The sequence below is a fragment of the Streptomyces sp. NPDC014861 genome (genome assembly GCF_043081625.1).
Taxonomy (GTDB): Bacteria; Actinomycetota; Actinomycetes; order Streptomycetales; family Streptomycetaceae; genus Streptomyces.
Map to the genome: position 1 here is coordinate 1 of NZ_JBIBWV010000038.1, position 51321 is coordinate 51321.

The 51321-nt window shown below is 67.7% G+C and carries 39 protein-coding genes and 3 pseudogenes; 16 read left to right on the plus strand and 26 right to left on the minus strand.

Annotated elements, in window-relative coordinates:
• The 7 genes and pseudogenes from ACF1BN_RS36705 to ACF1BN_RS36735 form a co-directional block, all read right to left on the minus strand.
• Positions 1-698: pseudogene (locus tag ACF1BN_RS36705) on the minus strand (hypothetical protein); the annotation flags it as partial.
• A gap of 580 nt (positions 699-1278) precedes the next feature.
• Positions 1279-1833 (minus strand): SUKH-4 family immunity protein, encoded by a 555-nt coding sequence (locus ACF1BN_RS36710; protein ID WP_392335945.1) that lies wholly within the window; start codon positions 1831-1833, stop codon positions 1279-1281.
• Between the two features lie 22 nt (positions 1834-1855).
• On the minus strand, positions 1856-3391 hold the full coding sequence (locus ACF1BN_RS36715) for a nucleic acid/nucleotide deaminase domain-containing protein (RefSeq protein WP_392335946.1): 1536 nt from the start codon (positions 3389-3391) through the stop codon (positions 1856-1858).
• 105 nt (positions 3392-3496) lie between these two features.
• On the minus strand, positions 3497-5167 hold the full coding sequence (locus tag ACF1BN_RS36720) for a hypothetical protein (RefSeq protein ID WP_392335947.1): 1671 nt from the start codon (positions 5165-5167) through the stop codon (positions 3497-3499).
• On the minus strand, positions 5167-6054 hold the full coding sequence (locus ACF1BN_RS36725; protein ID WP_376479123.1) for a nucleic acid/nucleotide deaminase domain-containing protein: 888 nt from the start codon (positions 6052-6054) through the stop codon (positions 5167-5169). Before ACF1BN_RS36725 ends, ACF1BN_RS36720 begins: the two co-directional genes overlap by 1 nt.
• A 205-nt stretch (positions 6055-6259) precedes the next feature.
• Complete coding sequence (locus ACF1BN_RS36730) at positions 6260-6460, minus strand: hypothetical protein (protein WP_376479121.1); 201 nt, start codon at positions 6458-6460, stop codon at positions 6260-6262.
• Positions 6461-6546: 86 nt separating this feature from the next.
• On the minus strand, positions 6547-7188 hold the full coding sequence (locus ACF1BN_RS36735; protein WP_392335948.1) for a hypothetical protein: 642 nt from the start codon (positions 7186-7188) through the stop codon (positions 6547-6549).
• A 93-nt stretch (positions 7189-7281) separates the two neighbouring features.
• On the opposite strand from ACF1BN_RS36735, the gene ACF1BN_RS36740 reads away from it, so the two are divergent.
• Entirely contained in the window at positions 7282-7731 is a 450-nt protein-coding gene (locus ACF1BN_RS36740; protein ID WP_392335949.1) for a hypothetical protein, read from the plus strand.
• 356 nt (positions 7732-8087) lie between these two features.
• On the opposite strand, the gene ACF1BN_RS36745 is transcribed toward ACF1BN_RS36740, so the two are convergent.
• From ACF1BN_RS36745 to ACF1BN_RS36790, 10 genes are all read right to left on the minus strand, one after another.
• The gene (locus ACF1BN_RS36745) at positions 8088-9929 is read right to left on the minus strand and encodes a hypothetical protein (protein WP_392335950.1); all 1842 of its coding nucleotides are present in this window, start codon (positions 9927-9929) and stop codon (positions 8088-8090) included.
• A 325-nt stretch (positions 9930-10254) separates the two neighbouring features.
• Positions 10255-11373 (minus strand): endonuclease domain-containing protein, encoded by a 1119-nt coding sequence (locus ACF1BN_RS36750; protein ID WP_392335951.1) that lies wholly within the window; start codon positions 11371-11373, stop codon positions 10255-10257.
• Positions 11374-11501: 128 nt separating this feature from the next.
• On the minus strand, positions 11502-12056 hold the full coding sequence (locus ACF1BN_RS36755) for a hypothetical protein (protein WP_392335952.1): 555 nt from the start codon (positions 12054-12056) through the stop codon (positions 11502-11504).
• Positions 12057-12801: 745 nt separating this feature from the next.
• Entirely contained in the window at positions 12802-13842 is a 1041-nt protein-coding gene (locus tag ACF1BN_RS36760) for an ATP-binding protein (protein WP_392335953.1), read from the minus strand.
• Positions 13830-15977: a transposase gene (locus ACF1BN_RS36765; RefSeq protein WP_392335954.1), complete on the minus strand. Its 2148-nt coding sequence runs from the start codon at positions 15975-15977 to the stop codon at positions 13830-13832. The genes ACF1BN_RS36760 and ACF1BN_RS36765 overlap by 13 nt, the downstream gene beginning before the upstream one ends.
• On the minus strand, positions 15974-16765 hold the full coding sequence (locus tag ACF1BN_RS36770; protein WP_392335955.1) for a TnsA-like heteromeric transposase endonuclease subunit: 792 nt from the start codon (positions 16763-16765) through the stop codon (positions 15974-15976). The genes ACF1BN_RS36765 and ACF1BN_RS36770 overlap by 4 nt, the downstream gene beginning before the upstream one ends.
• A gap of 295 nt (positions 16766-17060) precedes the next feature.
• On the minus strand, positions 17061-17714 hold the full coding sequence (locus tag ACF1BN_RS36775) for a hypothetical protein (protein ID WP_392335956.1): 654 nt from the start codon (positions 17712-17714) through the stop codon (positions 17061-17063).
• A 263-nt stretch (positions 17715-17977) separates the two neighbouring features.
• Positions 17978-18508 carry a hypothetical protein gene (locus tag ACF1BN_RS36780; protein ID WP_392335957.1) on the minus strand — a complete coding sequence of 177 codons (531 nt, stop codon included), beginning with the start codon at positions 18506-18508 and terminating at the stop codon, positions 17978-17980.
• 1442 nt (positions 18509-19950) lie between these two features.
• Complete coding sequence (locus ACF1BN_RS36785) at positions 19951-21042, minus strand: IS110 family transposase (RefSeq protein WP_392335958.1); 1092 nt, start codon at positions 21040-21042, stop codon at positions 19951-19953.
• Positions 21043-21645: 603 nt separating this feature from the next.
• The gene (locus tag ACF1BN_RS36790; protein ID WP_389168258.1) at positions 21646-22080 is read right to left on the minus strand and encodes a DUF6283 family protein; all 435 of its coding nucleotides are present in this window, start codon (positions 22078-22080) and stop codon (positions 21646-21648) included.
• A 673-nt stretch (positions 22081-22753) separates the two neighbouring features.
• Between ACF1BN_RS36790 and ACF1BN_RS36795 the strand changes: the two genes are divergently transcribed.
• The 5 genes from ACF1BN_RS36795 to ACF1BN_RS36815 all read left to right on the plus strand — a co-directional run bounded on the left by ACF1BN_RS36795 (position 22754) and on the right by ACF1BN_RS36815 (position 27314).
• Positions 22754-23260, plus strand: coding sequence for a hypothetical protein (locus tag ACF1BN_RS36795; protein ID WP_392335959.1), 507 nt, complete (start codon positions 22754-22756; stop codon positions 23258-23260).
• A gap of 139 nt (positions 23261-23399) precedes the next feature.
• On the plus strand, positions 23400-24119 hold the full coding sequence (locus ACF1BN_RS36800; RefSeq protein WP_392335960.1) for an ATP-binding cassette domain-containing protein: 720 nt from the start codon (positions 23400-23402) through the stop codon (positions 24117-24119).
• Positions 24116-25369, plus strand: a complete 1254-nt coding sequence (locus ACF1BN_RS36805) for a hypothetical protein (protein WP_392335961.1) — start codon at positions 24116-24118, stop codon at positions 25367-25369. Before ACF1BN_RS36800 ends, ACF1BN_RS36805 begins: the two co-directional genes overlap by 4 nt.
• 107 nt (positions 25370-25476) lie before the next feature.
• On the plus strand, positions 25477-26043 hold the full coding sequence (locus tag ACF1BN_RS36810; protein WP_392335962.1) for a hypothetical protein: 567 nt from the start codon (positions 25477-25479) through the stop codon (positions 26041-26043).
• Positions 26044-26849: 806 nt separating this feature from the next.
• Positions 26850-27314: a hypothetical protein gene (locus tag ACF1BN_RS36815; protein WP_392335963.1), complete on the plus strand. Its 465-nt coding sequence runs from the start codon at positions 26850-26852 to the stop codon at positions 27312-27314.
• Positions 27315-27991: 677 nt separating this feature from the next.
• Here ACF1BN_RS36815 and ACF1BN_RS36820 read toward each other — a convergent pair.
• Positions 27992-28453: an ATP-binding protein gene (locus tag ACF1BN_RS36820; protein WP_392335964.1), complete on the minus strand. Its 462-nt coding sequence runs from the start codon at positions 28451-28453 to the stop codon at positions 27992-27994.
• A 258-nt stretch (positions 28454-28711) separates the two neighbouring features.
• Between ACF1BN_RS36820 and ACF1BN_RS36825 the strand changes: the two genes are divergently transcribed.
• Positions 28712-28945, plus strand: coding sequence for a DUF397 domain-containing protein (locus ACF1BN_RS36825; protein ID WP_389168244.1), 234 nt, complete (start codon positions 28712-28714; stop codon positions 28943-28945).
• Between the two features lie 87 nt (positions 28946-29032).
• Entirely contained in the window at positions 29033-30034 is a 1002-nt protein-coding gene (locus ACF1BN_RS36830; RefSeq protein WP_392335965.1) for a helix-turn-helix domain-containing protein, read from the plus strand.
• Here the strand turns inward: ACF1BN_RS36830 and ACF1BN_RS36835 are convergent.
• The 6 genes and pseudogenes from ACF1BN_RS36835 to ACF1BN_RS36860 form a co-directional block, all read right to left on the minus strand.
• A complete protein-coding gene (locus tag ACF1BN_RS36835; RefSeq protein ID WP_392335966.1) occupies positions 29961-30728 on the minus strand; it encodes an SAM-dependent methyltransferase in 768 nt (255 codons plus the stop codon). The genes ACF1BN_RS36830 and ACF1BN_RS36835 overlap by 74 nt on opposite strands.
• A 549-nt stretch (positions 30729-31277) precedes the next feature.
• A complete protein-coding gene (locus ACF1BN_RS36840) occupies positions 31278-32135 on the minus strand; it encodes a helix-turn-helix domain-containing protein (protein ID WP_392335967.1) in 858 nt (285 codons plus the stop codon).
• A gap of 312 nt (positions 32136-32447) precedes the next feature.
• Entirely contained in the window at positions 32448-32579 is a 132-nt protein-coding gene (locus ACF1BN_RS36845) for a hypothetical protein (protein WP_392335968.1), read from the minus strand.
• A gap of 1130 nt (positions 32580-33709) precedes the next feature.
• Positions 33710-34142, minus strand: a pseudogene (locus ACF1BN_RS36850) (IS5/IS1182 family transposase); the annotation flags it as partial.
• Positions 34143-34245: 103 nt separating this feature from the next.
• Positions 34246-34780, minus strand: a pseudogene (locus ACF1BN_RS36855) (helix-turn-helix domain-containing protein); the annotation flags it as partial.
• A 213-nt stretch (positions 34781-34993) separates the two neighbouring features.
• The gene (locus ACF1BN_RS36860) at positions 34994-35899 is read right to left on the minus strand and encodes a hypothetical protein (protein ID WP_392335969.1); all 906 of its coding nucleotides are present in this window, start codon (positions 35897-35899) and stop codon (positions 34994-34996) included.
• Between the two features lie 535 nt (positions 35900-36434).
• Here ACF1BN_RS36860 and ACF1BN_RS36865 point away from each other — a divergent pair.
• On the plus strand, positions 36435-36968 hold the full coding sequence (locus ACF1BN_RS36865) for a hypothetical protein (protein WP_392335970.1): 534 nt from the start codon (positions 36435-36437) through the stop codon (positions 36966-36968).
• Between the two features lie 451 nt (positions 36969-37419).
• On the opposite strand, the gene ACF1BN_RS36870 is transcribed toward ACF1BN_RS36865, so the two are convergent.
• Entirely contained in the window at positions 37420-38070 is a 651-nt protein-coding gene (locus ACF1BN_RS36870; protein WP_392335971.1) for a hypothetical protein, read from the minus strand.
• Between the two features lie 57 nt (positions 38071-38127).
• Between ACF1BN_RS36870 and ACF1BN_RS36875 the strand changes: the two genes are divergently transcribed.
• The 7 genes from ACF1BN_RS36875 to ACF1BN_RS36905 all read left to right on the plus strand — a co-directional run bounded on the left by ACF1BN_RS36875 (position 38128) and on the right by ACF1BN_RS36905 (position 50866).
• Positions 38128-38739 (plus strand): helix-turn-helix domain-containing protein, encoded by a 612-nt coding sequence (locus tag ACF1BN_RS36875; protein WP_392335978.1) that lies wholly within the window; start codon positions 38128-38130, stop codon positions 38737-38739.
• A 2-nt stretch (positions 38740-38741) separates the two neighbouring features.
• Entirely contained in the window at positions 38742-40835 is a 2094-nt protein-coding gene (locus tag ACF1BN_RS36880; RefSeq protein WP_392335979.1) for a hypothetical protein, read from the plus strand.
• Positions 40835-41542: a helix-turn-helix domain containing protein gene (locus tag ACF1BN_RS36885; RefSeq protein WP_392335972.1), complete on the plus strand. Its 708-nt coding sequence runs from the start codon at positions 40835-40837 to the stop codon at positions 41540-41542. The genes ACF1BN_RS36880 and ACF1BN_RS36885 overlap by 1 nt, the downstream gene beginning before the upstream one ends.
• Before the next feature lie 536 nt (positions 41543-42078).
• Positions 42079-43908, plus strand: a complete 1830-nt coding sequence (locus ACF1BN_RS36890) for an ATP-dependent endonuclease (protein ID WP_392335973.1) — start codon at positions 42079-42081, stop codon at positions 43906-43908.
• Positions 43909-44180: 272 nt separating this feature from the next.
• Positions 44181-45377 (plus strand): exonuclease SbcCD subunit D, encoded by a 1197-nt coding sequence (locus tag ACF1BN_RS36895; RefSeq protein ID WP_392335974.1) that lies wholly within the window; start codon positions 44181-44183, stop codon positions 45375-45377.
• A gap of 1 nt (position 45378) precedes the next feature.
• Entirely contained in the window at positions 45379-48387 is a 3009-nt protein-coding gene (locus tag ACF1BN_RS36900; protein ID WP_392335975.1) for an AAA family ATPase, read from the plus strand.
• Between the two features lie 85 nt (positions 48388-48472).
• Entirely contained in the window at positions 48473-50866 is a 2394-nt protein-coding gene (locus ACF1BN_RS36905; protein ID WP_392335976.1) for a Helicase associated domain protein, read from the plus strand.
• A gap of 110 nt (positions 50867-50976) precedes the next feature.
• On the opposite strand, the gene ACF1BN_RS36910 is transcribed toward ACF1BN_RS36905, so the two are convergent.
• Positions 50977-51321: restriction endonuclease (locus ACF1BN_RS36910; protein ID WP_392335977.1), on the minus strand; the 345-nt coding region annotated here is incomplete at its 5' end.

Genomic DNA, 51321 nt, shown 5'->3' on the forward strand with positions numbered 1-51321 from the left:
ACCACCGCCGGGGGAGCGGACGCCTTGAACCGGTACTGCGTGACCGAAGGCACCACCACCTGGCCCGGCAGCTCCACCTCCACCACCAGCTCCCGCGCCTCCGGCGCGAACGCCACCCGCCGCGCCCCGCCGAGCCCCTCCGGATAGCTCACGGACGCGAGCGCCTTCTCCACGCCGACCGCGAACGCCTCGAGGTTTCCCACGCCGAAAACCCGCTCCGTCTCCAGACGCAGCCGGTGCAGTCCACCAGGACGCGAACGCAGGACCGAAGCGAGAGCGCTGAGCTGCTCCTCCACCTCGACCGTCCGCGCTGCGGCCTCCCGCCGCAGCCCCTCAACGGCCTCCTGCTTCGCCTGCCGCTCGGCCGCGGCCTTCTCCCGAGCTTCGGCGCGCCGCTTCTGCTCCAGCTCCTTGGCCCGTGCGGCGTTGCGCTTCTCCAGATCCCGCACGATCTGCTCAGCCCTGCGCGCCTCGGCACTCTGCTGCGCCTGGTTTTCCTTGCGGGCGCGTTCCCACGCCTGCGCCACCTCCCGCTCCTTGCGGGCTTCCTCCTTCGCCCGGGCCACCGCCTCCCGCTCCGCTGCCCGGGCCTGACGTGCGAGCTCAGCCTCGGCCCGCTTCGCCTCGGCCGCCTTCGCCTTCTGTCGCTCCTGGTACACCTGCAGCAACTGCGCGGCCACCGACTTCCTGCGTGCCATCCACCAGCCCCCGCTCGACGTCAAAGCCCAAGAGCTGCCCCCGAGCGAGGTCCGATAACCTCAGTTCCGGCGCCCTGGCCTGACTCACACGGAACATGACCGCTTTCAACCGCAGCACCTTCGAACAGACGGCCTTTGCGCCACCGACAGCTACCTGGATGAGATGCCCACCGCACATCGGCGTGCGGGAACACGGAGCCCGCTTATCTCTCCGGCCAGCGGTTTCGCCGTCTTCGCGAGAGCGCGCGACCATGAGCTCTCGCCGGCCTGGACGAGGAGCAACCGTGCAGATCATGTACTTGCTTTCCCCCGACGGCCTGACCGCAGGAGCAGGGCCACGCCCATGAGCAGGGTCGTCGTCTCAAGTGACGGCGGCACCGAAACAACAGCACGTTACTTCCCGGAGATCGCGCGACCCGGCAAGGAACAGGTGAAACGGAAAAGGAAAAAGCCAGGCTACGACAGAGCGGAAGTCCTGCCATGTGCAACAGTCGGGGCCTCAGCGGATGTAGCTCTTGACCGTGCAGTCATCTGTGCGTCGAATCTTGGACGCTGGCGCGTCCGGGGGTCAGAGGACGTGCTACCAGATTCCGTTTTCCAGTTCCTCGAGGGACAGGTTCCACTGGGAGTTCTCGTCGGTGAAGGGGGTGGGGTCGAAGGCTCCCACCGCTTGCTTGAAACGCGCCGAGAGCTCCTCGGGATCCACGTCGTTGTCGTGGTCCACCTCGAGCTTGCGGAACTCGATGAGGGTGAACAGCAGGGACTCCACGTCCCGGTGGAGTTCGGTGTATCCAGGTTCTCCCTCGGGGAATCCGTAGACCTTCCCGCTCCGGGGGTCCACTGCCACGAGGGTCTCGAAGAGATACCCGAGTGCCCACCACGTCCGGCTCTCCGGGGGGCAGGGGATGTCGAATTGGTCGAAGCGGCTTCCCAGGGTGATGGAGTCCAGATTCCGGGGGTATGGGTCCGGGACCTCTTCCCGGGAGATGAAGACCTCCGAGTGCGGGAGGCCCACGGTGCTCAGGAGGTTGGCTGACGGCGTGTGAAACTCGACGCCGGGGGACTGCGGGAAGTAGATGATGTTCTGCAGTCCGTATGAATCAATCATTTTCTGGGGTGTTACGGAAGGATTCACTTCGTCATCCTATCGATCGGTGTTACTTTTTTCCGTGCAGCTTCTTCAAGTACTCTACGTACTGGGTGTGTTGCTTGTTCGTGGTCTTGCCGTCGGAAGTGTAGTAGTCCGCTACATGTGTCACCTTCAGGTCTTGCTTGAAGTGGTAGTCCAGCCATCGTGCGCAGTTGGGTGGTTTCTTGCAGGGTTCTCGCTCTGTGAATACTTCGGTTAAGCCTTCCTGTTTCTTGTTGTGGATGAGGGGTCGTCCGATCATTCTCTCGGAATGGCCACCCTTGTTGCTGTATCCGACGAGGATGGATTCCTTTCCGTCAGGCGCAACGTAGCGGCCGGCGGCGTAGTTGGTGCCCTTGTAGTCGTCTCGGGCGATTCTTGCGGCCTGTGTTGCCTTGACCAGCTCGTCGGTGCTGTCGAACTTGACCTGCTGTGATTTCGCTTTGTCCGGATGGTCCGACTTTGAGTAGATCTCTGTCTTGTCGTTCTTGGTCTTGGGTATCCATACCTTTCCGTCGTTCAGGACGACGCCGTTCAGCCGTGTCTTGTCGGCGTCGTCGAGGTCGTCCGTTGCGCCGTTTGAGTACAGCCGCTGGACGGAACCGTCGGCGTTGAGGAGGTAGGTGCGGACACCGCCGTCGTCGCCATCGACGTCATCGCAGGAGTCGATCTTCTTCTTCTGCTCCTGGTCGGTTTCCTTCTGCGTGGTCTTGCTCTTGTCGATCTTGCCGCCGTGGTCTTCGAGGGTCTTGACCATCTCGTCGGCCTTCTTGTCGACCGCGTCCTCCGCCTTGTCCATGACGGCGGCGAGCTTGTAGAACCGGCTGTCCTTCTTCACCGACGACTTGCGGCCGACCCCACCGGACTTGAACTCGCCCTTCTTCTCGCTGAAGTTGTCAGCGGTCTTCTGGTAGCCGCCGGCAGCCTTCTCGAACTCGTCGAACTCGATCACGAGGTCCTGGGCCATGGCCACGCTGCCTGCGGCCAGGATGCTTGCTCCGGTGCCGCTCTCCAGCGCGCCGGAGAACAGCGTCTCGATCTCGGACAGGATCCGCGCCTCGATCTTGTCGCTGACGACCGAGGTGATCTGCTCGATCGCGTAGTCGATGGCCTCCTGGATGATCAGCCGCGCCGCGGCGATGGCTCCGGCAGACAGCAGACCGCTGAGGCCCGCGGTGAAGAACATGCCGACCACACCCGCGGCCGCGGTCGCGGCAGTGGCGGACAGCTTTCCGATGATCGCGATCTTGCAGCCGACGATGAGGTCGGCACACTCGTCCAGCGCACCTCCGAGCTCATCGCACCCTTTGGCGAAGGCGGCCAGATCTTTGGTGGTGAGGTTGCCCCAGCGGCGGTCGATCGCCGTGACCGTCGCACCCTTGCTCTTGCCCGCCACGATGTGGGAGCAGGCGTTGTTGCCCTGCTTGACCGCGTCCCGGATGCCTTCGGCGAGCTTCCGGTAGTCCTTGGCCGACGCCTTGACGTCGTCCTCGTCGATCTGCGGCCAGTCGATCCCCACCAGGTCGAGCACGTCGACCAGGTCGTCCGGCAGCGTCATCCCCATGTCTACCCCCGTCATCCACCCGTCCGCCCACCCTCCACACCCGCTGAAGAGGGGTCAACTTCGTCCCACGGCAAAGAACCTGAATCGAGCCGTTCCCTGATCAGCTCACGTATCGGACTTTTCACCTTGGACGGCAACCGGTGTCAGACAGGCCACCGCCTCGTCCATGCCAACGAAGACACGGCCAGCACCATCGAGTGCCACGGAACGCACAGGCGGGCCCGGCCGGAACACACGCTGCTCACCGGTATCCACGTGGATGTACCGCACGACCCCGTCACCCCATACCGCCACCAGACGAGGCCCGTCGTGCGTGACCGCGGCGCTGAGGGACACCAGCGGGCCGGGCCGCTGCACCAGCGGCTCCGGCATGGGGTAGTGGCCTGGTGACCAGACGCGCACGGCGCCGTCCGCGCCTCCGCTGTACACCAGGTGAACCGACGTCTGGCTGTCCACCGGGACGCTGATTGCGGCCAGCGACGTCACCGGACCGTCGTGCAGGTCAACAGCGTCCTCAACCTCTCCGAAGGTCTGCACACCGCCTGCGGCACTGCCGACAGCCACGATTCCCAGGCCTGCCCCCGCTGCGAAGGCGAGCGCCGTGCCCGCCTGGGACCGTACGGCCTGGAGCAGCCGGTCGGCGTCGGTGGGGGAGTCGTCCAGCAGTCCGGCAAGTCCCGAGCCGGCGGCCCGGACGGTCCACTTGCTGTCGACGTGGATACGGCCAGAGGTATCGAGCAGCAGCGCAGTCCCCTCCGCGAGGACCGCCACATCGGCCACCTCCCCAGCCTCAAGGAGCAAGCGTCCGTGGGCGGAGGCATCCGCCACATGCACGCTCTTCACGACACCGCCGGGACCCGCCAGGACCAGACAGCCGGACAAAGGCCCCGCGCCCACAGCTAGGGACGTGACAGCACCGGGCCACGGCGGCACCACATCACCACACACCCGGCTCCACGCCACGCCCCAGCCGGCTCCCGCCGCGAGCTCGACGAGCGCCGGCCGCAGCCGCGGATCGGCACCGTCACCCAGCACACTCAGGAGAACCAGCGCGCGAGACGCCGGCGACTGCTCCGCGCACACCGACTGGCCCGCCCGCAGCCAGGCAGCACGCAGCCCACCGTGATCACGGCTGTCATCCGCTTCGTAGGCGGTCGTGACCTGCCAAGGATCGGCCGCACAGACCGCCACCGGATCAGACAGGTCCACCACTACATGCCCCGAAGGAGACCCGTCACGAACCTCGCTCTCGGGCCGGGACGCATGCCACTGCGCGAAACGCTCATCGTCCCGCCACTGCTCCAGGTCCAGGTCCAGCTCAGCACATCCACCACCGGCCAGGACCTGATGCACCACACCACCAGAGCGGGCTTCGACGATCAGCCGCACGTGCGGCAGCCGAGCCAGGGCGAGCACCAGCCCAGATCCGTCACCTTCATGAAGGTCAGGCAGCACGATCACCGTGGGCCGCTCGTCCCGCTTCAGTGCGGCCACAAGCTCAGCCGGACCTCGAGCCACGACACCCAACTGCTCGGCAAGCGACCACACGATGCCTCGCACCCCAAGGCCTGCGGCCGGCGTGACGGCGTGGACCGTACGCTCGGGCGGAGTTCCCGGCCGGCTGCCGTGATGCACGAGCCAGGCAAGTAACTGGGACTTACCGCTCTCCGCCGAACCGGACACCAGGCACAGCCCGGGCGCCTGGGGGTCGGCGAGCCAGCCCAGCAGAGCAGCCGCCGCCGGCTCACGGCCGGCGGCAGGACGATCCCACCGCATCAACCACGCCTCGCCTGCTCGGCCGCCTGCGTGATCAGCTCCTTGAGACCCGACTCCCGCGACTCGGCAGTCTCCCCATAGCCGAAACTGTGCGTGAACTCAGCATGCGGAAACACCTCCTGCATCCAGACCGCGCAGTAATGGCCGGGCATGACACATGCCTCCAGTTCGCAGTAGACGCGACGGACCTGCTCCGGCCGCACCCCCTGCGCGGAAAGACGCCGCCACACCAACTCCTCCGGGTGCGGCAGGCCAGGCCCCGTAGCCTCCGTGACCACCTGCTTGGTGCCGGCATCATCGACGTACTCGAAAGCGGCGGAGAAGGGAAAATTCAGCGTGTGCCGGATGTCGTCCAGAACACGCGGCCACCACGACTCCCGGTCCTCGAACGCCACCGGGTCGATCTGACGCAGCCCCGCGGACAGATCACGGAACACAGCAGCAGCCTCACCCAGACCCGCAGCCGTCGCGAGCAGGGGTTGCGCACGGTCGAGCGCCACAAGCGAGGCGCCCAGAGCTGAGACATCCGCGTTGACGAACATGTCATCCACCACACCCGACAGGACAACCGCCTGCACCGCCCCATCAGGACGCACGCACAGGTGGGCCAGACCGTCGAACCCGATCCGAGGCCAACTCTCCATCAAGTTGTGCGGCCGTGGCCCTTGCGAGTGAGACGCGAAGCCCCCCAGGCTCACCGGCTCATCCGGCAGCGGAGCGCGGAAGTAGGGAGGGACTCCGGCAGGGACGCCGGTCCCCTCCAGGAACGCAGCGGAGTCCGCAGGTAGCCGGGCACCGGCCAGCTGAACCCGTCCGAACAACCGCAGACCCTCGTGACCGAAGTGCTGGACAAGCTCGTCGCTGCGCTCCCGGTCAGGGGATGACATGAATACCTCGCAAGAAACGCTGATGATCGATGGCCACAGGCGACCATAGCTGTCAGGGCGGACAACCCTGACACAGCACCTGCACCGGCGTACGAGATTCGGGCCATGAGCATGCCCAACTCTCGGAGTCAGACTTCAGCGGCAGCAGTCGTACGGAGATCCGCATGGCCGCTTCTGCTCGCGTGAGGCGGCCCAGAGCCGACGTTCAGTGGGTGCGCTCATGATCGATCGCCCACAGTGCGGGCTGCGCCATGGGGTCCTGGTACAACGCCTTCGCCATGAACCAGTACGGCGTGACCGAAGGCACCACAGCCTGGCCCGGCAGCTCTACTTCCCCCACCAATTCCCGCGTCTCCGGCGCGAATGCCGCCTGTCGCGCTCTATCCAGGCCCTGCGGATGGATCACGGACGCGAGGCCCTTCTCCGCCGTGACCGCGAACCTCTTTGCAGGGCCCCGGCGAGGCGGTACCGGTGGCAGTTATCCGCGCTGGATCAGTTGGCGGCAGTGGCCTGGTAGAGGCCGCGGCCGGCGCGGGCGGCCCGCGAGGTGGCCACGAGACGGTCGAGGGTGCTGCGGACGGCGTTCACGGCGCCCGCGGAGGAGTCACGGCCGAGTGCCTGGGCGACGTCCCGCGCGCGCATCGGCGTTTCCGGCGTGCGGGCGAGAACGGCGATCACCTGCTCGGTGAAGCCGGCAGAGTCCTTCGCGGCAGGAGCGGCCTTCCGCGACGCGGCCGTGATGCGAGGCTTCTTCGCGGAGGATCGTTCCTTCCGCCCGTTGGCCTTGGCGGGCGTCGCCTTACGTTCGCTGGCCGTGCGTGTGACCGCGGCCTTGCGGGGCGCGGGAACCGGACCGGTCTCCTGCACTGTCGTCGCCTCGACTGCGGTCTCGTCCTCCACCACAGCCGGTTCAGGCGTGGCCCGCACCGCCTGAGGGGCGGGGGTCTCGGCCAGGGCCAGCAGGGCCGTCAGGGCCGTACGGACCGACAAGACGCGCTCCGAGACCGCGGCCAGCTCCTTCTCGAGTTCCAGCTGAAGCTGCTCCAGCTGAGGAAGCTCTTCCTGGAGCGCCGCGGTCGTCGCGTCGATGCTTTGGACGGACGTAAGGAAAGCAGACACGAACAACTCCTTCAAGGTGGGGGGACCGGAGGCACAGAAACCGGCCATCTGATGTGCAGGGTACGGGTTCCTGGGCAGCACACGAGTGGTATGTCCCGTATCCCCCGCGTGGACGAGTCCGAACTGGCCGCACTGCGCACCATGTACGTCTTCGGCCCTGCCGAGGGCTCCACATGGAACCTCACCTACGACCTGGTGACCAGCAAGCTGCGTGAGCGGAACCCGGACGAGTTCATCCGCGTCGACGAAGGCGGCCAAGGGCCCGTTCCCGGGTCGGTCATGCACTTCGGCATTACCCTCGGAGACGAGACGCTGGAAGGAATGGCCAAGCTGACTCCCGAAGGGATCACTCTCGAGGATGCCACCGCACAGGCAGCAGCATCCTTCGTGCTGTGGCTGCGAAGCAGTGTCGTCCCTGCCGGCACCAGCATCTCGTTCAACATGGAATGGGGGCTTGAGGCCGACCTACCGGACGCCCTCGTCCCCGACGCACCCCGCCCCCGCCTCGTGGCTGCCTTCCTCACCCACCTTGAAGCCATCGATGCGATGGTTCCTTGAAGTTCTTATCGGGTTCGTGGGCTTGGCCGGCGACTGCTGAAGCTGTTACAAGAAGGCGCCGCCACTGACCGGGTAAACACCCCGGTCAGCGGCGCCGCCGACTTCACGCTTCTTGAGTGAGGACCACTGCAGTACGACCGAGCCGAGCCCAGGCACGCAGGCTCTCCGTCCACGCGCATGTCATCGCAGATGGCGGCGCCCGTCGCCCATGGGGCGGGCGGCTTCGCTCCGGAGCCGGTCGTGCAGCCTGTCAACCGGCTCCCGATCGCGGGCAAGCCCCGCCGCACACCCGTGACACGTTCAAGCACCAAAGCATGCGTTCTTGCCGGGCCAAAGCGTCAAGCCCGGCAGGCGGGTCAGGCGGCGGACGGCGCGTGGTCGAAGAACCGGTTGCCGGCGTCGAGATGGATCTCCCTGACGTCGGGGTAGTCACGGGGGAGGGGGTCGTTGGTGGCCGCGATGATCTGGCAGCCGTATCCGTCCGTGGCGGGATCGGCCGCGATGGAGATCAGCGTGTCGATCAACCGCAGGCTCGTCTCCTGGTCCAGGCCCGTCGAGCCGAGCCCCGACAACGGCGAGTCGATGATCAGCAGCGGCGGCACGCGGACCTGGGCATCGACGCGTCCGAGGTCGCGCAGCGCCAGGAGCAGCGCGAGGTTGGTCACGGCCTTCGGGTTGCCGCCCACGGAGCTGTCGTCGAACGACTTATCCGCCTCGTTGCGTTCCTTGACCCGGGTGGTGAAGTCGGCCGGGTCGATGAACGCCGCCTCCACCGCCGGGTTGATCTGCTGCAGACGCCGCAGGAAGAACTCTTCCCACCGGCCGGTGACCTCCTTGCGGCGCACCTCGTCAGCAGCCTTCGCCGTGTCCCTGGTCGCCTGCGCGGCTTTCATCCGCTCCTTCGCCGTGGTGATGGCCTGCGCCTGGGCCTTGAGGTAGTCGGCGTTGTCGATCTGCTTCTTCAGCTGCGCGACGTCCCGGCTCAGACCGAAGGCTTCCTTCTCCGCCTGCTGTGCCTTCTGGCGGGCGGGAGCCAGATGGTCCCGCTCGTAGCCATCGCGCTGCGCGAGCGCCTGCGCGGCCGCCTCCTCAGCGGCCGCCGCCGCCCGCTCCGCGCCGGCCGAGGTCTCCCGCAGGCCCTTCAGGTCCAGCCGCAGACGATCCGCCTTCGCCCGCGTCGCAGCGACCTGCTTCTCCCGCCGGTCCTCGGCGCCGTGAACCGCCTGCCCGCACTGCCGGCACTGCCCCGGCTCCCGCTCGGGAAGCCCCTGGCCACACCCCGTACATTCCATCGCAGGTGTCGAGAGCAGCCCGGACAGCACACCCTCGGCGCGAGCAAGATCCGCTGTGGCCTTGTTGAACCGTGTACGCGCGTCTTCGGCCTGCTTCGCAGTCTTCCGTCGCTGCTGCTCCGCCGCCTTGTGCAGGGCCACCAGTCGGCCATGCTCACCTACAGCGGTCGACAACGCCGCAGCCGCGCCCTGGGCGCCTTCCGCTGCCGCCTTGTGCTCACGCTCCTTCTGAAGGTGCTCCTGACGTGTGTCTTTCGGGTCCGCGAGGGCCCCGGAATCACGCAGCCGCTTGAACTGGTTCAGCGCGTTCTGCGCCGCCCGGTGCTGAGACTCGGCTTCCGAGGCGTCCTTCTCCAGGCTCGCGAGGGCCTCGCTCCACAGGCCCAGAATCACCTCCAGGGCCAGGATTCGTTCCTGCTCCTTGACGCCGCCGAGGAACTCCGAGGCGATCGTCGTCTGGCGCAGTGCCATGACCGTGCCGTACAGGGTGTCCAGCGTGAGCCGGGTGGCGCCGCGGGAGGCGGCCGGCAGGCCCAGGAGGTCCTGGACGAACGCACCAGCGGTCGTCTCCCCGGACGAGGAGGTGACAGGCAATGGACGGCCGATGTCGTTCTCGTCGTCCAGGTTCTTGATCAGCACCCGGGCGTACGGCTCCGCGCCCTTGCGCGTGGCCTGCCAGCGGGTACCGGCCACGCGGAACGTCAGGCGGATCTTCTGACAGCTGCGGACCTCAGGCATGATCCTCGCGGTAGTCAGACCCAGCGGATACAGCAGCGCCTCGATCGCTGTCGATTTACCCGCATTGGAATGTCCCACCAGAAAGGTCACCAGACTGGTGAAAAGGCGGACCCGCCAGACCCCGTCCCTCAAGAACTCAAGCCGCTCCACCACCAACGACGGTCCCACCGGACCTCCTTCACCGCAGATGCCGATTCCTGACGTCAGAAACGATCAGCGGCCAGATGGGTGACGCCTGGAACAAGCCTTCTATGTTCGGCCAGCCCCCAGCCCCCAGCCCCCAGCCCCCAGAGCTCCGACGGCCACTTTCCGGGAGAAGCCCCCGCCCACGGCGCCCAGGGTCGTACGGTTCCCTGCCGGCCCCCCGCCCCCGCGCCGAGTCCCCGACACCCGCAGTGGGGGCTCGGCCAGAGCAGTGCCTCTCCCGCGGCGAAGGAGCATGCGAGAATGCAGACGAGATTTCCGCGTCCTGTCCGCTGCTGCAAACAGCCGGCTATGGGGCTGAGCCGGCGGACTCATCGACGAACCGGCGCACCAAGGCACTGACGTCGTCCGCCGGAACCAGGACGGACCATTCAAGAGCGGGCTGGTGCTGGTAGCACTGGAACCGGGCAAGGACCGCGCCGTCCTCCTGCACGTAGAACATCCGCCAGGACGGATCGTGCGTGCACGCCATGTGGGGACCGAAGTCGAACAAGCGGCGTACGACATTCTCATGATGCTGCGGGGGAAGGGTCCGCCGGCTGCGGCAGACCGTGCACTGGAGCAGATGATCGACGGCCCCGTCACGGTTGAGGAAACCCGGGCCGCCCTCGGCGTTGTTGCACGTCACACACAAAGGCCCCCGAAACAGTCCATGAGAATGACAGTGGTCCCAGTACAGAGCCCGCCGCGGCTCGGGACACATCGCGCACAGAAAAGCATCGGCACGGGACCGCTTGGCGAACGCCTTCGTGTACAGACGGCCACGCAGATGCCCGCTGTACGGCCTGGCCGTCTTCGCCGCGCAGGCCGGGCACAGGACGACGAATCCCATGGCGCTCGAGGAACGCCACTGGTCACTCTCCGCGCGCGTCCCGCAGCCGCTGCACACCGTGGCCTGCAGGGTCAGATCTGCCTCGGCCTTTTCGGCCCGGTCCAGAAGGTCCGCATAGCCGCGGGGAATCAGCCATGCCCTGCCCGACCAGGTCAGCAAGGACAACGGCCTGGTGCTCGCAACGGTCCGCCGCACGTAACCGGATGGCAGGTGGCGTCCGGGGAAACCCGCCGGAAGGGATTCTCCCTGCGGGGCGTGCGTGAAGAGGGCCTGGTCCAGCCAGCTCCGGACGCTCGAACGCCACGTGTCTCGTTCGTCGGACTCCAGACCGGCGTCGGTCAGGTCATCGGGATCGATGCCGAGCCCGGCAAGGCGCCGGCCGGCCTCTTGAATGTCCCGGTCGGCGAACTTCCACAGCTGGCCGCGCTTGTGCCCGAGTACAGGTACCTCGCCGATGAACACATGACTGGAAGCGGCGAAGGTGTAGCGGTTCACATGGTCCAGATAGGCCGGCACCGAGGTGTGGTGAGTGAGATCGACCAGCCTGTGATGCGCTGTCTGGGGTGAGACCCACATGTCAAGGCTCCTTGAGATCGTGACGAGGGCGGCCGACAAGCCGCCAGAGCGAACTGCCCCAAGCCCCCGCGGCGGTGGCTTCGCCCGCCGCGCAGGCCCACAGCCACAGAGGGCAGGGTGTGGTGCCGTCAGCGGCAGCTGCGACACCGGGCGGCTGGTGGTTCCCAGCCTCCGGTCAGCGACGAGGCCTGGGCAGCGCCGATGACAGAGCGGACCCGGGTTTCGGCGAGAAAGCTGAGACGATCGCTGTACTGCGCGGGGCGGTCCAGGCCGTCCGGCACGCACCACGACGCATCCCCGGCTGTGTCCCGGCTTGTCAGCTGCCCGAGCCACCACTGCAGCGGATCGCGCTCACCAGGGTCGACACGACGGGTACGAGGGATGGCCGCCAGCCAGTCCACGAGCCATGGCCGCCCGACACGCTGGCCCAGGTCCGCCAGGGCGAGCATCCGTGCGGCATGCATCCCCTGCGCCATAGCCGCCTTCCGTAGCCGCTGCTGCCAGACCCGGTCGCTCAGCAGGACAGCGACCCTGACCGTCTCCGGATAGGTGATCAGCGCGTGGGCAGCAGCACCCGCCGGGGAACAACCGGTCAGCGACGCCAGAGCGGACGTCCGCTGCGACCAGAGGCTGTCCCCATGCCATCGCTGCGCCTGCCAGGACCACACCACGGCGGCTGCCACGGCCAACGCCCCGGCAGAGCCGGGGACACTGTGAGCCAGAGCGACGTGCTGACGATGAGCGGCCAGCACCTCGGGAAGCGTTCCCAACGGAACGGAGGCCGGTCCGTGTGCGTCGGCGAGGAGCCAGCGCCGGTGGCGCCGGCAGATGTGCCCGAGCGCGCCCGGGTACACAAGGACGGGCTGCGGGGAGGACCAGGCGCGCGGGGTACACGGCGGGCAGGCCGTGACCCATATGCGGGTAGGGGAGTACCAGGCCGCCTGTGTCTCATCGCCGTCGCAAAGGCGCGGGTGTGTAGGACCCAGCTCCGGAAGCAGCGCATACAGCCGAGACAGCGGGATCCTCATGAATCGGGCCAGAGCAGCTCGCGCCGACGCGTTGAAGTACGCCTCCAGAGCAGTCTTGGGCGTCCCGGTGATGCGGATCATGTGTGCGCCGCTGAGGATGCCCCGCACAAGGTTCTGAGCCGGCAGACCACAGACGAGAGCCACACGGCGCAGCCATGACCCGGTGAGCTCGCGCGCCACCGGAGGGACGTGCATGAGAGCACGACCAGGAGAAGAACGGTCCATACACAACGTCCTTGACAGCAGTGATGAAGGCCGAGGGAATCGAGACAGGACGGCGCAGGGGCCGGGCTGTCTGCCGCCGGGCCGAAGCCGAGTGACGCACGCATACGCCGCCCCACACCTGCCGTTGCCGGCAGGACGCCTCAGCCCCTGCCGGTTTCGTGGAGCCGGGGGCGGATCAGGAGGGATCTTGGTGCCGGCGGCGAGCGCGTGCGGCATTCGTGGCCTGACTGTCGAGGACGACCTCGGCCAGCAGCCGCCGGGTGACAGCGAGCGTCCCGTCCAGGACGGAACAGATCGCCGCCTCCCTGACAAGGGCGAAGACACTGGCCATCACGCCGCCGGTGCGCAGGTGGATGAGATCGGCGTTGCGCACGAGGGTCCCCGGCTGGTGGTTGCGCAGCCGCAAGGCCTGTTCCATGCCGCCCAGCAGCTTGCGCCATGCCTGCTTCTGGTCGCTGGTGCCGTTCAGCATCGGAGCGGTACGCAGAATCTTGAAGCGGGCGGCGATCTGCGCACCACGCGGCCCGGTGAGCAGCGCAGACGTCTCCACGTCCACGCCGGCCAGGACGAATGTCGCCGGGATCCGCTCGGCCAGAGCCTTGACCTGGTCGGCACTTCCGGCACCCGGACCGGTCCGGGTGTTGAGCAGGTGCACGTCGTCGATGAACACCAGCCGGGTCCGCCGCTGGACCATCACCCCGCAGACGGCATCGGTGAGAGTCGACTCCGTCATCCTGTCGTGCACAGGGATCCCGAGGAACCGGGCGAACTCCATGACCAGTCCCTTGGGCGTGCAGGACGGGGGGATGGCCGCGAACGCGACGGGCAGGTAGTCCGCAATCCCGGGCCGCTTGGCCCTCTCCCCGCGTTCGAAGGAACGGCCCAGCTCAAGAAGGTTGGTGGACTTGCCCGCCCCCGGAGGGCCCGACACGATCAGACCGCGCCGAGCCGTCCCACGGTGCCGGTTGTTCACCAGAAGCGTCAGCTGCAGCTGTCGCCTCGTCAGCTCCTGGCTCGGAGTCCTCAGCGTCACGAACTCCGAGTGATAGTCCAGCAAAGACTCGGTGCTCCAGAACGTGTCGGCCACCGCAGGCGCGACCATCCTTGGACAGGTCGCGTATTCACGCCACAGCACGAAGTTACTCATCGGGCTCGGACACGGCCAGCCCCCGTCCTGCGGGTCTTCCTCGCCGGGCGAGGCGATCACGGCAGCCACAGGTCGTCCTCCTGATCGGTGTCGTCGAGGATGGACGAACCATCCACAGCTTCCGCCAACTCCTCCTCGGCCACGACAAACAGACCGTCATCCTCATCAGGAACGGTCTCGTCATCCGGTTCAGGCATCTCGTACACGCCCGCCAGCCCGAAGGAAAGAGTCGGGGTGTCCAGCACGCTCGCCGAACTGGCCGGCACAGGAACCAAGTCGGCACCAGAGGCCCTGGACCTGGCCACCGCCCGCTTCTCCGTACGGGTCAGCTTCTTCTTGCGCGAGGCACGGCGCAGAAGATCGTCCAGGGCCAACACGAGCTGCTCCTCGTGCTCGGCACGGGACTCGGTGCGTTCTGTGACCTTGCAGATGTGTTCCCAGACATGGTGAGTGAACGGCAGGCTGACCGACGTGGCGTGGATCCAGGGCACCTCGACGAATCCGTCCGCCAGCCGCACCCAGATCCGCAGAGGGTCATAAGGGTTGTAGTGCACCTCCCACAAGCCCTGCCCGGACCGCACTCTGTGACTTCGGGCGCTCTCCGTGTGCAGGCACGCATGGTCGTAGGTGCGGAAGTCGAACCGGATGCCCGCGTCCGTGATCGCCTGCCACCGCACCGGCAACAGCTCGACATAGTCGTCGGACCCCAGAGGGACCGGCACATATCCGACGACGGGAAGCAGACTTGCCCATGCCTCGTTCGGCGTGAGCGCTCGTGCCGGCATCAAAGGGTGCCGCAGCCCGGCGTGCGGACGGTGGTGCCAGAGCACCAGGAACTCGTCCAGGAGCTCACGCAGCTCGGCCAGCGACCACAGCCGCTCCTGGGCAACCTTCGAGCCGCGCTCGGAAACGTTCGACCCTGTGTAGCCGGGAAGGTACTGACAGAACAGGGAGTTGACCGACCCGAAGGAACGCTCGACGTTGCCCTTGGCCGGTCCGTTCGCCGGGGGAACAGGCTGCAGACTGATGCCCAGACTCTCACAGGCAGCACGAGTGGCAGGTGAGACGAACACCTTGCCCTGGTCGACCACGATCGTCTCCGGCACCACGACCGGACGTGCCGCAGCATCCTTCAGCCGCTCATCCATACTCACCAGCCGCTGGTACGGGACGACCGAAGCAGCCATCGCCAACGACTCCGGCCAGCCCGGACGCATCACCATCGGCGTCATCATCTGCGCCAGGAGCACCGCGACATCAGTCAGCTTGCTCCCGGACGGACGAAGGACCGCCCACATGCTCCGCGTCGCCACGTCCAGCGCCTTGGTGATCTCCACCCGCCCCACGACCCCGTCGTCGAACGCGACCAGCACATCCAGCGGTGAACTGTCCAGCATCACCAACTCACCCGGACGCAACACCACCGTCGGCTTGAACGGCGGAGCCGGCCGCGCCGCCCTGGCGCGCCGCTGCCTGACTGTCCCACCGAGGCCCATCTCCGCCTCGACTCTGTCCAGCAGCCGGTTGAACGTCGCCCGTGGCGGCACCTCGACCACACCGACCCCGTGATCCGCTTCCAGTTTCCATGCAGTCTCGCGCCGCATCCGCGTCTTCCACCCACGAGAGCGAGAACGCGGAGCCTCGACGGCCAGGAGCACTCGCAGCGCGGCGACCACCTTCGGATCGGCCCCTTCCAGCGTCGTCGATCCGCGCCGCCTGGGAACGAGCCCCCACACACCGTCATCGCGATAACGCCGCCGCCACCGGCGGACAGTGGCCCGGCTCACCGCCGGCCAGCCCTGCCCGGTCAGCTCATCAGCCTTCGCCTGCTCCCGCTCGGCCAGCGTTGTCGACGCAGGGTCGTACTCGGCCCTGACCTCACCCGAAGAACCCGGAACCGGATACCCGGTCTCCACTTCGCGCACATGCCGCTCCACAGACAAGGCACGGAAGCACTCCTGTTCGGAAACCGTCGACAGCAGCCCCATCTGCGGAACCCGCAACGGCGCAGGTCCTCCCAATAGTTCGAAGGAAGGACAGCGCATCAGCTCAGCGAGCGAGAAAGCCACCAGAGGGTCGCAGCCACCCTGTTCTGCGAGCCACACTCGCGGGCCGGTCGCAGAGTTGCCTTCGATCCCCGCCACGGCCCACGTGCGATCGTCGAACCGGACCTGCGTTCCGATCGCCAACTGCGGCCGGCTCACCGCCCGGCCGCCTTCTCAGTGGCCACCGCCACGGTCCGCTCATGCAGGGCAGACTCCAGCGGCACGTGCAGAACACGCCGCCACAACGCATGGAACACAGCCGGCCACACCACCAACGGCTCGCCCAGAGCGCGAACCCCGTCGATCAGCGCAGTAGGCGCCTGGAAACACTCCGCCACCATCCCGAGCAGTCCGCCCGCAAACCGTGGATGCCGGTAGCCGGAAAGCCAGCGGACATTGGCCTCGACCACCGGCGGAGGTGGCCCTGACAGCCGGTAGTGCCAGCCGGCAGCAACTGCCGCGGCCTCGACATGCAGGGCACGGCGCACCAACCGCAGTCCAGCACCGCGTCGCCCAGCACAATCCACCAGCAGACCACTGTCGTCGGCAAGCCGGGCCATGAGATGCGGAGCGTGAGAGACGACGTTCCCGCCCCGGCCGCGCCACAGCAGCTCCACAGGGCTGCAGGCCACCGCGACAACGCGAGGGTCGAAGTCGAGCATCATGGCCTGCACCCGCATCGCGCCGAAACCGTAGTGGACCATGCGGCCGCCCGTCGCCATCCAGAGCCAGCCAGGCGCAGTCCGCCTTCCTTTCCGCGCCGGAAAGGACACCACCGGACCGCACTCCTCCAAGCGCTCCTCTCCGGCAGCCTGCAGCCACGGCATCCGCACCGTGCGACCTGCGGCAGTGATGAAGCGTGCCTCGACGGCAGACGGGTCCACCTGGCGACGCGCACGATCGGACACGAAACCTGGCAGACGAGAGTCCATTTCGCTTTTTTGCATGACATTTCGCCTATTTATGAATGTCGCTCAGTCAAGGGCAACGGGACGGAGAAGGACGGGAGCAGCGCGGACCTGCCGGCGAGATCGGCAGAGCCCACACTGCGGCGGGCACGGAGCACCGGTGAATCCGGACATGGCGCACCGTCGTCAAGACCTGCTCAGCGGCATCCAGGCAACGCGCGAGAGCCCTTCGGCCCTATCCAGGGCATCGGGGGAGGTGGCCAGGCCAGTACGAGGACCGCACCCAGTCAACGACCTGTCGTCGTGAGCGGCCAGGCGCCGCCCCCGACGACAGTCACGACCAGTTGAGGTCGTACAGAGCGGGAAGCTGCTTCAGCAGTTCCTGGTAGCGCTCAGGAGGCAGTGCCCGCAGTTCGGCAGGAGTCAAACCCATCAGCAGCCCTGGCGGGTCGACGGCATTCGGCTCCCGCCTGGGCGCGGAGATCGGTACCGCGTACGCGGCCGACGGAGACAGCTGCATCGAAGGATCCTGGTGCAGCACCAGCGCCATCACCAGCCAGTCCAAGAGATAGTGGGCCCGTCGTGACGTGACGCCGGTCGTGTCGCTGATGCGTCCGGCCAGGGTCGCCTGCTCAACGGGAGCGTCGTACGCCAGGCTGTAGGTCAGCTGCACCGCCCAGTGGTCCCGGAACTGGGCGAGCAGAAGCAGCCGCCCCTGCGTTTCGTCTTGCCTGTAAGCCGCGGCGACCTCCCAGCCGGCCTTGGTCACAGCGCAGTTGTGGCGGGTCCCCTCGACGAGGTCGATCGTGGCAAGGAATGCCACGATTTCGACGACCGTGTTCAGGTGCAATTGCAAGCGGACCGCCAGTTCGGACGAACGGACCGGTAGCCGGTCGGGCCCGCTCGTCAACGCGATCTCGTCGAAAACCCCCCACTGTGACGGTTGGTTTGCGCGACTGGTCGGAAACAGCTGACGGGAGTCATTCACTGCTCAACCCCCAAGGCTTCCACGAGGAGCCGAAGCGGGGGGAGCGGTCGGCGCGGACGGCCGATGAGTCTGTTCATGATGTGGGGCCTTTTCGAACACGACAACTGACACGCAGGGATGAACGACGGCGCTGCCCGACACCAGCTGTAGCTATAGTGACGATGCGCGCGTGGGGCCTAAACATGCGCCAACGGGGCCGCCGAATGGCCGTTCGGCGGTACCCGCGCACTCATGCATGCTCAGGTGGGCAGGGTGCTCAAGGTCTACTGGGTCGGGGACTCCTTGGCGACTAGCCGGTACCGGCCAGAGCCGGGCCTCGTGATCAGCCCAGCCTTCAGCAGCCGAGACAGATCCCGGTCGCAGTTCGCGACGTTGACGTCCGGCCGCAGCTTGCTCACCTCGGCCCTGACCTCCTGTCGCGTGGCTTCACCGACCACTGACAGGAAGGCCAGGATGGTGGCCCTCACGGAAAGCCGCGAAGCTGCCGAGCGAACCTCGCTCTCCTCCTCAGGGGCGTCTGAAGCGAACCCGCTCGAACGGTCCTCCGCTGAGGAATGCCTCTCCTCGAAGCCGGCCCCGTCCGTCGGACGTGATGACAGCCACCGCTGGGCACTGGCGTTGGCTTCGCGGGACGCGGCAGCGTTCCTGCTGGCCACAGCCTGCCGATCCTTCGCCAGCCGGAGAGCCTCCTCGACCGCCGAAAGATCGGCCGTCGCCTCGCGCAGCGTCTCCTCGTCCTCGACTGACAGAAGCGCCACAACGGCCGCCCACTGCTGAAGCGTTTGCACGTTCACGGGCAGCCTCCTTCCGGCACCATGGCAACGGACGCTTCTTGCGGACAGACCATATAGCTGTTCTGCGCCTGCCCGGCGACCTGCCCGAAGCTGTGCCACGAACCTCCGCTCCGGGCAGGCCCGTCATTTCAAGAGCTGTACGGGATGTGTGCCCCCTCCCCTCCTTCCCCTCATTCACCGGTTCGAGTGACGTTCAAGCGCGCACCTGTTGACGGCGCCAGCTGCTGAAGCTGGACGGCCGCCTGTCGGACTTCCCTGCGTCGAGACATCATCTGCTGCCAGATACAGGCGAATCGCACGGGGTGGCAGCCAATCAGTTCAGCTTCGGGGCAGCGCCTCTGTGATTGCGCCTGGCGCCAGTTCGCGTGACCTGTGGAAGGCGCGGTGCGTTATGACTGGAGTCCACCCTTCCGGGCCGCAGGGAAGGTGTCCTGAACTGCGGAAATGCCGAGGCAACGGCCTGATCGCTGTGCAGGCAGTGTCACGACTGCCAATCAACTCGATGAAACGTTCGATACTCATTCGGAAACGCGAGAAGGAGGGGTTCTGTGGCGCGAAGCCGACGATCCGCCCGGCCTGACGGAACTGCGCCCTATGACCGGCTGACCTGCCAGCACTGCCAGACCACGTGGAACCGAACCAGGCTGCCAGGATTCCTGCCTACGTACTGCTCTGACGCCTGCAGGCAAGCAGCCTGCCGATCGCGGCGACGCAGCGAACTCAAACGTCAGGCGACTCCTGCTCACGGCAGTGCGGCATGGCGCCAGCGGCTCTACGCAGAGCTTGATGCCATCACCCCCCGTTCTCCTCTGGGGTGCGAGCGGGCGCGTTCCCTGGTCAGGGAGATCGCCAATGCCCCTGATGGCGACCCGCGAACGTTCCAGCAGCTCTTCAGAGCGGCCTCGTTGAGCTGGCACCCAGACCGCGGCGGGGATGAGCGGATCTGCAAACTCCTCGGCCTGGCCTACAGCGAGCTACTGAAAGGCGAACGGTGAGCGGCATCGACAGCGTGGAGGGAACGCTGTCTTGAGCGGGCGGGCGAGCAGCTCGTGAGCGGAACGCCCCCGTTCGGGCGGGGTGTCAACCAGGCTGGCCTCACCCTCCACACCTCTCCAGGCTGACAGGCCTGACAACTTGAGTGCCCGGCACACCTGCACCCGAACACCCCACAAAGACAAGGCTGCTGTCCGCCGCCATCGCTCGCATCGTCCCCGGCAACACCGGCGTGAGCACCGTGGGCCGGGTTTGCCGCGTACTGCCGGCAGAACACAGCGCCCCACGGCTGCTTACTGATCGTTTCAGAATGACGAGGTTGCTGAGCGGAGCCGAGTGCAGCTCTGTGTACCGGTTACGGGAGGCTGAGTGCTTCGGCCCAGACATCGCCGCCATTGGCCCAGGTCCACAACCATTGCCGCAGTGATCCGGTCGCGTGGCGCAGGCCGTCATAGGGGCCGCTTCTTCCCCTCGGCTCGTTTGCGGGACTTCCACGAGTTCGGGTCGCATCGGACGCTGACCAGCGCGGAGGTGTAGAAGACGCGCTGGAGCCTTCGGTGGTAGGTGACCGGCCGGTGAAGGTTGCCGCTGACCTTGCCCGAGTCGCGGGGTGCCGGGGCGACGCCGGCGAAGGCCGCCAGGGCGTCCGGGGAGTCGAACTCGCCCAGGCCGCCGCCGACGGCGGCAAGGAACTCGGCGCCGAGGATCGCGCCGATGCCGGGAACGCTCAGGACGATGTCGGCGAGTTCGTGCTCGCGAAACCGACCCTCGATGAGTTTGTCCATCTCGGCGATCTGCTCGTTGAGGGCCATCACCTCCTCGGCCAGGGTGTGGACCAGCTTCGCGATGGTCTTCTCCCCAGGGACGGCGGTGTGCTGCCGTTCGGCCGCCTCGACCGCAGCCTCGGCCAGGGCCCTGGCATTGCGGACCTTGCGGTTGGCCAGCCACTTCGCCAGTCTCGTGACTCCGGCGCGGCGGATTGCGGCCGGACTCTGGTAGCCCGTCAGGAGTCGCAGCGGCCCCGTGTTGGTGACCTCCAGGGCCCTCTCCAGGGCCGGGAACATGCCCAGCAGGGTGCCGCGCAGGCGGTTGACGCTGCGGGTGCGGTCCTCGACCAGGTCGGACCGCCGTCCGGTCAGCAGCTTCAGCTCGATGGCGGCCTCGTCGCCGGGGCGGATGGGCCGCAGGTCGCGGCGCATCCTGGCCTGGTCGGCGATCACGTAGGCGTCGCGGGCATCGGTCTTGCCCTCGCCGCGGTAGCCGTCGGAAGCCCGGTTGACCAGCCGGCCGGGCACGTAGAGGACTTCCTGGCCGTGCTTGATCAGCAGGGTCAGCGGCAGCGCGGGCTCACCGCCGGTCATGTCGATGGACCAGGTGACCTGCCGTCCGTCGGCCGACTCCAGGACGTCACCGATCAGCTTCAGCAGCTCGGGCTTGTCGTTCGCGACCCGCCGCGACAGCAGCGTCTTGCCGTCCGCGTCCAGGGCGAGGCCGTGATGGTGCCCCTTGCCGCTGTCGATCCCCGCCCAGATCCGGCTCATCGTGCTCCCGAGGTGCGTGTTCATTCTGTTCGTGCCACGGACGACCTCGCCGGCATTGCTCTACTCAGCGACTTGTTCGCACTTCCTAATCGGCGGCCGAGTCGTCGTGGGGTGCCGGGCGGCGAAGCGAGGGCAGCCACGAGACGGCAGCGGCCTGATAGCCACACCCAGCACCCCTGGGCGACCCAACCTTACGAATGGCTCGATCAACCCGTTCAAGAAGGTAGAGCGGCCTGACCACCACACCGATGGTGTCCGTCAAAACGGAACAAGCTCAGAGCCGGCTTGTGGCCGAGGCGTTGGTGCCGGACCTGCGATGCAGGTCCGGCGCGCATTGGACGGCTCGGGTGTGGTTGGCGATACGCCCTCCCGCTGGGCGCGGGGGACACGGGAGAGGGCAATGTGCTTGCCGCTTCGAACTCTGTGGCGCCTGTGGCGGGTGGTGAGGACGAACCCGCCATCAGGATCGGCGAGGAATTAGACGTGAACATGCCGACGTCAACCAAGGTGCCGGTCGTGCGCAGCGGCTCGGGGCTGCCCGGCGGTCACGGTGCGAAGGCATGCGATCGACGCCGAGTGGATCTGCCCATGGAACGAGAGGTCTTACGGCATGAGGTCCTGGCGTGTTCGGGCGATCTTAGTGATCAGGCGGCGGGCGCCCTCGGCCGGCGCCTCAATGCCCGCCTGGCCGTGGGCCGCAGCTTCGCGACCTGAGGAGAACAAGGGAACGGGGGAGACGTACTCGACCACGGCTCGGTATGTAGAGGCGGTGATGGTGCCGTCGAGCACCCCCAGCCTCAGTGCGAGAAGATCCTCAGCCGCGTGACACCCAGCCCAGCCGCCGCAGATCCGCCGGACGGCGCTGTCGGCATCGGTCTGATGGCACTGGAACAATCCTGTGGGCTGGTCGGGGGTGGCTGCGTCGTAGCGGCGGAGCTTCGCGTACTCCTCATCGGCCCAGATTCCCGCGGGAACATCGCGCCGATAGGGGCAGCTCTCGCAAGGACGTTGTGCCGGAGGGCGAAGCGACGTGGACATGCAGCCAGTATGAGGCGAGGAGACTACCGGCGCGGTCCCCCTGGCTTCCCGGGCTGCTGTGACACGAGGGTGTTGTCCGGGATCCATGGTCGTAGACCAGGATGGTAAAGGTATCCGGACCCGGTGCCGATCTGATGATCACAGTGTCCCGTGGCGGCGAGGCGGACGAGTTGTCTACCGCGGCGGATGGTTGCTGCACGGCTGAAAAGGGCCAGTTAGCCACGGGGAGACGTACAAACAACTCGATGCCCCCGCACGAGATCACACGGCTTGTTGTGGGGCCATGCAGCGGTGTGCACGACGCTCGGCGGTGCGGCCACCCGTCGAGCGGACGCAGGATGTCAGGATCAGCAGTCGCGTTGCCGGGCTTTCTCCATAGGCGGAGTGACAGCACTGCGCGATACCTCGCTCACGCGCCAGACGCCACTTCTCTCGGACGGTCTGCCGTCCCGGAGGCTATAACCCTCTAACAGCCCTCACCTATGGCGTCCTTGCGTGGTGGAGGTTGCTCAGATCTACCTCAGACAACACGTGGAATCGTGTGCTCCGTCGGGCCTGCTCGGTAGCTTCATCGAGTCAGCGCGGTCGGCAGGATGTCGACTGACCCTGTCGATCGCACACAGGAAATGACCAATTCTTACGGGGGATCATGCATCCGACAAAGCACTCCAGCATGCTCAAACGCGCTGTCAGCGCCAGCGTGATCGCCGTCATCGCGCTGGGGGCGGTGCCGGCCACGGCACAGGCGCTCAACACCGTTCGTACGTGGAATGACAGCTCGAACCCGCTGAAGGTCACCGGCTACGGCAGCACCGGCTACGCCTACGGCACCTGGAAGGTATACAACAGCTCCAACGGCACCCGTTCCCTCGCGAGCACCTACAGCAAGCTGTCGAACGCCGATGACCACAAGGTGTACGTCGAGCTCGGGACGCAGGTGAACGCCGGCTACTGCGTCCAGGCGTCCAAGTACATGTCCTGCACCCAGAGGTACTGGGACCACGCCAGCGACGAGACGGACCATCACAGCAGCAAGTCGTACCTCTACAAGAGTGCCTCCACTGGAGTATCGGATTCTGCCGACTACGCCCGTGGCAAGGTGCGTGCACGGCTCGACATCCCCTGGCGCTCTGACCCGGAGACCGGCTGGTCCTACACCGACGGCGGCGACAAGTACTGACCAGCCGGGGCGCCACGCCGCCCCGGCGTCATGGCGCTGCGCTCAGCGCTTCGGCCAGGCGGCTCAAACAGTCGCGTGGCCGCTGCGCTGAGCGCCTTCCACGGCCAACCTCGACACACGAGAAGAAGGACCGGCACTGGTGAGTGAACATCGCCTCAGCTGTGAGGAACTGGTCAAGGACCACAAAGGCAGCTTCCAACTGGGGCCACTCTCGTTCTATCTGAACGAGGGAGTGACGTGCCTGGTCGGTCCCAACGGGGCGGGGAAGTCGACGTTCTTCCGTCTCGCAGCGGGCATCGAGAAGCCGACGAGCGGAACCATCGTCCTCGAATCCGCCCAGGACCGCCGACTCGGATACTTGCCACAGGAGCCGGACCTGCCCCGCAGCGCCACCTGCGAGGAGTTCCTGCACTACGTCGCGTGGGTGCACAAGATCCCCGCCAAGCAGTGCTCCGCAGCCGTGACCGACGCCCTGGTTCGCGTCAACCTGACCGAACGGCACCGCAGCAAGATCCAGACCTTGTCGGGAGGCATGCTGAGGCGACTGGGCATCGCCCAGTCGCTGATCCATGACCCCGCCCTGCTCCTGCTGGACGAACCCACGGTCGGGCTCGACCCCCGCCAGCGCATCGCTCTGCGCGAGACGATCTCATCAGTCTCCGACGGCCGCATCGTTCTCGTCTCCACTCACCTCGTGGAAGACATCCGCAGCCTCGCCGACCGCGTCATCATCCTCAATTCGGGACAGATCATTTTCGATGGAGACGTACCGGCTCTGGAGGACAAAGCCACTGCCGACGCCCCCGGCGACACGGACCTGGAACGGGCGGTCGCCACACTGATGGGAGATGCGGAGTGATGCACTCACCGCGGTACGCCTTCAAGACGCTCGTCGGCCCTTGGCTCCTGCTGCCGGCGGTGGTGCTGGAAGCGGTGAACTTCGCCCAAAGGGGCATGCCGTGGCGAGGTGAAGCGCTGTGGACTGTCGACTGGTTCGCCATCGTCCTGTTCATCCTCGGTCCGCTGCTCGCCGGGGCTGCGGCGGTCGACGCCGCTCGGCTGTCCAGGCCCGGGAGCATCCACCTCATCCTGGCGACCGAGCAGCCTCACCGGCCCTACCTGCGTGCTGCGGCTTGGTCAGCCGGTCCCGTCCTTGCCGTGCACCTGCTGACCATCGGAATCGGGCTCATCGCCAGCGGCGTGCACGGATCCGTCCCGTGGCTCGGTGTCATTTCGGCTGCCCTCGTACAGTGCGCGGCGATCTGCTGGTATGCGGCCCTCGGGTCCGCCCTCGGCCGCTTTGCAAGCCCGCTGGTCGCCGGCGCGGTAGCCGCCGTCGGAGCCTTCACGCTGATCTACCTGCTCGGCGAAGGCGGCAGCACAGGCTTCAATCTCCTCACCCTGGGCGGTGCCACCGTCTCCCGACTCGGGTACGCCTACACACCTGGATACCTCGCCGCCCAGCTTGCACTCTTCGCCGTCACCAGCGTGCTGTTGCTCTGGTTGCCGCTGCGCCAGCGCTCGGGACTCCGTCTGCCCACGTTTGTTGGCGCAGTATGCGCTGCTCTGGCCGTCGTCATGGTCGCGGGCGGGCCCTACGTGCTGCCCGCCGACCGTCTCACTCCTGCCACAGCAGCGCCGACCGACTGCTCAGGCACCGCACCCAAGATCTGCCTGTACCCCGAGCACCAGCGCTTCGAGAATCAGATCGTTCAGCATGTGCAAACTCTCACCGAGGCCGCGAACGCGGCCGGGTACACATCTCTCGTGCCAAAACGCTTCGACGAACTGAGCCGCACCTATCGCATCAGCGACCCCGCCGTTGCCGGGATGGAGATCCCTGCCGATGCCTACCCCTCCGGCCAGGTGCGGATCGAGGACGTGGCCTCAGCTCTCGTCCGACCCCTGCATTGCAATCTCATGTACGAAGAGCCAGGCCCGGCCCCCACGTACTGGCAGGAAGAGTTCTCCCTCTACGCCACGCTGCTGCACACAGCCGGTATAGAGGTCGACCCCAGTGAGTTCCCCACCCCTCCCAAGATCCTCTCGCCCCATAACGCCGAGAGGATCATGAGCAGCCACCGGTCCTGCAGGCTGGGAAGCGCATGACCAGCGCTGTCGGCGCTCTGAGGGCATGGTCGGGAGTGCATGCAACACGACCCGCCCTGACCCTCCTCGCACTCACGGCGATCCTGTCCGTGCTGTGCGCACACGCCATGATCGACAGCGTCGGGTTTCTCCTTTTCGAAACACCCGTTTCTCTCCTCTTGCTCCTTCCTGTCCTAGCCGGAATCGCCGCCGGCATCGGCTCCTACAACACCGCCCGCGTCCCGCTTCCCGAGCCTGCGCGCCTCACACCCGCCCGAATCGCCTGGCTCCTCATGCTCACCTGCCTCGCCTGCTTATCCGTGGGCGCTGCCCAGGTCGCCAGTCCGGAACTCTCCTGGGAACCCGCCGTGCGCAATACAGTCCTGCACACGGCACTCGCCATCACAGCCGCCAGGCTCCTCGGCCCCACCCTCGCCTGGCTGCCCCCGGTCTCTCTGACTCTGATCTGCATGCTCTTCGGATATCCGCCCTCCGAACCCGGCTACTACAGCTGGGCCGTGATCATGGAAGAGGCCGTGACGGCTAGCCAATGTGCCGTCACCGCAACAGCCTTCCTCGCGGCATGCATCCTCTACGCTGCCGCGCCCAGGATGACCGGCCACCTCGGGCGATTCAGCCGCCCAGCCCCCCCAATGCGCGGGATAAAGGTCCAGCAGAAGCGCCCGCTCCCGTAGAGCAGGACGAAAGGATCATCATGCAGCAGGTATGGACGATCGCCGCCGCACTCATCCTGGCCAATGCCGTCGGATTCGGCTTCGCGCTGCTCTTTCGGAAGATCCACAGGATCCGCAGCCGACGCCGAGGATGACTCCTCGCTTCCGCTCCCGCGCAGCCACCACCCAGAGCGCCTCCCCTGCCGGGGCCCGCGAGGCGCCCCTACGCCAGGCAGGCGCAGGCAAGAGATCGCAGAGGCGAAGGCGACGCGGCACTTGGGCTGCTCAGGGCCGGAAAGGCGTACATCCATGGGAGTGGTTCGGCCGCAAGCGCAACTTGCGCGGCAGCAATGTTCACCTCGGCGACGCCTGTTGCGGCCCGGTTGAAGGTGAGCAGGGCTGGGTTCTATGAGCTGGCGCGCCTCGGCTGTGGCGGTGGGCGGGCGGCGGTGATGCTGATTCCGCACCGCTAGCCAGGCAAGGAGGAGGCCATGCTTCCATCGGACTGCCAGCGCGTCCTCGCTGCCGTGCGGCAGGCCGCCGGAGCTATGCCCCGGCAAGGCTAGAAGCTGGGCGTGGACGTAGGGGTGAAGAGGAAGGTGGAACCGCTGCGCGGAAGGTCGGTCCGGCTCGTTGATCGTGGCTGGTTGCGGAAGCTGCCCGACGGCCGGTTCGCCTGAGCCCGTGACCTGAAACGCCACGGCCGGCGGTTACGGCGTTCACGATCGGTTCTCTGGCGTGGCCGGTGTCGGGAAGCCGTCCCACACGGAAGGTCAGGCTGAATAGCGGCTGGACTTAATTCAGTCCAGCCCGCTATGGTCCCGCCCATGGACATTCGAACCGAACTCGACAACTTCCTCGGCGAGAAGCGTGCGCTGATCGACGCGATCACGCGGGAGTTCCGTGCCGGCACACCCGCCAAGGAGATCGCCCGGACGGTCGCACCGGCCTTCAGCCGGGACCAGGTGACCCAGTACCTGTCCGCCATCGCCCTGGCGGACAAGGCCCGAAAGGCCCTCAAAGAGGCCAACCTCGCCTTCGCCGCCGACGTGTCAGTGACCGGAATCGACGCGCCGCGCGAGGCACGGCTGATCCCCGCAGCGGACCCGCAGGAGACACCCGACTACCCTTCCCTGCCCGCGCGGATCAGGGACGCGCTGCGCGACTTCCACATCACCCTGGGCCTGCTGCAGACCGGCGAACACGACGAAGACACCAGCGACGCCGAGATCGACGAGTTCTTCCTCGACGGCCAGCCCGTACGCCTGATCAAACTGAAACCGCGCACCTGACCCGTAGACAGGCATCCCGAGAAAGCACTGGTCAGGATCTCGTCCGAGTTGCGCTGCACTCCTGGGCCTTCGCTCAGCTCGGACAGTTCCCGGAGTGCAAGGCGCGCCGCGCCGGTGTCCCCGTCTTGTTCGTCGACCCTGCCCACATCTCGCGCAGATGTGGTGATGAACCCACCGTCGTTCCAACCGTCGATGACCAGGTAGGCGCCCGGGCGATGCGGCATCCGATCGGTGCGTCTCAGCGTGGTGAACTGCATGGGGCCCTGTCTTCGCTGTCTGCTGTGTGAATGCCTCAGTGTCGTCGGGTCTCAGTAAAGCCCTGGCGAGACGCGAAGACTGCAGTAGCCCGTATGCGGCACTTGGCTCGATGCCTGCGATGCACAGCCACAGGCGTGCATCAATGCCGATCTCACCGCTGCCGACGGCCCCCGTATCCACCCGGAGGGGGCAGGCCTGCAGCCTGAGAAGGAGCCCGTCCAGACGGTGGCTGTCGAGGCGTTGTCAGAGCCGGCTGGCATGGTGCCTGTATGAGTGCGGTAGACCCAGGCGCGGTGTCGGGTCCGCGGGAACACGGTGCGGTCCGTCCCTGCGGCCGGCTGTTCCACTGCGGATGGCTGCAGGTGTTGGCCCGAGGGGGACGAGGGCCGAGCAGAGGGGCGGCCGGTCAGCCGTGCGATTCAGGCTTGAAGATGGGCCCAGACAGCTTTGCCGGTGCCGTCGGCGTGGACGTCGCAGCCCCAGTCCTTGCTGAGCGCGGTGACGATGCGCATGCCCCGGCCCCCTTCGGCGAGGGGGTCCTGTGTGGTTGTCCGGGGGCGTTGGTCGCTCGGATCGCTGACCGTGCACGTCACCGTCCTGTCGGTGCAGCTCAGTCCCAGCCAGGCCGCCGCGGCTTCCTCGTCGCTCTCCGCAGCCAGAGCGTGCGTGGCTGCGTTGGTCATCAGTTCCGCAGCCACGAGCGTTGCGTCGTCGGCACACCGCTCCAGGCCCCAGGAAGTCAGAGTCTCGTGAGTGAACCGCCGGGCGCCGGACAGGCTCAGGCTGCTTGCAGTGAAGCGGTGCGCGGCGAAGCGCGGTACCCCGAGCCCTTGCCCGAGTCCCCAGTCGACGGGTCTGAGGCCGACGGCATGGACGTCCATGAAGAGATCCCTCCTGGTGCGCGACGAAGCGCCTACATCTTGAACCATCAACGTCCTAACTGCCGCTTCTCAGGCACTCGTTCGGGGGACACTCACCGCCGCGCGCGGCCGATAAGATCCTCACCAACCCACTCCTCATGCAAATGCATATGGGATTGCACGTCCAGGAGCATCTGACTGTGGGGTCCGAGCGCGACGGTCTCGAAGACCATCCTGCGCGGTGGGGAGGTCGTCATTGAACTGAGAACGGAGACAGTCATGCAGTTCGACAACGGTGTCCCCTCGAACCGGATCCAGGGCGCACTCTGGATCAAGAGCCAGGCCAGCGGGGCGGAGGGCAACTGCGTCGAAGCGACCGCCCTGCCCGGCGGAGCCGTGGCTCTGCGCAACTCGCGCCACCCCGAGGGGCCGGCCCTGATCTACACCACCGCCGAGGTCCGCGCTTTCCTCCAGGGCGCCAAGGACGGTGAGTTCGACCACCTCGTCGGCTGAGGCGTAAAGGTGTGACCATTCCGTCGGACATGCGGTGTCGTTTCTGGAAAACTGGCGGGCAAGAGCCGGTCGTCCACAGGAGCACGCATGTCCGACGGGCACGCCCGGAGTGAGACTCCGTCCGCCCAAGCCGTCCCAGGGGAAGAGCCGCACACGAAGCCCGAGGCCGCAGCGCGGCTTCTGGGCGATTACCTCCGCAGCCTGCGGAGGCAACGCGGCCTGACCCTCGCTCAGGTGGCGCCGGCCATCCGCGGATCTCAGTCTAAAATCAGCCGCCTCGAACGAGGAGAGAGCCCGGCCAAGGAACGCGACGTCCGTGACCTGGCCACGTTCTACGGGCTGCAGGACCGCCGGGAACTCGACAACCTGCTGCGCTACAGCCAGGACAGCGCCTGGTACGAGAAGTACGCCGACGTCACTCCCAACTGGCTCCGGCGATTGGTCGGCTTGGAGGGATCCGCGGATTCCATCCGGACCTATGAGAACAACGTCGTCCCCGGCCTCCTGCAGACCCGCTCCTACGCCCGTGCCGTCGTCGAGGCCGGCCTGCCCCACGCCACAGCGGAAGAGATCGACCTGCGGGTGCGGATGAGAGCGGAGCGCCAGAGCATGCTCAGGCGCCGCGGGAACCGGCCACGGGTCACCGCAGTGCTCAACGAGGGAGTCCTCTGTCAGCCCACGGGCGGCCCTCAAGTGATGGTCGAACAGCTCGAGCACCTCAAGAGGGTTCAGGAACTCGACCGGACCAACGTCGTGATCCTTCCGTTCGACCGCTCGTCAGGCGCCGTGCCCAGCACGCCGATGACACAGCTGACATTCGGAGACGGGGGCCCTCAGGAACTCATCTATGTCGAGCTCATCGACAGCGCTCTCTACATCAGCAGACCTGCCCAGGTGGCACAGTACCGATCGGTTCTCAACAAGGCGTGCCTGGCTGTAGCGGACAAACAAGAGAGCATCGACCTCATCGACGCCTACATCAGCTACTACCGCGCCCGCGCTGCCAACCGCGCTGTCACCAGCCGACCCGGCATCGAGGTACACGAGCGACACCACCCCACTCGACACACTCCCCGGGCGGCTGTGTAGCAACCGTCAAACCGCCACGCCATGCGGCGACATCGCCCAGGCCGGGGGAGAGTACGTCCAAGTCCTTGAAGAACTTTTTCACCTGCTCCGCCTGCCGCACCCGCCCCCAGCGGCCCTGGGTCTCTTCCTGCATCACCGCTGTGACCTTGGCGCCTACCTCCGAAGCCGAACAAACCAGTTGGCTGATCGCGAGGAAACTTCCCGGTGCCAGCGGTGCGGTCCACCGCCTGACCAGGTCGGCCGGGCCCTCCTCATCCGGCAGGCAGTGCAGCACCGAAACCAGCAGGACCGCTGTCGGCTCACGCAGGTCCATCAGCCGCCGTACCTTGGCGTGTTCCAGAATGAAGGCGGTGTCGCGCACATCCGCGTGGAGGAACAGGGTGTTGTTGTTCTCCTGCAGGACCGTCCGCCCGTACGCGAGGGCCGTCGGATCCGCATCGACGTACACCACGCGTGACCGGGGGTCCGCTCTCTGGGCCACCTGGTGCACATTGTCCTGCGCGGGCAGTCCCGAGCCCAGTTCGATGAATTGACGCACTCCGTACTCCGTGGCCAGCGTGTGCACCGCGCGCTTGAGGAACCGTCTGCCGGCGCGAACGGTCCTGCTGATCTCGGGAGCGACCGACAGCACCCTCCTGCACGCCCGTTGGTCGGCCTCGTAGTTCTCCACGCCCCCCAGCAGCCAGTCGGACATCCGAGCCACACTGGCCACGGAGACATCGATGGTGCGAGAAACTCGATTCTCTCCGCCGCTCATTCGCCCCCACAAGCCTTCAGTAGCGCAAGAAAGCAATGCTAGACGCAGCCTGCGCCAGGAAGGGAGACCACGTTCGGGGGAACGGTGGAGAGATTCCGAAGATTTTCGCACCCGAGGAGAAAAACATTCTCATGTAATGAGAAACACGACCCTGGACTCCCCAGGCATATCCGTCACGCCTCTTTGGTCAGGCATACTTGAATGGCATGTGCCGAAAGAAGCTTCGCCGAACCTCGCAAGTGGGATCGACGGCCACCGGCGTATGCCGGGCGTCAGATCCGTCGCCCGTTCACGCGTCAGAACAGGCACCGGCGAAGGCTCGGAGTGCGGTTCGGCCGAGGCCGGCTTCGACCGAGAGAGGCAGGGTGCCCCAGCGCGTTCAGGATCGTCGCGCCAGCGGGGCGGGGGCAGCCGTAACGCCTGGGCCTGCTCGCCCTGCCGTCACAGCGCCTTCTTCGAGCCGGCGCCGTGACGCCTACCTCCCTGTTACGACTCCGTGCCGTCGGCGGAGACACCGCCCTGGGGGAAGATGTCGTGCGATGCCAAGAACGCGTAGTGCAGCTCTTCCCACAACGGGCGCACTGCTGCCGGGTGGGCACCGAGCCGGATGACAAGCCGGGAGAGCAGCGGCCAGTCAGGGATGCGATCCCCCTTCAGAACTTCACGGATCACCCGCGGCGACAGCACGGCCCCTTCGGCGAGCCGAGCCGGATCCGGGCTCCCGGCAGCCAAGTGCAGTCCCCTCAGCGCAGCGCGCAACAGCGCGGCAGCCTCGCGCACGGGGCGCCGAGGAGGCAGCGTGACACCCCGCGCGGCCTCCCACAAGAACCGGAACTCCAAGGGAGCACCCGACAGGATCGTGGCGAGCATGTGGACGACCGGCCAGGACGGAAGACGCTCTCCGGCCAGGACCCGGGACAGATACGGTGCCGACAGGTCCGCCTCGCGCGCCACATCCCCGATGGTCATGCCGGATCGGCGGTGCAGATGCGACAGGGCCGAGCTCAACGCGTGACCGGGCAGCCCCGCCGACCCGTCGGGCACCTGACCGTCCCCGCCATCCGGCCCTGACCGCCACGAGACCACCGGCTGCCCGCGCAGCTGTCGCTGCACCCGGGCCGTGCTCCACCTCAGCCGCGCCGTCTCGGCCTGCACCCCGGCCGCCTGCGCCACCTCGTCCCACGACGCCCCGCCCCCGCGCGCATCCTGCACGGCAGCCGTCACGTAGCGATTGACCTCCCGCTCGATGCGATGGGCGCACCGCAGGAGATCGGCCAGCGAAGCCTGGCCGTGCTCGAGCCGCACCAACTGCACGGACAAAGCCTGGACGCTCTCCGCCAGCACGGCGCCCCAGGGGACCGCAGCGGTAGGAGGCGGTGTCCTGTGGCCGTCCCGCTCGCGCTGAGCTCGACGCCGGCACCGCTTGTCACAGTAGCTCCTGCGCCGGCCGGGCCCCGGCCGATGCGGAAAACTCTGGCCGCAGAACCCGCAGCGCCCGACCCCTTGCGATTCGCTCACTGTGAAAGTCCCTCCCCGAAAACAACCCGCCTCCCGCCAGGGAGGCGATGAGGAAACGCGGCGGGCCTGCGCCAGGTCCCGCACGCGCAGAGGTGCCCGGCATCCTTGAAGGCGCCGGACACCCCTCGCGCTTGCGCCTCAGCGGCGAATGAACCGCAGGTGGTGGACGGTGGACCGATCAGCGACGGCGATCAGACACATCAGGAAACCCCAGCCCAGCGCGGCCGGGTCACCCCCCGCCCAGATCACCCAGATCGCGATGACCAGCACGACCAGGATGCTCAGCCTCAGCTTTACATCCCAGGCACGAATCGTGCCCGGACGTGGAACAGGCCAGCTCCCAATGGTAGTTTCACGGGAAGCCGGGGGCCGCTGATTCCCGCCCCGGTTTCGATCGAACATGGCTCTTTCCTTTCAGTTTGATCGGCACAGGCCCCGAGAGTGGACGCAACCCACCTCGGGGCCTTCTGCGTGTCAGACAATGGACTGGACACGGGAGAACCTACAACCACTCGGAGCCCAGCCCGCACGGCCCTCTATCTCACGGGAACCGTCCGTCCCGCCATGCAAGAAATTTGCCCACGAGTAACTCGAAAAACAAGCTGAAAAAAATGATCGATTTCGCTCAAAGCTCAGCCGCTAAAAGACCGGTGACGGATCGATGAGGACAGAGATCGATGCACCCCCGCACTCGTGAGGCCAATCGTGGTAGTGGTGCACAGGCTCTGAGATGTTCACCCGTTCGGCCTATGGAAAAGGGGGTGGATGCAAGAAGTGAGGGCGCGGGGGAACCGATCTGCGCCGTAACACGTCCGCCTCTCGCCTCGGTGGCGGCCCGCACGCAGAGAAGACGTCCACTCGGCCGCAGAATCCGGCCTGGAGTGGCGAAACGCTTCTTCGGCCAGGTCTTCTGGCCGAGCGTGGCGTCGAACGACTGCCACGAAGATGCCGGAGCCACCGCCCTTGGCGTCGAACCCCACGGCCCCGAGAGCGGACTGGCGCATCCTCAAGAACCACGTGGATCCCAGGGAGAGACACCGACGGTATCCGTCGTCGGGTGGGTGAGGAACGCTGCCCTCGGCGGGGTCGAGGCCGTCTCCATCGACCTTTCGAAGATGCCAGCAGCCCCCGGCGGCATCCTTCTCCCGACTGCCGGCAGCACCGGCGGTGACAGCCTCTCGCCCCCCAGGGAGGAGTTGGCTTCAAGTCGATGGACGGGCGGATGCCATACCCGCCCGCGGAGCGCCGGTTGTGGCGGCGAGCCTCTGTGCAGCTGACGGAGCAGGCATGCGTGTTGCCGTCACACGGACTGTCCGCATCACCAGCAGCTCGAGCCGCGGGATCATTCGCTGTCCGCCACGCTCGGCGGTGCCCGTTGACCTGGTGGCAACCCTGCGGGGGTATGCGCCGTCCAGGAGGACCTCCACGTCGGCAGAATGCCGGCAGCAGACCGCGATGGCTTCGCTGCGTGCGACGGTCGCATCGTGCATCCGGCCAGGTCGCAGAGTATAGGTCCAGAGAGTGCGGCCCTGGTGGTCTGCCACGGCGGTCCATCGCGTTTTGCCCAAGACGAACGCGCGGCGTCTGCCAGGGGCCTGCGCACCTGGTTCTCGGTGGCGTCCAGCCGTAGCCCGATGCCCTCGGCCCGGGCATAGGCGAACACGTCGGCCAGGGAACGCAGTCGCAGACCAGAGCGGTCGGGGACCGTGCATCCCTCTCGGTCAGAATTGACTATATTTCCCCAGCGGCCCGGCGACGGTGGAGCGGTCGACACTGAACAGCAGGGGCGAGAACAGGGCACGTCAGATCGTGCCGCAGATGAATCAGAGTGGCGGGACTTGGCGGTCTTCTCGATCTCCCGGCGCTCGAACACGGCGAACATCCTCGGCCGTCCGCCCGGTACTTTGGGCTGGGCGAGACGAAGCCGTCGTTCTTGGCGGCTGTGGTCGTCGACTGCAAAGTGGATGTAGGCGAAGCCCACGCTGCTGCGGGTGACCCGGCCGGCCTGGCGGCCCAGGACCTTGTGGCCGCCGGGATTCGGCCGAGCTTCTCCACGTGGACATGGACGAGTTCACCGGACGCCGCGTTCGTCGCGGCGGATCGGCGTGCCGGTGGGGCGGTCGAGCCAGGCCAGCCGGTTGAGCCGGTGGCAGGTCGGGATCCGGCACACGGTCGAGTGCGGACAGGCCCGGGACCGGGCCGATGCGGGCGCGACCGAGTTTGCGGCTTGTGCCGCACGTCGCAGACGCGGGCTTCGACCGCGGACGACGTCCGGTGCGGGCTGGTGTGCGGGCCTGCCGGACCGGCCATGGAGGCCAGGGCCGCCCTCGCCACCGGCCCATCCATTGGCGGGCGGTGGCCCGGAAGATGCCCATCCCGGCGGCCACATGGGCGACCGGACGGCCTGAGCGGACACGGTCGACCAGCAGTCTCCGACCAATCACGGCCAGACGGGCGTTACCGTGGGGCACGAAGACCTCCGTGCGGTGAGTTCCTAGACAGCGCCCACCACACCGGAGGTCTTCGCCGTGCTCAAGACCAGACCAGTGTCAACAACGCTCGTGATCAATACAGCTAGCACCGAGGCCACAGGCCGCCGAGGGCCGGCTCGGCCGCCTCTCGGCAGACAGGGCCCTGCCGGATCGTTGCCGCCGTGAGTGCCCGGTCAGATGGTGCCCGATCTGCTACGGCACCGGAAGCCAGGTGACGGAGACGAAGCCGTTTCCGCCGCGAGCCCCGGAGGCGACGGGAGCGGTCTGGGTGGTCTGTGTGCCGCCGTACCCGCCGGCGCCGGCGCCGGCAGGCACCGCCACACCAGTCAGCCCGGCGGGGGAACCGCCACCGCCGCCAGCAGTACCAGCGTTGCCGCCCGCGCCCCCATAGGCGGTGAGCCCGTCGTTGGTGAACTCGCAGGTACCTCCCGCACCGCCTCCACCGCCACCGCCGTCGGTCCCTTGGCCGTCTCCGACGTCCGGTCGTCCGGCGGAACCGTTTCTCGGCGATCCGCCGAGGCCACCCCATGCGCCGCCCCCGGACTCGCTCAGTCCGCGCACGGAGCCACTTGCGCCCCCGCCGCCGCCGCCGGAGCTGGCCAGGATCCCGCCGTAGCCGCCGCCGGGAGTCAGGTTCGTCACGGAGCTCCCGCCCGCCCCGCCGCCACCGCCGCGGCCGAAGCCTTCCGTCCGGGTCGCTCCTGCCCTGCCGGACGCATCGGGATCACTTCCGCTCGCGCCCCCCTGTCCGCCGGTGGTGGTACCTGCGCCGCCGCCTGCACCCACGGTGATGCGAAGGGTGGTGGCGGTGGAGGCTGTGACCGTCTTCTCGCACACGGCCAGACCGCCGCCCCCGCCACCTCCGCCGCCCGAGCGGTAGAGCGGATTGGTGCTGTTGAAACCGCTGGAACCGCCTCCGCCACCCGCGCCGACGGTGACGAGCGTCAACCGGACACGCGTCAGAAGCGGATTGGTGCTCGCCGGAACGGTGAGTGTGTACACGCCGGGCTGGCCGTACGTCGTCGTGCCGACAGCGGCGGCCGGAGCGGCATGGGCGCTGCTGCCCGGGGCGACTGTTGTGCACAGCACCATCGCCACTGCGGCACCGCCGAACCAGCGCTTTGACCAAAGGGGACGGGGCATTGCTCGGGTATCCCTTCTTTCCTCACGGTCGGCCGGGAGCCGGTTTCACTCCGTCATGAAAGCCGATGTCCCTCGCTGCACAACAGAAGCCGACCGAGTGACACTGCGCGGGCTGCGTCGCCGCCCCGGCTGGGACCGGGAAATACTGCTGCGAGCCTCGGCGAGGCAGGCTCATCAACCGCCCGGTGGCACCCTCACCCTTCATCTGACCAGCCCAGAGTGGGGATGGAAAGGGCTCTCAGCGCGCCCTTGCACCCGCCAAGGAAGAGACGTTCTGAAAGCTCAGACCCGGATTCGGCACATCTAAAGCAGGAGGGGGCGCGCAGAAGCGGGGGCCGGTGGTCACGGATGCGCCCCCGCGCAGACGAGTCAGCCATCTCGTACGGGCGGTGCACTTGGCGGCCGACAGGGATATGAGCACATTGGACCGAACTGGCCAAGCCCCTGCCGGGTCCCCAGTCCATACCGCCTGCACCACGGAGGACGCCGTATGTCCGCACGCCGCCCGGTCGCCACTCTGCTCGCCCTGCTCCTGCCGACTCTCCTGACTCCGCTTCTCCTGGCTGGTCCGGCTCATGCGGGGGTCGCCGACGTGACCTGCCCGGCGGGGACGGACACCGTGACCTACAGCCCCGGCGTCACCCTGACACCCGCTTCGATTGCCATCACGGACACGCAGAACCTGGGGGCCTGCGTGTCCAGCGATCCCACGATCACCAACGGAACAACCATCACCTCCTTCACCGCGGTGCGCTCGTGCCTGAACCTCGGGGCGGCTGGCGCGGGCAACCTGACAATCACGTGGAACAACGCGTCGACCAGCACGCTTTCCCTGAACTTCGTGACCAACACGATCGGCGGCTCCGTCGTCTCCACCGGTACTGGATCCGTCATCGCCGGCAAGTTCGCTGGGGACGCCGCCGTCATCGTCTACACCGGCCCCGTGGTCAACCTCCTCGACTGCGTTGGGTCAGGCATCACCAGCCGCACAGGCACCGTCAGCCTGGCACTCACCTCGCTCTGACCCGTTGACGCTCAGGGTCGCGTTCGATCGGTCGGCGCCCCGCGGCGTTCGTGGGGCTGTCGGCGGGTTCCGTCGCTGTGGGCCCGGACCGTACGTCCTTGTCCCTCCCGGCACTGGTGAAAGGCTCAGTGTCGGCGGGGACGAGGTGGGTCGTGAGCCTGCGCAGGAAGGCGTCGTCGACCGCCGGGGCGGGGATCCCGGCTCGCGTGCGAGCAGCGTGCTTGCCGGAGCCCGGCCAGCCCCTTCGGTGGTCAGGGACGAAGCCGGCGCCGACTGTCACGGGCCAGGGCGGATGGACCATCATTCGTGGAGTTTGGCCGCCCCGCTGGTCGGTGTGCCGGCGTACAAGCTGATCTGCAGAGGCCCGTCTCGATGATCCTTCACTCGGAGCGCTGGATGGATCTACGCCTTTTTCGCGCCCTGCACGAAGCAGGGCTGAGTCGCGTGTCGATCAAGCGCAGGCTCGTCTCCTGGTGCAGGCCCGTTGAGCCGAGCCCGAAAGCGGCGAGTCGGTGATCAGCAGCGGCGGCACGCGGACCTGAGCATCGACGCGGCCGAGATCGCTGAGGGCCAGGAGCAGCGCGATGTTGGTCACGGCCTTCGGGTTACCACCCATGGAGCTGCCGTCGAACGACTTCTCCGCCTCGTTGCGCTCCTTGACCCGGGTGGTGAAGCCGGCCGGGTCGATGAACGCCGCCTCCACCGCCGGGCTAATCTGCTGCCGACGCCGCGGGAAGAACTCTTCCCGCCGGCCGGTGACCTCCTTACGGTGCACCTCGGCAGCAGCCTTCGCCGTGTCCCTGGTCACCTGGGCGGCCTTCATCCGCTCCTTCACCGCAGTGATAGCCCGGGCCAGCGCCTTGAGGCAGTCGGCGTTGCCGATCTGCTTCTTCAGCTGCGCGACATCCCGGCTCAGGCCGAACGCTTCCTTCTCCGTCTGCTGTGCCTTCTGGCGGGCGGGAGCCAGATGATCCCGCTCGTAGTCATCGCGCTGCGCGAGCGCCTGCGAGGCCGCCTCCTCAGCGGCCACCGACGCCCGCTCCACGCCGGCCGAGGCCTCCAGCAGCCCCTTCAGATCTAGCGGACTGGATCCGCGATCCACAGCCCGCTACTGTATGAGCGTCATCGAATATCTGATCGGGCATGGTCGAGGGTGGATGTGCTTCTGACGACAAGCCAAGCCGCTGCGGAACTCGGCTGCGCAGTCACGACCTTCCGGCGTCTGGTACGGACGGGCCTGATCCCGGGAGTGGTCAGCAGGGGAGTGCGGGTGATGGTTCCCCTGGAAGCCGTCCAGGCGCTCAGTACCAGGCGTAAGGCCGCCCTGCACTGCTTGCCGGTAGCCGAGATCGCCGTGCTCCGCATACGGGGAGCTGAATCTCCTCATGCCACCTCCGGCGCCGGGCAGCAAGGGTTCTCCGCCGACACGCCGGCCGCGGAGCTGCTGGCGAACCTGCGCGGCTGGTGGCGCTGCGACGCTCCCAGCGTTGCCGCAGGAGGCGCCCTGCCGGTCACCGTCGCCGGTTACGTCGTCGCCGTCCTGACGAACCTGCACCGATGGGAGAGCAGCAGCGAGGGACGGACACTCTTTCCTGACGCTGTACTCGCCGGCTACGTCACGGATCTCGCCCGGCCCACCGTCCACCTCACCGCCCAGGACGCCACCGACCGGGCAACCGCACAGCTCCTGCTCGGCTCCCGGCTCACCTCCGACTCCGGCGGACCGATCGCATATGTCTCCACCCGCAACCCCGATGTGACCCAGGGATGACGATGGACGCCAAGGCCTACAACGCGAAGCTCGCCGAACTGCGCAAGGACCGCGACCAGATCAAGAAGACGAAAGCCGCTCTCGCCTCCCTCGAAGAGGCCCGGGACAAGAAGATCCGCACGCTCGCCGGATACGAGAGGGCCAGCGCCGAACGCATCGCTCCCGCAGCCGGCCTGAGGCTGGCCGACATCGCGCGCATCGCCCCGGCCCTCACGCCCCCCACCCTCCACGACAGCGCGTCGGCCGCACCCGACGGTCCAGCGGAAGACAGCCCGCCCACACACGCGGCCTCCGACAACAAGGACACCCCCGCCACGACAGCTCCCAGCGCGGTGACTCCCAGCCGTCCCCGGCCGCAGAACCCGGCCGGGGACGACCACCCCCAACCCGTACCGGCACCCACTGCTGCCCCTGGACGGGACCGTGAACTGCCCTCCATTCCCGACGGAGGGCAGGGCGACTGCTGGTTCGCCCACACCCCGAACCTCGTCTCCACCCACCCGAACTTCACCCAGCAGGCCCGCTCCACCGTCTTCCTCGACACCATCACCGGCGTCCTCGTCCACCGCGACCAGACCCTGCGCCTGACCCTGACCGACACCCGCGCCGCCACCATCCTGCAGGCTGTCTTCCACGCCGTCCCCGAGGGCACCGAGCGGATCTTCATCACCGCAGGCGACCCCTGGCACCACCAGGCCGACCAGCACCCCTTCCTCAAGGACGCCGTCGCCGCCTGGCTGAACGCCCCCATCGACGGCTGGCGCACCGACACGGGCCGAGGCAAGGACAAGATGGCCGGCCACTTCGTCCACCCCCGCAACCCCGTCGGCCGCTACCAGAGCGACAACGGCCGCCACCACGTCGAGATCCGCTCGGTGGGGGAGTGGTTCGACCCCGACGGCGCCGACCCCACCACCATCCGAGACGCGTTCGTCCTGCTGTGGAAAGCCCTGCGCGCCCACTGGAACGACGCCGTCCTGATGGGCTCACCCTCCCAGACCGGCCGCGACCTGTGGACCCGCACCATCCCCACCCGTGGACAGCACTCCGACGGCTACCCCGTCCTGTCCGAAGAGCTCCGCGGTCTCCTGCACGCCACCGCAGGCCAGGGCCGCACCGAACTCATCACCCCGCCCGCCCTCCCCGACCGGCTGCCCGCCCTGGTCGAGTACGACCGCACCTTCGCCTACGCCAAGCACACCTGGAAGTCCCCCGTCGGCACACCCCGCCGCATCACCGCCCGCACCTTCGCCTCCTGGAGCGAGAAAGAGCAGGTCAAGGCTCTCTACGGCTGCGGCCACTGGCACGTGCGCGTCACCGTCCCCGACACCTGGAACCACGTCGGCCTCCTGCCCGCCCCCGCCCCCGGCGACCGCGCCTGGCACTACCCCGCAACCCCCGGCACCACCTTCACCACCTGGGCCGGCGGCCCTGAGATCCACACCGCACTGACCAACCCGCTCACCCCCTGGCGCATCGAAATCATCGACGGCCTGCTCTGGGACGACGGCAAACCCCTCGACGACTGGGCCAAGAAACTCAAAGAAGCCTGGGCCACCCTCGCCGCCCAGGCCGACCTCCACGGCGACCCCGCCCAGCGGCAGGCCGCCCGCCTCGCCTCACGCGCCGTCCGCTCCCTGCTCCTCTACGGCATCGGCTCCTTCGCCCAGCGCCCCCGCATGGTCACCGGCACCACCCCCCGCACCCACGAGCGCGACGTCCCCGCCGACGCCGAGATCATCGGCTTCACCGACGAGCAGATCACCTGGCAGCGCCCCACCGGCTTCACCCGCGACCCCAACGCCCACCCCGAATGGGCCGCCGCCATCTGGTCCGGCGCCCGCGCCGCCCTGCTCTCCCAGCGCCACCGCGACGACAACACCTACGCCGGCGCCCTGCACACCCCGCCCGGCACCGTCGTCGCCTTCCGCACCGACGCCGTCTACCTCACCACCCCCCAGCCCTGGCCCTACCACGGCCAGCCCGGCGACTACCTCAACAAAGGCCACCTCGCCGGACCCCTCGCCGCCCCCACCACCGAAGAGCAGCTCCTCGCGCTGCGCGACGCCGGCCGCACAGCCCTCAAGGAGACCTGATGCCCTCCCGCGCTCCACGGACCCCGCAGCCAGGCGAAGCCGCCCGCCTCACCGACGAGCTCCGAGCCGCAGGATTCACCAAGAGCAGCATCGCCCGCATCATCGACCGCGACGCCTCCCTCGTCTCGCAGTTCTACACGCGAGGCAAAGGCGCCGCCTTCGTGCCCGCCCTCACCCGCGTCCTCGCCGCCGTCCACACCGCGGGCATCACCGACCTCGACGAACTCACCAGCATCGCCGCCCCCCACATCACCCGCCGCACCACCGCCTCCGGCACCCGGGCCCGCGTCCGCACCAAAGCCGTCCTCATCACCCCCGCCGGAACAGGAACCGGCCGCGCCGGCGCCCAGGCCATCGCCTCCGGCGCCGCACGCCTGCGCCCACTGATCGCCGAAGCCGCCCGCCAGGGCCTCCGGCTCGCCTTCACCATCCGCATGCCCAAGAGCGGCTACACCCTCGCCTCGGGCAGCCGAACCGACTCGCCGGGCATCCGCCGCGACGTCGTCCAACGCGCCGACCACACCGAGGAACGCTCCTACGGATCCGCCGTAACGGGAGGATTCGACGCCGTCGACTTCGCCCACCGCGTCGACGCGGCAGGCGGGGACGTCACGGCTGCCGTTCACGGCTGGCTCCTCGAAACGGGTCGCATTCACCCCGACGCCCCCATCACGCACCTGGAGGTAAGGACCTGGCGCCCGCGCTGACCGCTCGCACCGGTAAGAACGAACCACTGGCCCTGAACAGCGAGTGAAAGCCGAGCAGTTCACGCGGCTTTCAGCCACACCATCGCGAGAGCGTCGCCGACACCCCCACTCGTGCCCAGCCTGCCCCGCGCCCGTCCACCAGAGCTGGATCTACCCCTTGGCGAAGCGCTCGAATGGCCTGCGGCAATCAGGCAGCGGATGATGGAGAGCCTCGAAATAGGCACCATACGGCGGAGGTTGAAGCCGCAGACCATCCGGTTCCACCCTCGGGGCCAAGACGCGAGACACTCCCACCCAATTCGCTCTCACGTACGAACATGGAGGGGTGTGAGTCCAGCTCACCGAAAGAAGATGGCCCGGACCGGGGGAGCGGCAAAGCTACCGGCGAGTCCAACTGACGCAAAACATCCTGCAGTTGTTCAACAGCACTTAATATGACGGCCTGTGCCAGTGGCACAGGCGCCTCGTCAGCATCTGCGCTTGCCGCACGCCACGCCTCTGTCCACCGTCGGGCAGAGAGATACGGAGCAGCTCCCGTGTATCTCGACAGCTACTCCGCGCACGGATTCCGCTCCCTGGCCCATGTCGAAGGCATCCCCGTCAGCCGGCCCACCGTCCTGGCCGGCCGCAACGACGGAGGCAAGAGCGCCGTGCTCACCGCACTGGCCTTCCTCCTCGGCACCCACCGCCTGACCGACGAGGACCGCACCTACGCGCAGGGCGAAGGAGACGCCAAAGGCCGGCGATGCGCCGAAACGTGGGTAGAGGGCCACTTCCGGCTGGACACCGAGGAGCAAAGCGGCAGCGGCCTGGGCGAGCACGTACGCATCCGCCGGCGCTCCGCCCTGGGAGAAGCGGCCTGCCTGGAGTACTTCGGCAGCCGACCTGTCGACCCGAAGCTGCGCGACCTCGATCAGCTGCTCAAGCCGGCGCTTTCTTCCCTCGTCGCCGAGTACGGTCTGTCCCCGGCAGGAACCCTCAAGGAATCCCTGCTGGCAGAACTCACGGCACACGCCAGGACCGTCCCCCAGGAGCAGGGATGGCTGGCGCTGCCCAGACTGCTCCAAGAGCGACTCCCGCGGCTGTTGTCGTTCGGAGGCAAACACGAGAGCCCCGACGACGCCGTGCACACCGCCTTGAACAGCAGCTACAAGACCCACCTGGAGGACGAGACCCTCCAGGGCCGTGTCCGCGAGATCGAACAAGAGATCAACCAGCGGCTGGAGAAGGAAGCCGACTCCCTGTGCAGCCACATCCGCCAGCACTGCGGCGAGTACGTCAACGTCAACGTCAAGCCCATGGTCTCCTTCAGCGGAGGGTTCAAAGGCGCCCCGCTGCACGTCTCGAGGGCCGACGGTGAACTGGTCGACCTGACACGCGCCGGCCAGGGAAGCACCCGCCGTATTGCCCTGGCGGTATGGGAATGGACCAGCAACCTCCTGGAGACCGTCGAACTGGCCGCATCAGGAGAACCCGCAGCCACCCAGACCACCCAGACCATCGTCGTCTACGACGAGCCCGACACCCACCTCGACTACCACCATCAGCGCACGGTCATGGACATCGTCCGCAAGCAGTGCGCCCTGCCCCACGTGAACGTCATGGTCGCCACCCACTCGATGAACCTCATCGACGGCGTCGACATCGCCGACGTGGTCCACCTCAGCCTCGGAGACGACGGCCGCACCATCGTCGAACGCCTCAAGGACGACCAGCACGACGGCATCGACTTCCACCTCGGCCAGATCGCGGCATCACTGGGCCTGCGCAACTCCGTCCTGCTCCACGAACGCTGCTTCCTCGCCGTCGAAGGCGACACCGAGCAAAAAAGCCTCCCCCTGCTCTTCCGCCTCGCCCAGAACATGTCACTCCAGGCCGCAGGCATCGCCCTGTGGGGCTGCGAGAACAACGAGGGCGCCCTCCACCTGGCCAGCTACCTCGTCAAACACCAGCGCACCGTCATGCTGATGGTCGATGCCGACAGCCGCACCAACAAACTCTTCAGAACAGAGCGACTCCAGCGCACCGGCCTCGACCTCGAACAGCAGGTGTCCTACGTCGGCGAAGCCGAAGGCTACAACGAACTCGAAGAACTCTTCAGCAACGAGCAGTGGACCACTGCCGCCAACACTCTGTGGCCCAAGCCGGCATCCCAGACCTGGCACCCGGACGAATTCGATGCGCACCGCGACGGCCAGAAATTCAGCGCCCGCATCCTCCACATGATCAAAGAGGAAGCCGAGGACAACAGCCCTAATGGCAAACCCGCCATGGTCTACGGGCTCGCCACCACCCTCACCACCCCCGAAGACGTGCCCCGCCAGCTGCGGGAGATCTTCACCCGCCTACAGCAGCTCGCTCACTGACCAGACGCCGACTGTCGCGCCCGGCGCAGGAGCATGCGCTCTTTGCGTTGCTCGTCGGTCGGCGCCACCCACGCATGCCAGCCGACCGATTCCACCCACTGACGGGCATGCATCCGGGCGTCGATCCCACACCATCTGCACCCGCCTGGCGAGGGAACACAGCCAGCACGAGCAGACCTCGGAGAGGACATCTCTCCTCCTTCCCACGCCTCTTATCTTCCCTTCCTGCACTGACAAATCACACTGAGTGACGAAGCTCGAGGTGTACGCGCATGAGGTTCCTCCACACATCCGACTGGCACCTGGGCCGGCGGTTCCATTCAGAAGACCTGGTACCCGCCCAGCGCGTTTTCCTCGACCATCTGGTCGACACCGCGCGAACCGAGAACGTCGACGCCGTCCTGGTGGCCGGAGACATCTACGACCGGGCCATCCCGAGCCTCGACGCCGTACGCCTGTTCAACCACGCCCTGCACCAGCTCGCGGACCTGAACGTCCCGATCATCATGATCAGCGGAAACCACGACTCGGCCCACCGCCTCGGCGTCGCCTCCGGCCTCCTGGCACGCACCGGAATCCACCTGCGCACCGACCCCGCCACCTGCCACACCCCCGTCATCCTCGAAGACACCCACGGCCCCGTCGCCGTCTACGGCATCCCCTACCTCGAGCCCTCGATGACCCGCGCCCCGCTGGAAGCCGAAGCCGTCTCCCACCGCGCCGTACTGACCGCGGCCCTGGAACGCATCCGCACCGATCTCGCCACCCACCATCCGGCCGGCACCCGCTGCGTGGTCCTCGCCCACGCCTTCGTCACCCCCGGCACCGGACAGCCCGACGAACGCGACAAGGCCAAGGAATCCGCCAGCGAACGCGACATCACCGTCGGAGGCATCGCCCACGTGGGCGCCGACCTCTTTCACGGCATCGACTACGTCGCCCTCGGTCACCTGCATGGCGCTCAGTCCGTCACCGACCGCATCCACTACAGCGGCTCCCCTCTGGCCTACTCCTTCTCCGAGGCCCGCCACACCAAGACGATCACTCTCGCCGACCTCACTCCCGGGCAGGCCCCCGCCCTTACCCGCCTGCCCTGTCCCGTTGCCCGCCGCCTGGAGCGCGTCACCGGTTTCATCGACGACCTTGTGACCAACCCCGTCCACGAACCCCTGCAAGACGCCTGGCTCGAGGTCACCCTCACCGACACCGCCCTGCCTTTCGAGGCCATGGCCCGGCTGCGCCGCCGCTTCCCCCACACCGCCGAACTCAAGCACCGGCCCGCCCACATCCCCGCCCAGGTCACCTCCAGCACCTACAGCGAACGGGTGCGCGGCCGCAGCGACCTCGGCATCACCACCGACTTCGTCCACAGCATGCGCGGCACCGAACCCACCCCGGAGGAACACGCCCTGCTGCAGCAAGCCGTCGAAGCCTCCCGCCTGAACGAACAGCAGAAGGAAACTGTCTGACATGCGCCTGCACACTCTGCACCTGCAGGCCTTCGGCCCCTTCGCAGGCACCCACACCATCGACTTCGACAGCCTGTCCGCCGACGGCCTCTTCCTCCTCCACGGCGACACCGGCGCCGGGAAGAGCACCGTCTTCGCCGCCATTTGCTACGCCCTCTACGGCAAGCCCCCCGGCGACCGTGACCTGCTGCTGCGCAGCCATCACGCTCCCGAAGGTCTCCTGACCGAAGTCACCTTGGACGTCACCCTCGCAGGCCGCCGCTTGCGCATCCGCCGGGTTCCCGCCCAGATGCGCCCCAAACGATCCGGCCCGGGTGAGACCCAGCAGAAGGCCGAGACCTTCCTCAGCGAGCGGACCACCGACACCACCGGGCAGGAACGCTGGGAACCGTTCAGTAAGTCCCACCAGGAAGCCTCCGCCGAGATCATCGACCTGCTGGGCATGAGCCGGGATCAGTTCTGCCAGGTCGTCCTGCTGCCCCAGAACGAATTCACCAAGTTCCTCCACGCCGATGCCCACGGCCGGCGCGAACTCCTCGGGAAACTCTTCCGCACCCACCGCTTCGCCTTCGTCGAACGCTGGCTGCACGATCACAGCCGCACCATCGAGAAGGACCGCGACACCGCCCGCGCCGACGTCCTTCGCCTGGCCGAACGCATCCACCAGGCCGCCGGAGCCGACCTCGCGACCGAGCACCCCGCACCCACCCTCGAAGACCCCCACACCCTCACCGAGCCTGCACAGGCCTGGGCCCAGGACCTCCTGCACGCCAGCCACGAACACCACGACCACACCCTCCAGGCAGCCGCCACGGCCAAGACCCACCTGCTCGAAATGCAGACCCTCGAAGCCGCAGCACGCGACCTCCACCAACAGCAAGCGGCCTACACAGACGCCCGGCGGCAGCTCGACCTGCTGCAGGAACAACAACCACACCAGGCCACCCTCCGCCAGCGCCGCGACCAGGCCCGCCGCGCCCAGCACGCGGCTCCCCAGCTGCATGCCGCCGACACCGCAGCCAGCGACCACGCCGACGCCCAGCGCACTGAGCGCAGCGCCCGCCGCCACCTGCTGCCTCAGCACGCGGACCTGGACGCCGACCAGCTGGAAACCATCGAGCGCACCACCCGCAACGAAGCTGCTGTCCTGGCCGAGCTCGTCGCCGAGGAAGACACCGTCCGCCGGCTGACCACCCAGCTTGAGGGTATTGACGCCGAACGGCAGGACTTCGACACCCAGCAACGCACCTCCCAGGACTGGCTCGATCAGGAGCCCGGCATGCGCCGCGACCTCGAGGCACGGCGTGAAGCCGCCCGGCAGGCCGAACTGGAAGGCCTGCGTCATCACGACGCCCTGGACGGCCTCAAGACCCGTATCGAAGCCGCCGAGCTGCGAGACACCCACCTTGCGGAGGTCGCCAAGGCCGAACAGCGCCTGGCAAAGACGCAAGAGATCGCCGCCCTGGCCGGCCAGGAGCACCTCGACATTCGCCGCCGGCGCACCGAAGGCATGGCCGCCGAGCTCGCCGCCACCCTCACCGACGGCATTCCCTGCCCGGTCTGCGGCTCCTGCACCCACCCCGCTCCCGCCGCCGCCCAGGACGGACAGCCCACACGCCAAAACGAACAGGACGCTGAAGCCGCCCACGAGCGAGCCAACGCCGCCCGGGACGCCGCCGCGGCCGTCCTGCATGGCCTGCGCGAACAAGCAGCCGCCGCGACCGGCGAAGCGGGCGACACCTCACTGGCCGACCTGCAGACCCAGCACGCCGCGCTCAACGCCGCCCTGGCCGACGCCCTGGCCCGGGCTGCCGACCAAGGCGCCGTGCAAGAAGAACTCCACGCGCTCGACACCGAGCACACCCACCACACCGAGCAGCACCGCACCGCAACCGCCGGCCTGTCCGCCCGCAACGCCGACTACGACACCCTCACCGTGCAACTCACCGAGCTGACCACCAAGCTCACCACAGCCCGCGGCACCCACCCCACCGTCGCCGCCCACGCCGCCGAACTCACCCGCACAGCCGACCACCTCAAGCAAGCCGCCCAAGCCTCCCGCACCCTCGCCACCGCGGCCCAGACCCTCAACCACCGCACCGAGCAGGCCCTCCTCACCGCTAAGAACCAAGGGTTCGACACCTTGGCACTCGCCCAGCAGGCCCTCCTCGACGACGAAACCCTGCGCGCCATCGAGGAAGAGATCACTCAATGGCGCGAGAACTGCGCCGTCCACACCGCGGTCCTCCAAGACCCGGCACTGCAGCAGGCCGCCGCCCAGCCCCCCGCCGACACCAGCGCAGCCACAGCAGCCCGTGCCGCCGCCGACAACCAGCACGCAGCAGCAACCGCCGTCGCCGACGCCGCCCGCACCCGCGCCCAAGACCTCGCCACGCTGGCCACCGACCTCGCCACCGCCGTCCAACGACTTCAGCCACTCGAACAGGCCTACAGCACCGCACGCCACCTGGCCGACCTCGTCACCGGCACCTCAACCAGCGCCCGCGTCCGCATGCAGCTCGAGGCATACGTCCTGGCAGCCCGGCTCGAAGAAGTCGTCACCGCCGCCAACACCCGCCTGCACATCATGTCCGAAGGCCGATACACCCTCTCCCACTCCGACCACCAAGCCCCCCGCGGCGCCCGCTCCGGCCTCGGCCTGCAGATCACCGACTCCTGGACCGGCCGCCCCCGCAAGACCGACACCCTCTCCGGCGGCGAGTCCTTCTTCGCCTCCCTCTCCCTGGCACTCGGACTGGCCGACGTCGTCACCCACGAATCCGGCGGCAACCCCCTCGACACCCTCTTCATCGACGAAGGCTTCGGCACCCTCGACGAAGACACCCTCCACAAAGTCCTCGACGTCCTCGACTCCCTGCGCGCCCACGACCGCACCGTCGGCGTCATCAGCCACATCCCCGAACTACGCCGCCGCATCCCCCACCGCCTCCACGTACGCAAGAACCCCACCGGCTCCACCCTCGCCCACCTGACCGAAGCAGCCGAATAGCCTGACACCCACCAAGCAGAGAGGACCGGGCAACCCGACCCCTCTGCTTGGCACCAGTCGGCCGACCCGTTGGAGCGGTACTCACATGCCCGAGATCGAGCTGCGCCCGCACCAGCAGGAAGCCGTCACCGCCGCCGTCAAAGCACTGCGCGTCCATGCCCGGGCCACCGTGGTCGCCGCCTGCGGCACCGGAAAAACCTTCATCGCCGCCCGCACCACAGCCCGCCTCACCCCACGGGGCAGAACCCTGGTCCTGCTGCCCACTCTGGACCTGCTGTCCCAGACCGCCCGCTCCTGGCACACCGCCGGCCGCAAAGGCACCACGGTCGCTGTCTGCTCGGCCAGGCAGGCTTCCGACCACACCCCGGCCGGCGACCTGCCCATGACCACCAGCCCCGCCGAGCTCACCGCCCTCACCACCACCGGCGGACCGGCCACCGTCTACGCCACCTACGCCTCCCTGCCCGCCGTCGTCACCGCCCACCAGACCCACGGCCTTCCTCCCTGGGACCTGCTGGTCGTCGACGAGGCCCACCGCACCGCAGGCCGCCTCGGCAAAGCCTGGGCGGCAGTCCACCACGACGACCAGATCCCCGCCCACCACCGCCTCTACCTCACCGCCACCCCCCGGATCTGGGACGCCGACGCAGAATCCGGCCGCATCGAGGACACTGACACCGTCGCCTCCATGGACGACGAATCCCTCTTCGGCCCCGTCGCCTACCGCCTCACCCTCTCCGACGCCATCGACCTCGGCCTCCTCGCCGACTACCAGATCCTCGTCCCCGTCATCGACGACACCACCCTGCGCGACTGGCTCGCCACCGGCCCCGGAGCCGGCGTCGACGGCCTACGCCTCGCCGGCCGCCAGGTCGCCGTCCTCAAAGCCATCCACGACCACAAACTCCGCCGTGTCCTCACCTTCCACCACCGCGTCCAAGACGCCCGCGCCTTCGCCACCACCCTCCCCGACACCGCCGCCGCCCTCCCCACCCACCTGCAACCCGACGGCCTGTGGTCACAGTGGATCAGCGGCACCCACCCACCCCGAGTCCGCCGCCGCATCCTCCTCGACTACGCCACCCACACCCACCCCGAACAACCCGCCGTCCTCGCCAACGCCCGCGTCCTGGGCGAAGGCATCGACGTCCCCTCCATCGACGCCGTCGTCTTCGCCGACCCCAAGAACAGCCCCGTCGACACCGTCCAAGCAGTCGGCCGCGCCCTACGCCAACAACCCGGCGCAGGCAAAAAAGCCACCCTGATCGTCCCCGTCTACCTCACCCCCGACGAAAACCCCGACGACCTCCTCGGCGCCGACGCCTACACCCCCCTATGGCGCACCATCCAAGCCCTCCGCGCCCACGACAGCCGCCTCGAAGCACGCCTCGCCGACCCACGCACCCACCGCCCCACCCTCACCGGCGAACCCGGCCACTGGCTCCACTTCGACCGCCCCACCCAGGCCGACGAAGTCGCCCTCGCCCTCACCTTGCGCGTCCTCAAACCCAAAAGCGCCGAATGGCGCCGCGGCCTCACCTCAGCCCGCCGCTACCACCGAACCCACCACCACCTCGACACCCCCCAGACCTACCAAGACCCCACCGGCTACCCCCTGGGCCGCTGGATCACCTGGCAGCGCCACCTCCACAACCAAAACGCACTCGACCCCACACGCACTCACGCCCTCGAACACCTCGGCATCATCTGGAACCCCCGCCAGCAAGCCTGGGACCGCGGCCTCACCCACGCAGCCGCCTACGCCACCACCCACGGCCACCTCGCCGCCCCCGTCGACCACCACGACCCCGAAACCGGCTTCGCCCTCGGCCGCTGGCTCGCCACCCAACGCAAACGCGCCGCCCAGCTCACCCCCGCCCGCACACAGGCGCTCCACGACCTCGACCCGCACTGGAACCCGCCCTGGCCCCTGACCTGGCAGCGCATGTACCACACGGCGCGACGCCACGAGCAGAACGGCCACCCCCTCACCACCGTTCCACGACACTTCCAGACGGCAAACGGCGAACGCCTGGGGGAGTGGCTCCACACCCAGCGGACCAACCCGCCCCAGACCCCGGAGCAACTAAGTCTGCTCGCCTGCCTGAACCTGGCACCGCCAGCCCCGGCCTTGAACGCTGCTACGCCCTCGGGACGGCCCTCCGGTGGGCGGGACCGCGCCTTCCAGCAAGGCATCACGGCACTCAGGCAGTTCTACGCCCGAGAAGGGCACAGCCGTGTGCCGCAACGGCATACGGAGGAACTCCCCTCCGGGTCCGTACGCCTCGGTCAGTGGATCAGCAACATCCGCCGGCGTTGGGACCGGCTGACTCCAGAACGCCAGCATGCGCTGACAAGTATGGGCCTCACACCCCAGCACCAGGACAGCCGTACGACGGTCGCTGCGCCGCACGCCCCCCGCACAGCGACATCAACGCCGCATGCGTGCCCGACGTGTTCTTCCGGGCCTCGCCCATGAAACTCCCTTCCAAACCCACGAGCCGCGGTGTAGTCATCCCTTTGTCGGCCGTCCCGGGGTCGGCACCAGCCCCGCGAACCGAAAGCCCGTTCCGGCGGCCGCTGGCGTCCTCAGCTCAGGTCGCGGGCCTGCCAGGTGGGCGGCACCTTGGGCAGTCCGATGAGGGCGTCGATACCGAGATGCTGCAGCAGCAGTGCTTTGAGATGACGGCCGTCGATGAGCTCGACCCGGTTGCGTGGGGCGAAGTCCCAGCTGGCCTTGCCGAACCACGCCGTGGTGACGACGAGCCCCGCGACCGCCCGTACCGTCTCGGCGGACACGACGTTCTTGGTGCACTTGGCCTGGATATTGCACAGCCCACCGATGAGCGGTTCCTCGTTGACCGCGACCGCGTCGATGCCGTCGTCCCGCGATGCCTGGGTCACCCACGACTGCAGCCCGATCTTCTCGAACAG

Bases quoted from the DNA above. Each gene is read 5' to 3' on its own strand.
- ACF1BN_RS36715 (WP_392335946.1), bottom strand. From the start codon at position 3,391: ATGGGGATGACGCTGCCGGACGACCTGGTCGACGTGCTCGACCTGGTG.
- ACF1BN_RS36720 (WP_392335947.1), bottom strand. From the start codon at position 5,167: ATGCGGTGGGATCGTCCTGCCGCCGGCCGTGAGCCGGCGGCGGCTGCT.
- ACF1BN_RS36725 (WP_376479123.1), bottom strand. From the start codon at position 6,054: ATGTCATCCCCTGACCGGGAGCGCAGCGACGAGCTTGTCCAGCACTTC.
- ACF1BN_RS36750 (WP_392335951.1), bottom strand. From the start codon at position 11,373: ATGTGGGTCTCACCCCAGACAGCGCATCACAGGCTGGTCGATCTCACT.
- ACF1BN_RS36770 (WP_392335955.1), bottom strand. From the start codon at position 16,765: ATGCAAAAAAGCGAAATGGACTCTCGTCTGCCAGGTTTCGTGTCCGAT.
- ACF1BN_RS36785 (WP_392335958.1), bottom strand. From the start codon at position 21,042: ATGAGCCGGATCTGGGCGGGGATCGACAGCGGCAAGGGGCACCATCAC.
- ACF1BN_RS36790 (WP_389168258.1), bottom strand. From the start codon at position 22,080: ATGTCCACGTCGCTTCGCCCTCCGGCACAACGTCCTTGCGAGAGCTGC.
- ACF1BN_RS36795 (WP_392335959.1), top strand. From the start codon at position 22,754: ATGCTCAAACGCGCTGTCAGCGCCAGCGTGATCGCCGTCATCGCGCTG.
- ACF1BN_RS36810 (WP_392335962.1), top strand. From the start codon at position 25,477: ATGATCGACAGCGTCGGGTTTCTCCTTTTCGAAACACCCGTTTCTCTC.
- ACF1BN_RS36815 (WP_392335963.1), top strand. From the start codon at position 26,850: ATGGACATTCGAACCGAACTCGACAACTTCCTCGGCGAGAAGCGTGCG.
- ACF1BN_RS36820 (WP_392335964.1), bottom strand. From the start codon at position 28,453: ATGGACGTCCATGCCGTCGGCCTCAGACCCGTCGACTGGGGACTCGGG.
- ACF1BN_RS36825 (WP_389168244.1), top strand. From the start codon at position 28,712: ATGCAGTTCGACAACGGTGTCCCCTCGAACCGGATCCAGGGCGCACTC.
- ACF1BN_RS36830 (WP_392335965.1), top strand. From the start codon at position 29,033: ATGTCCGACGGGCACGCCCGGAGTGAGACTCCGTCCGCCCAAGCCGTC.
- ACF1BN_RS36835 (WP_392335966.1), bottom strand. From the start codon at position 30,728: ATGTCCGACTGGCTGCTGGGGGGCGTGGAGAACTACGAGGCCGACCAA.
- ACF1BN_RS36865 (WP_392335970.1), top strand. From the start codon at position 36,435: ATGTCCGCACGCCGCCCGGTCGCCACTCTGCTCGCCCTGCTCCTGCCG.
- ACF1BN_RS36880 (WP_392335979.1), top strand. From the start codon at position 38,742: ATGGACGCCAAGGCCTACAACGCGAAGCTCGCCGAACTGCGCAAGGAC.
- ACF1BN_RS36885 (WP_392335972.1), top strand. From the start codon at position 40,835: ATGCCCTCCCGCGCTCCACGGACCCCGCAGCCAGGCGAAGCCGCCCGC.
- ACF1BN_RS36895 (WP_392335974.1), top strand. From the start codon at position 44,181: ATGAGGTTCCTCCACACATCCGACTGGCACCTGGGCCGGCGGTTCCAT.
- ACF1BN_RS36900 (WP_392335975.1), top strand. From the start codon at position 45,379: ATGCGCCTGCACACTCTGCACCTGCAGGCCTTCGGCCCCTTCGCAGGC.
- ACF1BN_RS36905 (WP_392335976.1), top strand. From the start codon at position 48,473: ATGCCCGAGATCGAGCTGCGCCCGCACCAGCAGGAAGCCGTCACCGCC.